Source organism: Janthinobacterium sp. GW823-FHT03B06 (assembly GCF_058796955.1).
The window spans coordinates 97751-155421 of record NZ_JBXAJE010000002.1; the positions used below are offsets into that span (position 1 = coordinate 97751).

The following is a 57671-nucleotide window of genomic DNA, read 5'->3' on the forward strand; positions in this document are numbered from 1 at the left end:
GGCACGCCGCGTAATCCGACACATTGCAGGCGGCTCATGTCGGATTACGCGCGGCGTTGCCGCGCTAATCCGACCTACCGCCACTCAAAAAAAATGGCGGCGGACCGAAGTCCGCCGCCATTTTTTACGTCATGCAGCCAACGATTACTGCTTGATGGCTTCGATCGCAAACGTCAGGGTCACGTCATCGCTGACGGCCGGCGCATATTTGCCGGCGTTGAATTCCGAGCGCTTGATCTTGGCCGTGGCGTTGGCGCCGCACGCGTCTTTTTTCAGCATCGGGTGCGGTGCGCAATTGAACGAGGTGACGGTCAGGGTCACTGGCTTGGTCACGCCTTTCAGGGTCAGGTTGCCTTCCACGGAGGCCAGCTTGTCGCCGTCGAAATTGAACCTGGTCGATTTGTACGTGGCGACGGGATACTTGGCCGTGTCGAGGAAGTCTTCGCCCTGGATGTGCGAGTTGAACAGGGTCGAACCCGTATCGACGGACTTGGTGTCGATCAGCACTTCGACGGCACCCGTCCTGGCGGCGCGGTCCAGGGTGACCTTGCCGGTGGTGTTATTGAAACGGCTTTGCTGCGTCGAGAAACCCATGTGGGTGTATTCGAAACGGGGGAAAGTATGGCTGCCATCGATGACATAGACTTCCGGAGCGGCAAAGGCGGACAGCGAGAAGCCGGCGGCGGCGATAAAAGCGAGCAGTTTTTTCATTGTAAATTCCTGTTTGGAGTGGAGGATGTCAAAACCGCAACCGGCGGCAGGCGGGAAGCGCTGCGGCTGATTGTCTGGCTTCAGTTGCAACAGATTATGCATGGCATGAAGATCGATGTAAAACGGAAAATATACCTAGTTAGCATCGAAAAAATCGATAATAACGGTAAGGATGTCCACGACAACGTCTTCTGTTGCCGATTATTGTCTGCATTGCCAAAAATATCCAGCGTTATCCGGCGCCTCAGACCAGGCCGCAAATGAGAATGATTCTTGTTATTACCCTGCAGGATTGTTATCATTGCGGCCCCGGCAAGCCTGCAGCTTCGCCTTGATTCCTCCATAATAGCGCAGCACATACGGCAGAAAAACATGACGGCCACCCGCCACGATACGCACACCTTGAACGCACAGCCCATCGTTTCCCCGCCCCGCAGCCAGGGCCTGACAGCCGGCGCCCTCGCCTGATGGGCGAGCCGCACGCCCAGGCTTCCCTGCGCGAAGCGCACGGCGCGCGCCTGCGCCGCTGGGCCTGGACCGCTGCCGGCGCCCTGATGGTGCTGCTGGGGATCATCGGCGCCATGCTGCCCGTCATGCCGACGACGATTTTCCTGATCCTCGCCCTGGCCTGCTTCAGCCGCGCCTCGCCGCGCCTCGAGCACTGGCTGCTGCACCATCCGCGCTTCGGCCCATCGCTGCGCCAGTGGCGCGAACACCGCGCCGTGTCGCGGCGCGGCAAGGCCATGGCTTGCCTGGGCATGGCCATCGGCTTCGTCGCCATGTGCCTCGGCCATCCGCCGTGGTGGGTCATCGCCATGGTGGGCGCCATGGAGCTCGCCGTGCTCATCTACCTGTTGCGCCGTCCCGAAGGTCCTGCGGCCAGCGGAGCAGAATCTGCCCGTGAAGAGGACAATCGCAGGCAGTAAACGGCCCTGCCCGCGACGAAAAAACGGCAACTGAGCCGAACCGCACATAAAATCACCGCGATGCCTGCACAGGGCGCGTCGAACTTTTCACCAAGATGTGGCTCCGCCACGCCAGTCCACGCGATTAAATTCGGCAAGAACGCCGCTTTCCCGCTTTTTTCACTTGAAAACAGTCGCATAGACATTATTTGCATATTCAAAGCAAGATTCTGTCGTAGGAGTAATAACACGATCGGAGGTATACTACGCAACCGACGTAACAGGCTGGGCGATTTGGCCCCTGCAAGCAAGCCTGTGACGGTCCAATAAAAAAGGAAACACTGCATGACCACACCACACCGTACGCCGGTGATTCGCATCGATGGCGCGAACAAGACCTTCGCGCTGCCCAAGGGCGAACAATTCCACGCGGTCAAATCGGTCACGCTGGAAGTCTATCCCGGTGATATTTTCGGCCTGATCGGCAAGAGCGGCGCCGGCAAATCGACCCTGCTGCGCCTGATTAACCTGCTCGAGCGCCCCGACAGCGGCACCATTACCGTGGCCGGGCGCGAACTGACCCGCCTGGGCAAGAGCGAGCTGCGCGACGCGCGCCAGAATATCGGCATGATTTTCCAGCAATTCAACCTGCTGCAAAACGCCAGCGTCTTCGACAACGTCGCCTTCCCCCTGAAAATCCACGGCACGACCAAGGGCGAGCAGATCGCCGCCAGAGTCGAGGAATGCCTGGCGCTGGTCGGCCTGTCCGACAAGCTGCACAGCTATCCGGCGCAATTGTCCGGCGGGCAGAAACAGCGCGTGGCGATCGCCCGCGCCCTGGCCAGCCACCCCGACGTGCTGCTGTGCGACGAGCCGACGTCCGCGCTGGACGCGGAAACGACGCGCGCCCTGCTCGACACCCTGCGCGACATCAATGCGCGCCTCGGCGTGACCATCGTCATCGTCAGCCACGAGCTGTCGGTGCTGGGCGCCATCTGCAACCGCGTGGCCGTCGTGGAAAACGGCGCCATCGCCGAACAATTCGACTTGAGCGACACGGCCTCTCCGCGCAAGACGGCGCTGGGACGCGAGCTGGCGTATTACGGCACCGAGGCGTTTGAAGCCACCGCATGGAAGGATGCAACACATGTTTGAAGAATCGATCAATAACGTCGTCAAGCTGCTGCCGGAAATCTGGGTAGCGCTGGGCCAGACCATGACCATGCTGGGCATCGGCTTGACCGCCGCTATCCTGATCGGCGGCCCGCTGGGCATTTTGCTGTTCCTCGTCTCGGAAGGCCAGTCGCTGGAAAACCGCCCGCTGTCGACGATCCTCGGCTGGCTGGTGAATACCGTGCGCAGCTTCCCCTTCATCATTCTGCTCGTCGCCCTGACGCCGTTTACGCGCATCATCGCGGGCACCTCGATCGGCCCGCTGGCGGCCAGCGTGCCGCTGTCGTTCGCCGCCATTCCCTACCTGGCGCGCCTGGTGGAACAGAACCTGCGCGAAGTGCCGCGTGGCGTGATCGAAGCGGCGCACGCCATGGGCGCGTCGGAAATGCAGATCATCTTCCGCGTGCTGCTGGTCGAAGCGCGCTCCGGCCTGGTGCTGGCGCTGACCGTGCTGTCGATCAGCTTCCTGTCGTATTCGGCCGTGGCCGGCGTGGTGGGCGGCGGCGGTATCGGCGACCTGGCCATCCGTTACGGCTACTACCGCTTCGAGACGGACATCATGGTCGCCACCGTGGCCATCCTGATCGTGCTGGTGCAAACCATCCAGTTCGCCGGCACGCGCATCGCCAAGCGCCTCGACAAACGTTAATTCAAATTCAGAAACAAGGACCTGCATGAACCACCTTCGCCGTAATTTGCTCCTGGCCGCCGCCAGCCTGGCCTTCGCCACCGCCGCCCATGCCAAGGACCCGAAAGAACTCGTCATCGGCACCAGCTCCGGCCCGTATTCCGACCAGCTGAAGCTGGGCATCAAGCCTATCTTGGAAAAACAGGGCTACAAGGTCAAGATCGTGGAATTCAACGACTACGTGCAGCCGAACTACGCGCTGGCCGAAGGGTCGCTGGACGCCAACGTGTTCCAGCACATCGTCTACCTGACCAAGTTCGCCACCGATAACAAGCTGCCATTGAGCGCCCTGATCACCGTGCCGACCATGCCGATCGGCCTGTACGGCGGCAAGCAGAAAACCCTGGCCGAAGTCAAGAACGGCGCCACCATCACCATGCCGAACGATCCTACCAACCAGGCGCGCGCGCTGGTGATGCTGGCCAAGATGGGCTGGATCAAGCTCAAACCGAACGTTGATCCGCTGCGCGCGTCCGAACGCGACGTGCTGGAGAACCCGAAGAAGCTGAAACTGGTGCCGCTGGAAGCGGCGCAGCTGCCACGTTCGCTGGCCGATGCCGACTACGCCTTTGTGAACGGTAACTTCGCCCTGGCCGCCGGCATGAAGCTGACCTCGGCCCTGAGCGTGGAAAAGATCTCGGACAGCTACATCAACCTGGTCGCCATCCGCACGGCCGACAAGGGTAAACCATGGGTCAAGGACCTGGAAGCGGCCTACCGCTCGCGCGCCTTCCTCGACGCGACGAACAAGTATTTGGCCGGCTACGAAAAGACGGACTACCAGCTGGCGCTGGAAAAGACGCTGAAAAAATAAACGGCGTGCACCAAACGTAAAAAGGACGGCCAAGGCCGTCCTTTTTTATTGTCCGCGCCTTGCGGGCGCCATCACTATTTAGAAGCGGTAGCCGACGCCTACGCCGATCAGGATAGGATCGACTTTGACTTCGCTGATCTTGGCGCCGCCGGCCAGTACGTCGCTGCGGATCTGTACTTTCTTGATGTCGAAGTTCAGCGACCAGTTTTTGTCCAGCTTGTAGTCGACACCGGCTTGCAGCGAGTAGCCCCAGCTGTCATGCTCCAGGCGGCCTGCGCCGTTCAGCAATTTCACATCCGAGATATTCGTGTAGTTCACGCCGGCACCCACGTATGGGCTGAACTGTTTTTCAGGCATGAAATGATATTGCAGCGACAGGGTCGGCGGCAAATGCTTGAAAGTACCGATCTTCGTGCCGGACAAGGTAACGTCATGCTTTTGCGGATACGTCAGGATCAGCTCGGCAGCGATGTTAGGCGTGAAGAAATACGAAATATCGATTTCAGGAATCGTCTTGCTGCTGACGTGAATAAGGTCGGATGCGCCGACGCCACCAACAGGAGCAGATTTGTTGGCCGGATCGATGTGCACGGCGCGGGCACGGACCAGCCATGGGCTTTCCTGCGCCATTGCGTTGCCGGCGAAGGCGCCGATGGCGGCCAGGACGATTGCTGCTGCAGTTGCGGACTTTTTCATTCTAGTTCCCTCTTTTTGTCGTTAAGTAACGCTGCGAAGTCTAAGAGTGCAGTGCAACAAAAACTTTGATCCACATCAAATAGTGCTAGATGGCATCACTAGACGGATTTTTTCCTTTGCCCAAGTCAAGAAAATGCGGCAATGCAGCGTGACCGGATGCAAGGTCCCCTATTTCAGCGGCCAGCCAGCCGCGCAATGCTGAGACAAGTTGCGCGCCGCGCAATGGTTACTTGCGCCGATGTCACTGGATTGCCGCCGGCCCCTGCAGCATACTATTTCCAGTGCACACATGAGAATGGTAATGATTATCATTTGCGATATAATGGCTTACCTCGCTCAGCGACTACAAAAAGGAATGGGAGACATGGATATATTGAGGGAACTGCGTGAATCGGGCTTGAAAGTGACCATCCCCCGCTTGCGGATTCTGCAGCTGTTCCAGGAAGGCACGATCAAGCACCTGAGTGCGGACGATGTCTACAAACTCTTGCTGGCCGAAAAGATCGACGTGGGCCTGGCCACCATCTACCGCGTACTGATGCAGTTTGCCGAGGCCGGCATTCTGTTTCGCCGGCACTTCGAATCGGGCCACGCCGTCTTCGAACTCAATGAAGGCCAGCACCACGACCACCTGGTCTGCACGGGATGCGGCAAGGTCGATGAATTCGTTGACGAAGGCATCGAACTGCGCCAGAACGAGATCGCCGCCGAACGGGGCTTCGTGCTGCACGAGCACGCGCTGTCGCTGTACGGCACCTGCGCCGAGTGCACGGCGAAGAAAGTCCCGCCGCGCAAAGCCTCCTGAGGCAGCGCGGAAGGTAGCGCCTGAAAAGCCACCTGCGCTACACTGCGTGCGCCGCAGCTCAACAAGGGACAAGCATGTACATCGGAGAAATCGCCCGCCTGGCGGGCACCTCGCCCAAGGCCTTGCGCCACTATGAAGCGCTGGGCTTGCTGGGCGACGTGCGCCGTTCCGGCGCCTATCGCGTCTACACGCAGCAAGACCTGGCGCAGGTCAAACTGATACGCCAGGCGCAGGTCCTGGGCTTCCGCCTGGCCGAACTGCTGCCCGTCCTGGCCGGCGACGATACGGACTGGGCCGCCCTGTCGCGGCACATTGACGCCAAGCGCGCGCAGGTGCGGCAGGATATCGCCCGCCTGCGCCAGCTCGACGCGCAGCTGGCCGACATCGACACGGAAATCCGCGACTGCCTGGCGCGCCAGCAACTGCAGGCAGCCTGACACTGCGCGCTTGACTCTGCCCCCAGGGGCAGGCTTTAGCATGCAAGCTCTTCTTTAACGGACAGCCTGCATCATGACCAAGACGACACCCAAGCGCATTTTAATTCTCCTCGGCCATCCCTCCAGCGACAGTTTCTGCGCCGCCCTGGCCGAGGCCTACGCCGCCACGGCCCGCAGCGCAGGCCATACCGTGCGCGAACTGCGCCTGGGCCAGCTGGACTTCGACCAGAACCTGCATGAAGGCTACCGCCAGGTACAGCCGCTGGAGCCAGACTTGCTGGCCGCGCAGGAAGCCATCAGCTGGGCCGAACACCTGGTGTTCGCCTACCCGATCTGGTGGGGCGGCGCGCCGGCCCTGCTGAAAGGTTTTGTCGACCGTATCTTCCTGCCCGGCTTTGCCTTCAAATACCGCCCGGGCAAGGCCTTTCCCGCCCAGCTGCTGAAGGGCCGCACGGCGCAGCTGCTGGTGGCGATGGACACGCCGCCCTGGTATTTCCGCTGGGTCTACCACATGCCCGGCATTCACCAGCTGCGCAAGACGACCCTGGAATTTTGCGGCGTCAAGCCGGTCAAGGTGGCCTGCTTCGGCCCCATGATCGATTCCACCGGCACGCAGCGCGCGCGCTGGCTGGAGCAGGCACAGGCGCTGGCCAGGCGTCTGTAAGCCCGGCAACGGATTGCCATGCAGCCATCTTGCATACGGTTTTGACAAGCCGGTAATCAAGCCGTCATATTCAGCGGCTACCATGATGATATTGCCTGTTTGTCAGTCGCCTTGCTCTCGCGACAACAAAGGTCCGATCGTCATGTAAAGGTAGCCGCTGTGGAGTTCAACGCTTCTCGATTGCATCTTCCCCGTTATCGCACGTCCGTGGCGCTTGATCTGTGCGTTCCCACGGAATCCGTGCAGGCCGACGCCAGCAACTTCGCCGTGCTGGAATTGTTCACGGAACGGCGTGACATGATGAGCCTGCCCGTCACGGAACAGCAAAAGCCGATCGGCTTGATCAGCCGCAATATCTTCATGTCGCAGATGTCCAAGCCCTTTTATCACGAGGTGTACGGCAAGAAGAGCTGCATCGCCTTCATGGACAAGGAACCGCTGATCGTCGATGGCGCCATGAGCATCGAAGACCTCACCTTCCGCGCCGTGGAAGCGGGAGAGAAGGCGCTGGCCGACGGCTTCATCATCACCGAGGATGGCGCGCTGGCCGGCGTGGGCTTCGGCCTGCAGCTGATGAACGTGGTGGCCACCATGCAGGCGGAAAAGAACCGGCAGATCATGCACAGCATCGATTACGCCAGCGTGATCCAGCGCGCGCTGCTGCGCACCTCCGATGCGGAATTGCGCGCCACCCTGCCCGACGCGCACCTGGAATGGCAGCCGCGCGACGTCGTCGGCGGCGACTTCTACTTTTTCGAACGCCACGAAGGGGGCTGGTTCGCCGCCATCGCCGACTGCACGGGCCACGGCGTGCCGGGCGCCTTCATGACCCTGATCGCCTCGTCGGCCCTGAGCCAGGCCTTGCGCGAACGGGGGCCGCGCGATCCGGCCGCCCTGATCGGCGCCGTCAGCCGCGCCATCAAGACCCTGCTGGGCCAGGACGGCGCCGACAGCGGCGCGGCCACCGGCCACGCCGGCTCGAACGACGGCATGGATTGCGCCTTTTTATGCTACGACACGGCCAGCGCCAGCCTGCGTTTCGCAGGGGCGAAACTGGCGCTCTACGTGGTGGCGCCGGGCGAAGAAGCCGTGCGCGCCATCGATGGCGCGCGCATGGGCGTGGGCTACGTTGACACGCCGGCCGGCTACTGCTGGCACAACGAGACACCCGACATTCCCGCCGGCAGCCTGCTGTTCCTCACCACCGACGGCTTGCTCGACCAGATCGGCGGCGCGCGCGACATCGCCTACGGCAAGCGGCGCATGCGCGAACAGCTGCTGGCGCGGCGCGACGCTCCGGCCGGCGACGTGGCGGCGGCCCTGCTGCAGGACAGCGCCGCCTGGCAGGGAAAACAGCCACGCCGCGACGACCTGACCTTTTTCTGTTTCCGCCTGTAGTCTGGGCGCCATCGAGCCACCTTATCAACAAGACACCGGGTCACCGGCTAGCCAGGAGCACGCACGTGCTGTACGAAGAATTCAACGAGTTTTGGGATGTGGCCCGCAAGCGCAACATCATCTTTTTTTACGTGGGCTATTTCTCGCAGCACGTGGTGAGCGCCATTTCCGAAACCATCAAGGCGCGCCTCGATACGGCCGGCGCGGCCGGGCCCACCCGGCGGCGCATCTTTTCCTCGTTCATCGAGATGTCGCAAAACATCATGCATTATTCAGCCGACAGCCTGACGCCCGATGCGCAGCTGGACCAGCAGATGCGGCGCGGCTCGTTTTGCATCGGCACGCGCGGCGACAGCTTTTTTCTGCTGTGCGCCAACCCCGTCTCGACCGACAACGTGGCGCAGATCCGCGCCCGCCTGGAACCGCTGCACACGATGACGATGGAAGAAATCCGCCTCGCCTACAAGAAGGCCCTGCGCGAGGAAGCGCCATCGGACAGCAAGGGCGCGGGCCTGGGTTTTCTCACCATGGCGCGCGATGCCAGCGAGCCGCTGGAATTCGAATTCGTCCAGGACCCACAGGAACCTGGCCACACCATCTTCTGCATCAAAGCCATCATTTGAAAGAGCCGACTCAGGAAAGCATATGCAATTACCGTCACCACTGTTCATCGCCGCGACCCCGAGTTCGCCCGAAATCGACTTCCGTTTCGAGCAGCACACCCTGTCGATCAAGGGCGAGTCGTATCCGGAAAACGCGGCCGCCTTCTATGGTCCGCTGATCGCCGCCGTGCGCGCCTATCTGGAAGGCTGCCGCGAAGCTGCCATCACCGTCAACGTCTCGCTGGCCTACTTCAACAGCTCCAGCACGAAGATGCTGTTTACCCTGTTCGACACCCTGAACCAGGCGGCCGTGGACGGCAACCAGGTGCGCCTGAACTGGTATCACGACGAGGACGACGACACCATCCTGGAATTCGGCCAGGAGCTGCAGCAGGATTTTACGGCCCTCGACTTCCACGACCATCCCGTGCAGGGCAGCTAGGGCATGCGCGCCGCCATCTCCGAGTCCGGCCTGGAGCCCGACCTGTTCACCGTGGAAGCGGCAGCGCTGGCCGCCGCGCGCCGCATGCACGCCGACGCCAACGCCTCGGGCGCGGAACAACGGCGCGTGCTCGGTGAACTGATCGTTCACTACGAGCGGCTGATGCGCGAGACGCGCCGCCTGATCGGCCGCAGCGACCGCGCCGAGCGCGACATGCATCTGCTGAACCGCCAGCTGCAAACCCTGGCCGGCCAGCTCGAATACCGCGCCACGCACGACCCGCTGACGGGCGCCCTGAACCGCGGCGCCGTGATCGACCACGCCTCGCGCTGCCTGGCGCAGGGTGACATGGCGCTGATCGTGCTCGATATCGACCTGTTCAAGCAAGTCAACGACGACTTCGGCCACCCGGCCGGCGACGGCGTGATCCAGGCCGTGGTCGACTGTTTGAAAGGATTATTGGGACAGGAAACGGCCATCGGCCGGGTCGGCGGCGAAGAGTTTTCCGTCGTCTGGCCCACCTCCTCGCGCGACGAAGCGGCGCAAGTGGCGCAGCGCATCTGCGAGACGGTCGGCAGCCAGCGCCATGCGGCGCCCATCACGCGCGCCATCACCATCAGCGTGGGCCTGAGCTGGAACCGCGCCGGCACGCCGTTCGAAACGGCCTACAGCCATGCGGACCAGGCCCTGTACCAGGCCAAGCGCGAAGGACGCAACTGCGTGCGCCAGTGGCTGGAGAGTTAAGTCGATGCGCTGAATCAGCGCAGCTGTTCGCGCGCCATGCTGCCGTCGCGGCGCATGGCCGCTGCCGCGCGCTGCATCGCCGCCACCTGCGCCTCGGGCACCTTGAGGTTGCAGGCCAGGTAAGTCTGCACGCGGTTGAAAGTCAGCAGGGGCACCACCTTGCCTTCCCATTCCTTGCCGACGAAAGGCTTGCTGCCCACCGCCAGGCCGACTGCCCACAGGTCGATGCGCCCGAGCAGCAGCTTTTGCGGATTGATCCACTCCTGCGTGACAGGCGCCACGTTCATGCCGTGCTGGCGCAGGTAGTCGTCGCGCGCGTCGCCCAGCACCGTGCCGATCACCAGGCCGCGCGCATCGGCCAGGGTGCGCAGCGCCAGATGCCGCTCGGCCAGGCCATACAGTATCCACTCCGCTTCGTTGAGGGGGCCGATCCAGCGAAATTGCGCTTCGCGCTCTTGCGTGCGCGTGGTGGAAAAGATGCAGGTGTCAGGCTCGCGCAGCGCCTGCGCATACGCGCGCTTCCACGGCAGCAGTTCCATCGTATAGCCGATGCCGGCGCGCGCCATGATGTCACGCACCTTCAGCGTTTCGCGTCCCACGACGACATTGCCTTCCATCATGCTCGACGGCGGCAAATGCTCGCCGACGATGCGCAGGCCCGCCGCCCCGGCCGCCGCCGGCAGCAACAGCGCCGCCAGCAGCCATGCCATGCTTGCTTGTTTCATGCTTGCCTTCTTCTACCACAGGGGATACGCAGCCCTGCACCTGCAGGATGGTACCATCGGCCCCCGCCGGCCATGGCCAAAGGTTGTCAGTTAAACCATTATTTTTCCGTAACGTGGCTCAGGGCCAACGCCGGGATCATCATGCGAGGGGAGGATGGCGAGAAAAACAAGTGGCGGAAAACAGTAGGAGTCGAACCTACGGGAGAACGTCTGACGCCCTCCACCGGGTTTGAAGCCCGGCCACATCACCGGATGAGTGTGCTTTCCGCGGTGCCTGAGCTAGCTGTTGGGGCTGCGGTGTAGGACCACGACGCCTGCGGGCGCAATAGATGCCCATTGCCAACACGGCGAGTATAACCGACGCGGTCGAAGAATTCCAAGACCTGGATCGCCCGCTTGCGGCCCAAGCCGCTGGCGTCGCGGAAAGTGGCCGCGCCCACAGCGCCATTGCCTGCCGGTAAGCCGGCATCCTCTTCCGCCTTGCGCGCCAGTTCCCGCACCAGTTGCGCCAGCCCGGCCAGCGCCGCCTGGTGATAGAACAGGTCATGCACGACCTGGCTGATCTGCCCTGCCTTGGCAAGCTTGCGCAACAGCCGGCGCGTTTCGTCCTCGGCCAGGCCGAAACCGCGCGCCAGGTCGCGCGTCCACGGCGGATCGGCACGCCCCTGCTCCAGCGCGGCCAGCAAGGGCTCGGCCATGGCCTGCTCCTGCGGCGTCAGTTCCACGCTGTGCGTCGGCAAGTGCAGGCTGGCGCCGCGCGCCAGGATGCCGCCCTGCGCCAGCAAGCCTTCGACCAGATGGCTCCACAAGGCGTCTTCCATCTCCGCGTCGACGATGCGCTTCAGCCGCCACAGTTCCGGCCCTGCCTCGTCGGGCGCGCGCGCGTGGAAGGCCGCCAGTGCGGTGAGCACCCGCTCTTGCAGCGCCAGCAACACGGGCGGCGCCACCAGCAGTGCATCGCCGCCGCGCAGGGCGATGCGCCGCGTGTCGGGCGGCAGCGCCAGGGCATGCGCCGGCAGCAGGGACAGGCGCACCAGCAGCGACTCGCGCAGCCCCAGCGGGCTTTGCGCCAGCAGGGCCGCATAGTCGCCGTGCGCGACAAACGCCGCCAGCGCATCGAGCCACGCCAGCCTGGCCGGGCTGCGGCGCTTGCGCGCCGGGCCGAACGGATCGAGCACCATGCCGCCGCCCACCGTCTGCGTCGCCTGCGCGTTGCGCACGACGAAGCGGTCGCCCGGCACGCCGTGCATGGGCGCCTCGAACACCAGTTGCACCCTGCCCGTCTGGCCCGGCGACAGGGTCTCGCCATCGAGCATGACGGCGCGCGCCAGCTGGTGCGCCGCGCCCAAGTGCACGTGCAGCGGCGACCAGGCTTTCAGCTGCACGCCGGCATCGGGCAGCAGGGTCAGTTCCACGTCGAGGCGCTCGGAACACTGCGCCAGCTCGGGCGCGACGATCCAGTTGCCCCGTTCGATGCGCTCGCGGTCGATGCCGGCGAGGTTCAGCGCCAGGCGCTGGCCCGCCATGCCCGTCTCGGCCGCGCGGTTCTGCGCATGGATGCTGCGCACGCGCGCAGGCGCGCCGCCGGGTGCCAGCTGCAGCATGTCGCCCACCTGTGCGCATCCCGCCAGCGCCGTGCCGGTGACGATGGTGCCCTGCCCCGACAAGGTGAACACGCGGTCCACGCCGAGGCGGAACAGACGCCGCTCGTCGCGTTGCGGCAAGCTGCGCGCCACCTGCGTCAGGTGCGCCAGCAAGGCGGCCACGCCCGCATCGTTGTCGCGATGGGCGGCGGTGGGGAAGACCGGGCTGCCCGCCAGCGGCGTGCCGGCCAGCAGCGCCTCGATGTCCGCCTCCACCTGCGCCACGCGGGCGCTGTCTGCGCGGTCGATCTTGGTCAATGCCACGGCGCCGCGCGTCACGCCCAGCAGCTGCAAGATGGCCAGGTGCTCGTGCGTCTGCGGCATGACGCCGTCGTCGGCCGCCACCACGAGCAGGGCGAAGTCGATGCCCGTCACGCCGGACGCCATGGTGCGGATGAATTTTTCGTGGCCTGGCACGTCGATCACGCCCAGCACCGTACCGTCCGCCAGCGGCAGATAGGCGTAACCGAGTTCAATCGAGATGCCGCGCGCCTGCTCTTCCTTGAGGCGGTCCGTGTGCACACCGGTCAATGCGCGCGTGAGTGTCGTCTTGCCATGGTCGATATGGCCTGCGGTGCCGACGATCATGCGGACAACTCGGCGAGCTGCGCGATGAAAGCCGTCTCGTGCGCCGCTTCCAGGCAACGCAAATCGAGCCACAACGTGTCCTGGCCGATGCGGCCAATGACGGGGCGCGGCAAGGCGCGCAAACGCTGTTCCAGCACGCCCAGCGGATTGCTCAGGCGCGAACCGGGGGCGCTGCGGACGGCCAGGCCAAAGCTGGGCAGCTGGTCGACGGGCAAGGCGCCGCTGCCGATCTGGCTGGTCACGGTTTCGGCGCTGACCACATAGGCGGCACCGAGTACGCTTTGCAGCAGCGGCAGCAGGGTTTGCGCCTGCGCGCGCATGGCGCAAGCGGGACGCGTTAGCAGGCGCAAGGTGGTCAGGCGTTCGGCCAGCAAGTCCGGCGCGCGGTACAGCTGCAGCACGGGGGCCAGGGCCGCCAGGGTGAGTTTGCCCACGCGCAGCGCGCGTTTCAGGGGATTGCGCTTGATCTTCGCGATCAAATCGGCACGCCCGACGATGACGCCGCATTGCGGGCCACCCAGCAATTTATCGCCGCTGAAGGTCACCAGGTCGGCGCCCGCCGCTATCGTCTCGCGCACCGTCGTTTCATGCGGCAGCCCGTATTGCGCCAGGTCGACCAGGGTACCGCTGCCCAGGTCCACGGCCGTGGGAATCGCGTGTTGCGCCGCCAGCGGCACCAGTTCGTCGAGCTCCACGCTTTTCGTGAAACCGGTGATCGCGTAATTGCTGCAATGGACCTTCATCAGCAAGCTTGTCTGCGCGTTGATCGCGTCCGCATAATCGGCCAGGTGCGTGCGGTTGGTGCTGCCCACTTCGCGCAGCACGGCGCCCGCGCGCGTCATCACGTCGGGAATGCGGAAGGCGCCGCCGATCTCCACCAGCTCGCCGCGCGAGACGACGACCTCTTTATTCTGCGCCAGGGTGTTGAGCATCAGCAGCACGGCGGCCGCGTTGTTGTTGACGATGGTGGCCGCTTCGGCCCCCGTCAGTTCGCGCAGCAGTTCCTCGACCAGGTCGTCGCGGTCGCCGCGCTTGCCCGTTTCCAGATCAAATTCCAGGTTCATCGGCCACTGCAGCGCTTCCACCACGGCTTGCACGGCCGCGTCGGGCAGCAAGGCGCGGCCCAGGTTCGTGTGCAGCACGGTGCCCGTCAGGTTGAACACGGGGCGCAGCCGCGGTTGCGCTTGCGATTGCAGCCGTTCGTCCACTTGCGCGACGATGGCGGCGATCGACGCGCCCTCTTCGCCGAAGTTACCAAAACCCGCACCGGCCAGCATGGCGGTGCGCAGTTCGGCCAGCACGGCGCGCGCGCAGGCCAGGGTTTGCACGCGGCCGTAGTGCGCAATCAGGGCCAGGCAAGCCGCGTCGCCCAGGATGCGGTCTACCGATGGCAGGCGCACGGTCTGCCCCGTCGTCATGCTGGCTGGCCCTCGCCGCTTTCGCTCTTCCCCAGCCACAGCAGCGGATTGCCGCTGGCGCGCTGGTAGCCCGCTTCGCCCACCAGCAGGTCGAGCATCAGGCTGGCCAGGTCGTCGGCCAGCGGTTCGACGTTGTAATCGTGTTCCTGGTTGAAGACTTTTCGATAGGTATGGCAATCGTCGCAGGTTTCCGCGCGCGCCACCTTCTTCGGGTCATTCGCCTTGTTCGGCAATTTGTCGTCCTTCGCCGTCACGGGGTCGAACGGCGCGGCATCGGCCGCATCGAGGCCCTGGTAGGCGATCTTGCCGTTCTGTTCGCAGGTCGAGCATTTCACGCGCACCATATGCCATTCGCTTTCGCAGATGCCGCAATGCAGGTAGCGGTAGCCCTGTGACTGGCCGCCGATGCGGATCACGCTGGCGACCGGGTGCGAACCGCAGACGGGGCACAAGGTGCCCGTTTCCAGGTCCGGCACGCGCGCGGCGCGCAATTCGCTGGCCGATACCGACCACAGGATTTGCAGGGCGGCCGCGACGAACGGCGCGTGCATCGGATTGAGGTTGTCGCCGTTTTCATCGAGCACGGCATCGGCGCAGGCGTCCAGCGCTGTCGCGTCGAGCGCGCGCAGCTGGGCCAGCACCTGCGTCAGGCCGCCGGACAGGGCCGGCTGGCGTGCCGCCGTGGCGGCCAGTTCATCGAGCAGGCTGGCAAAGATGTCGCGCCAGACGGGCGGACGGGCGCCGCTGACGGGCAGCACGGGCATACGGTGCTGGATGGCGCGGCGCAGCGCATCGGGGTCGGCGGCAGGCACGGCGCCGGGCGCCAGTTTTCCCACCACGGCGGCCTGCGCATCGGCCAGCGCGGCCATCAGCACCAGGTAGCCCTGCATGCCCGCGTCGACGGGGATGCCCTTGATATTGCCCTGCGCCAGTTCGCGCAAGCGCTGTGCACGCGCCGTAAACAGGCTGACTGGCTGCGGCAGCAGCAGGCGCGGAATCGCGTTGTGGTCCAGGCCTTCGATTTCGCCTGGCTGAAGAATACGTTGTACCAATGGAGTTCCAATAAAAAAGGATACTGTAAAAGCATTTTAATCGATACGGTCTTCGCAAGCCGCAAAGTAAAAAGGTCAGTCCCTTCGGGATCGGGATGCGTTCCATTGGAACGCATCCCCCCGTCGGGTCTGACCCCAGCAGTTGCAGTTGGGTTTAATTACGAAGAGCCTTAGTCCTTCGTATTACGCATCACCGCCTCAAACCACTTCGGATGGTGCTTGCGCGCCCAGCCGTAGGTGACGGTGCCGCGCACCATGGCGCCGATCGAGCCCTTGACCCACAAGGCCGCATAGATGTGCACGATGATGGCGCAGATGATGCCGAACGCGCAACCGGCATGCAGCAAGGCGGCAAAGCGCACGACGTCGATCGGGAAATAGAACGCGAAGTACGCGCGCCAGATCACGATGCCCGACAGCAGCAAGCCCACCATGCAGAACAGCAGCACGAAGAACAGGATCTTCTGGCCGGCATTGTATTTGCCGATCTTCGGAAGCTTCTCCTCGCGGTTGTTCAGCACGTCGTCCATCTGTTTCAGCCACTGCTTGTCGCCGTCCTCGAACTTGTTGTGGTGCCAGAAGCGCACCACGAGGATGGCGAACGAGACGAACATCACCAGGCCGGCAAACGGATGCAAAATGCGCGTCCATTGCCCGCCGCCGAACAGGTTCGCCAGCCACGCCATCGAGGGATGGAACATGGCCAGGCCGGACAAGGCCAGCATGACGAAGGTGATGGCCGTGACCCAGTGATTCGTGCGCTCGTTCGGGTTGTAGCGTTCGATCAAGGGATTGCCATCCTTGTCGCGCAGCTTGCCATCGTGAAGGTCACTATGCTTCATGCTGTTCCTCCCGGATGCGCTTGGCCTCTTCCAGCGCCTCGTGCTCTTCGTCCTTGCTCACTTCGTTCGGGCCGACACGCGTGTAATGGAAGAAGCCTGCCAGTGCCGTGGCAGCCATGCCGGCGACGGCCAGCGGCTTGGACCAGCCCTTCCAGAAGCCCACCATCGGGCTGATGCGCGGGCGTTCCGGCAAGTTCGAATACAGCTTCGGCTTGTCGGCATGGTGCAGCACGTACATCACGTGCGTGCCGCCCACGCCCAGCGGATCGTACAGGCCCGCGTTTTCGAAACCGCGCGACTTCAGGTCGACGATGCGCTCTTCCGCATGCACCTTCATGTCTTCCTTGGTGCCGAAGACGATGGCGCCCGTCGGGCACGTCTTCACGCAGGCCGGTTCCTGGCCCACGGCGACGCGGTCCGAGCACAAGGTGCACTTGTAGGCGCGGTCGTCCTTTTTCGAAATGCGGGGCACGTCGAAAGGACAGCCGGCCACGCAGTAGCCGCAGCCGATGCAGTTTTCCTGGTGGAAATCCACGATGCCGTTCGTGTATTGCACGATGGCGCCCGGCGCCGGACAGGCTTTCAAACAGCCCGGGTCCTCGCAGTGCATGCAGCCATCCTTGCGGATCAGCCACTCGAGGTTGCCGTCGTTGTTTTCGTGTTCGGCAAAACGCATCACCGTCCACGATTGCGGCGTCAGGTCCGTCGGATTGTCATAGGTGCCATGGTTTTCGCCGACTTCGTCACGCAAGTCGTTCCATTCCATGCACGCCGTCTGGCAAGCCTTGCAGCCGATGCATTTCGACACATCGATCAGCTTGGCCACGGTGCCCGTCACCGGGCTGCGCCCTTGCGGCGGCGTTACCGTGGTCGCCGACAGGCGCCGGATATCTAAGGATTGCAGTGCCATTATTGAGCTCCCATCATGCTTTTTCCACCTTCACGAGGAAGGACTTGAATTCCGGCGTTTGCGAATTCGCATCCCCCACGCCCGGCGTCAGGGTGTTGATCAGATACCCCGGCTTGGCCACGCCCGTAAAGCCCCAGTGCAGCGGCAGGCCCACGGTATGCACCGGCTTGCCTTCGATCATCAAAGCCTTGATGCGCTTGGTGACGACGGCCTTGGCGATGATGTGCCCGCGCTTGGAACTGACGCGCACTTCGCCACCAGCCACGACGCCGATGCTCTTGGCCAGCTCTTCGCCGATTTCGACGAATTGCTGCGGCTGGATGATGGCGTTCAGGCGCGCATGCTTGGTCCAGTAATGGAAATGCTCGGTCAAACGGTAGCTGGTCGCCACATGTGGATATTCCTCATGCGTGCCGAACATCTTCCGGTCATCGGCGAACACGCGCGCGGCCGGATTGCTGGTCGCCTGCGGGTTTTTCGGATGCATGGGGTTGTAGCCCAGCGGATTTTCGAACGGCTCGTAATGTTCGGGGAACGGTCCTTCGGCCATGGCGCCGCGCGCAAAGAAGCGCGCCACGCCCTCGCCCAGCATGATGAACGGCCCCATGCCGTTTTCCGGCGGTTCGTCGACCTTGAAGTCGGGAATGTCGGCCCCGCTCCAGTTCGTGCCATTCCATTCGATCAACTTGCGGGTCGGATCGAAGGCCTTGCCCTTCAAGTCGCACGAGGCGCGGTTGTACAGCACGCGGCGGTTGGCCGGCCACGCCCAGGCCCAGCCCAACGTCTGGCCGATGCCGGTCGGGTCGCTATTGTCGCGCCGTCCCATCTGGTTGCCCGCCTGCGTCCAGCTGCCGGCGAAGATCCAGCAACCGCTGGTGGTCGTGCCATCGTCGCGCAATTGCGCAAACGAGGCCAGCTGCTCGCCCTTTTTCACCAGCAGCTTGGTCGGGTCTTTCGGATCGTACAAGTCGGCCAGCGCCTTGCCGTTGAATTCGCGGGCGATTTCTTCCGGCTGCGGGTTATGCGGCTGCGCATAATTCCACGTCAGGTTGACGATAGGATCGGGGAACTTGCCGCCCTCTTTCTTGTACATGCTGCGCATGCGCAAGAACAGGCCCGACATGATCTCCAGGTCGCTGCGCGCCTGGCCCGGCGGTTCGGCTGCCTGCCAGTGCCACTGCAGCACGCGCGAGGAACTGACCAGCGAACCGCGCTCTTCGGCGAAGCAGCTGGTTGGCAAGCGGAACACTTCCGTCATGATCTTGGTGGGATCGACTTCGTGGTATTGCCCGTGCGCCTTCCAGAATTCGCCCGTTTCCACGGCCAGCGGATCCATGATGACGAGGAACTTCAGCTTGGCCAGCGCTTCCGTGACCTTCTGCTTGTTCGGCGCGGACGCCAGCACATTGAAGCCCTGGCAGATATAACCCGTCATCTTGCCTTGGTGCATGTTCTCGATGGCTTGCATCAAGTCATACGGTTTGTCGAGTTTCGGCAGGTAGTCGAAGGCGTAGTTGTTGTCCGCGGTGGCGAAGTCGCCCCACCACGTCTTCATGAAGCTGACGTGGAATTTGCGGTAATTGCTCCAATAGCTGAGCTGGTTCGGCCGCAGCGGCTTGGTGGCGCGCGCGGCGATGTAACCGTCGAAATCCTGCTCGGCTTCGTTCGGCAAGGTCATGTAACCTGGCAACAGGTTCGACATCAGGCCCAGGTCGGTCAGACCCTGGATGTTCGAGTGGCCGCGCAAGGCGTTCATGCCGCCGCCCGCGATACCCATGTTACCCAGCAGCAACTGCACCATGGCGCCCGTGCGGATGGTTTGTGCGCCCGTCGAGTGGTGCGTCCAGCCCAGCGCGTACAGGATGGTACCGGCGCGCCCAGGCACGGCGGTCGAAGCCAAAGCTTCCGCCACCTTGTGGAACTTGTCGGCCGACACGCCGCACGTACGCTCGACCATCTCGGTCGTGTAACGCGCGTAGTGCTTCTTCATCATCTGGTAGACGCAGCGCGGGTGTTCCAGGGTCGGGTCGACCTTGGCGTAGCCGTCGTCGCCGATCTCGTAATCCCAGGTGGCCTTGTCGGTGTACTTGCCTTTTTCCTTGTCGAAACCCGAGAACAGGCCGTCCTCGAACGCATAGTCTTCGCGCACGATGAAAGGCATGTCCGTGTAGTTGCGCACGTACTCATGCTGGATCTTGTCGTTCGTCAGCAGATAATTGATGATCGCGCCGAGGAAGACGATGTCCGTGCCGGTACGCGTGGCGCAGTAGTAATCTGCCACGGATGCGGTACGGGTAAAACGCGGATCGACAACGATCAGCTTGGCCTTGTTATGCGCCTTCGCTTCCGTGACCCATTTGAATCCGCAAGGATGTGCTTCTGCTGCATTGCCGCCCATGACCAGGATCACGTCGGCATTCTTGATATCGACCCAATGATTCGTCATCGCGCCACGGCCAAACGTCGGGGCAAGACCTGCCACCGTCGGTCCGTGTCATACACGCGCCTGATTATCAAAGGTCAGCATCCCCATGCTGCGCACTGTCTTGTGGGTCAGATACCCGACCTCGTTGCTGCCGGCGGACGCGGCAAGCATGCCGGTGGAGAGCCAGCGGTTGACGGTCTTGCCGTCGGCATTCTTTTCGATCAGGTTGGCGTCGCGGTCATCCTTCATCAGGCGCGCGATCTTGTCGAGCGCCACATCCCAGGAGATCGGTTGCCATTCCGTGCCGCCCGGTGCGCGGTATTCGGGCACTTTCAGGCGGTTCGGGCTGTGGATGAAGTCGACCAGGCTGGCGCCTTTCGGGCACAGCGTGCCGCGGTTCACCGGGTGATCGGCATCGCCTTCCACGTGGATGATGCTGGAGACGGCGTTTTTCGCGCCATCGCCCAGGCCATACAGCAGGACGCCGCAGCCAACGGAACAGTAAGGACAGGTATTGCGGGTCTCGGTCGTGCGAGCCAGCTTGTATTGCCGTACCTCTGCCAACGCCTGCCCCGGCGCGAAACCGAGCAAGGCGAGGCTGGAGCCAGCAATCGTGGCGCCAGTGACCCGAAGGAACTGGCGCCTGGATATCTGAACCATATCAGACCTCTATGATGTGAGTAAATAAAAAGTCATACGGCGTCATGACAGTGTCATATCCATAAGATATAAGCACCATGCCTGTGCCGTATGAGGCGTATTTTACCCCTCAAAGGCAATCAAGGCTCAGTCCGCCGGAAAAAATTGCACATAGTCAACATTATTTTATTGGTACCGAATAGTTCCTCTAAACAATACCAGCCTGCCCATGCTGCGCCCGCCATGAAAAAAAACCCGCTCAGTGAGCGGGTTTTTTATGGATGGGACCGAACTTGCAAGCTAATTTACAGGCTGTAACGCAAGGTCAACGCCACGTTGCGCGGCGCGCCCGGCAAGCTCAGGTTCGGGCTGGAACCATGGCCTGACACAATGTAGCGCGTGTCGCCGATATTGTTGATGTTCAGCTGCACTTCATAGCGGCCCGTGCGGTAGGCAGCCATGGCGTCGGCCGTCACGTAGCCCGGCAGCACGACCGTGTTGCCCGGATTGGCGAAGCGGCTGCCGACGGCATTCGCGCCGCCGCCCACCGTGAAGCCGTGGCCCAGGTCTTTCGTCAGCCACAGGTTGGCCATGTTGCGCGCCGTCAGGGTGGCGCGCTTGCCTTTGATGGCCACCGAACTGGCCGTCGTCGTGCCCGGCGCATTCACGCTGCGGTCGACGGCGATGGAATCGGTGATGGTGGCGTCCAGGTAAGCATAACCGGCCATCATTTTCCAGCCGTCATGCAAGTCCGCGTTGAAGGTCAGTTCCAAACCATCCGTGCGCTGCGTGCCGACGGGCACGATGCGGTTCGTGATCGGGTCGCTGGTCTTGATGTTGTCGCGTTCCAGACGGAACAGCGACACGGTGGCGTTGGCGCGGCCGCCCCACAGGTCGTACTTGGCGCCCACTTCCGTGTTGCGCGTGGTTTCCGGCGCCAGGTCGGCATTGTTGGCGGCCAGGGCGAAATTCTCGCCGCTGGGCTGGAACGAGCGGCTCCACGACGCGTAGTACGATTGCGCCGCGCCCGGTTGCCAGACGAGGCCGGCGCGGGGGCTGTAGGCCGAATCCGTGCGCGACAGGTTGGCCGTCGTTACGCCAAGCGCATTGGCCAGGCGCGACTGCTGCTTGTAGCGGTCATAGCGCAAGCCGGCCAGCGCCTTCCACTCGTCGCTGAAGCTGATGGCGTCCTGCACGTAGGCGGCGGCCGTGTCGTAGGTGCCGAAGGTATCGCCGCGCGCGCCCAGCTTGCTGCGGTTGACCACAGGCAGGACGGGATGGAAGATCGAGACATTCGTCGCCACCACGGTCGAGGCCCAGCTCGACGCATCCTTGTTCTGCTTGCCGAACTCGGCGCCGTACAGCACTTCGTGGCGCAGGCCGCCCGTGACCAGCTTTTGCGTCAGTTCCGTCTGGTTGAACCAGCCGCTCTCGTCGCGGTTGAGCTTGGCATGACCGAGGCTCATCGTGCCTTTGACCTCGTTGACGTTGCCGGAAATATTCGTGTTGTTGCGGTCCAGGTGGTAATCGTAATAGCGGAAGGCATTGCGCAGCGACAAGGTATCGCTGAACTTGTGCGTCAGGGTGGCGACCGTGGAGACCACGCGCGACTGGCTGAAGTCCGCATCGCGGGCATTCGCGGCGCCATAATAAGTGCCCGCATCGACGGCGACGGGGCGGCCCTGGTAAGACGGGATGCCGAAGTCCGTCAGGCGGCGGTCTTCCAGGTAGTCGCCCTGCAGCAGCAGTTTCGTCGCGTTTGAGAGGCGGATGGCCACGGATGGCGCCAGCGCCGTGCGGTTGATGAATTGCTGCTCGCGGTAGCTGTCCGACAATTCGCGCGCGCCCGTGAAGCGCCAGTCCACCGTCTCGCCGACACGGCCCACGTCGACTTCGCCGCGGCGCCCTGCCGTATTGGTCAGGCTCAGGGCCACGTCCGTGATATCGATGCCGGGCTTCTTGGTGATGCGGTTCACCAGGCCGCCCGAGGAACCGCGGCCGTACAGCACGGCGGCCGGTCCCTTGATCACTTCCAGGCGCTCGACGTTCGACAGGTCGCGGAAATACAGCGCGTCATCGCGGAAGCCGTCGACGAACTGGTCGCCGATGGCCGTGAAGCCGCGGATGAACACCTGGTCGCGCTGGCCGTCGCCCGTGGACAGGCCCACGCCAGGGATGTTCTTCATGATGTCCTGGATCGACATGGCGTTCTGGTCGCGGATGACGGCGGCCGGCACCACGTTGATCGTTTGCGGCACGTCGCGCAGGGCCACTTCCGTCTTGGTGCCGCTGGCGGAGGTGGCGGCGACATAGCCATCCTTGTCCTTCGATGCCGTCACGGTGACGGCGGGCAAGCTTTCCTGCGCCCAGGCCGCCAATGGCGTGGCGCCCAAGGTCAAGGCGCCCAGTACGGCGATGGTGATCGGTTTACATCCTGGCTTGCGACGTTGCTGCATACAATTCCCTGGTCGATGTTTTAATACGAATGATTATCATTAGTATTTTATCAGGCGAACATGTATAAAGTAAGCGTTTCTGTAAGTGATAGTACTTATGGACTAGGTACTTGATGTAAAAACACAACAGGAAATCAATATCAAAAAATAATTAAAATTGCCGTAAGAAACTATTTCTCTGCGTCAATGCTATACTTGCGGCTTGCTGGGCAACGGTCAGCCTGACCGGCATGCCCCCTGTTTCACCTCCAACGCCACGCTCAGCGCGGCGCGCCGCACAGCCATCACGCGGCACCCGAAGACCCCGATCCCCTGCGCCTCGCGGCGCCTGTCCGCCCCTGCTGGCGGCGGCGATCATGACTATTAAACTGTTAGGAATTACATGAAAAACCTGAACATCGGCAGCCGCCTTGGCGTCGGCTTTGCTGTCGTATTGCTGTTGCTTGCCGCCTTGACCATCACCGCCCTCGTGCGCATGCAAACGGCCAGCGACCTGACTTACCGCCTGATCAATACCAGCATCAAGAACCAGCGCATGGTGGCCGAATGGTCGAAGATCATTGAACTCAACAGCGTGCGCGGCGTCGCCTCGTTCGAAATTACCGATCCTGTCGTGCGCGCCAAGATCGAGGACGACTTGAAAGTCGATGCGGAGCGTTCCAGCAAGCTGCAGGACGACATCGTCGCGTCCCTGCTCAACCCTGCCGTGATCGAGCAATTCAAGGTCGTGCGCAAGGTACGCACCGATTACGTGACGACGCGCGCGCGCGCCTTCAAGATGAAGGCCGACGGCGACATGGCAGGCGCCAAGATCGTGTTCGACAAGGAAGTCGCGCCCATCACCGTGGCCTATCTGGCCGAAGTGAAGCGCTTCGCCAACATGCAGATCAAGGCCGCCGACGGCGTCGGCGCCAGCATCATCGAAGCGTACAGCAGCACGCGCATCTTCCTGATCACCATGGGCGTGCTGGCCGTGCTGATGGGCATCGGTTTTGCGTGGTGGATCACGCGCTCGATCACCGGCCCCATCCGCGACGCCGTGAAAGTGGCGGAAACCGTGGCAGCAGGCGACCTGAGCAGCACCATTACGGCACAGGGCCGCGATGAAACGGCCCAGCTGATGCATGCGCTGAAAACCATGAACGACAGCCTCGTCGGCATCGTGGGCCAGGTGCGCAGCGGCACCGACACCATCGCCACGGCATCGGCGGAAATCGCCGCCGGCAACCAGGACCTGTCCTCGCGCACGGAACAGCAAGCCAGTTCGCTGGAAGAAACCGCCTCGTCAATGGAAGAATTGACGTCGACCGTGAAACAGAATGCCGACAACGCGCGCCAGGCGAATAAGCTGGCCGGCGACGCGGCCGGCATCGCCAGCCGCGGCGGCGCCGTGGTGGCCGAAGTGGTCGCCACCATGGGCGAGATCAATACCTCGTCGAAGAAAATCGTCGACATCATCTCCGTCATCGACGGCATCGCCTTCCAGACCAACATCCTGGCCTTGAACGCGGCCGTGGAAGCGGCGCGCGCCGGCGAACAGGGACGCGGCTTCGCCGTCGTGGCAACCGAGGTGCGCAACCTGGCGCAGCGCTCGGCAGCGGCGGCGAAAGAGATCAAGGGCCTGATCGACGATTCCGTGCAAAAAGTCGACGTGGGCACGGATCTGGTCGACAAGGCCGGCAAGACGATGGAAGAAATCGTGCAAAGCATCGGCTTCGTCACCTCCATCATGAGCGAAATCAGCAACGCCAGCGAAGAGCAAAGCGCAGGCATCGAGCAAGTCAACCAGGCCATTTCGGAAATGGACCAGGTAACCCAGCAAAATGCGGCGCTGGTGGAAGAAGCGTCGGCAGCGGCCGAAGCGATGCAGGAACAGGCGAGCGAACTGGCGCAGGTGGTCAGCGTGTTCCGCCTCGATGCAAACGCTGCGGCCACCGACCGTTTCAGCGCCAAGGCGGCGCAGCGCAGCGCGCCGGCAACCCCGGCAGCGCCGGTCCGCAAGGCCTCCATCCCTGCCCTGCGCCTGCCCGCGACGCGCGCCAGCAGCAAGGCGAGCGCACCTGCCGAAGGCGAGTGGGAAGAGTTTTAAATCTGCTGCAGCAAGCCGCGCGCCATCAAGCCGCGCGCGCTTGCGCTGTGGCGATCAGTGCCGCCAGCTCGCGCGGCGCGGATTGCCCCAGAAATTCCAGCGCCAGCGCCTCGGGATCGATGGCGGCCTCCGCCGGCAAGCCATGCTCGAAACCACCCACCATGGTGCGGCAGAAATGCGGCGATTCGGCCCGCGTTTCCACATACCAGCAACCCGCATGACCCTGCACAAAGTATTCGCCGATAAAGTAGCCGAGCATGGTTTTCACCCATTGCCAGCTCTCGTCGCGGATGACGATGGTGCGCATGGCCGCATCGATGTACGGCAGGTACTCGGCCGCATTGGTCAGCACTTCGTGCGCGGGCTGGATGCCCAGGCGCTCGACAAAATTCACTAGCGACGCGCCCAGCGCGTCATAGTAGGCATCAAAAGCCGTTTGGCTTTGCTGCAATAATTGTTCTTGTTCGTACGACAGCATTCACACTCCACAGACATTCAACAATTCCGCCCATCCCGAGAAATCGGGCGGAGCAGACTTTCCCCTATTTTACGCCACGCTCACATCGACGCCCGCGCGCTGCAGCAAGGCCTGGTTGCGGGCGGACAGATGCGTCACCTGCAGGTGCTTGCCCGCCTTGTCGTAGCGCTCGTACAAGGCTTCGATGGCCGCGACGGCCGAGTGGTCGGCCATGTGCAGATGCCGGCAATCGAGGATGACGCGGACCGGATCACCGGCCGGCTGGAACAGTTCCAGGAAATGCGTGGTCGAGGCGAAGAACAGCGTGCCGTGCGGCAGGTACACGCGCACGCCCGAGCTGCCATCATCGATGTCGGCGCGCATGTCGCGCGCATGTTGCCAGGCAAAATTCAAGGCGGCAATCACGATGCCGCACAGCACGGCCATCGCCAGGTCCGTGAACACGGTGATCACCGTCACGGCGACGATCACCAGCGCATCCTGCAACGGCACCTTGCCCAGCACGCGCAAGGAACCCCAGGCAAACGTCTGCTGCGCCACGACGAACATCACGCCGACCAGCGCAGCCAGCGGGATGCGCTCGATCAGCGGCGACAGGAACAGGATGAACAATAAAATCATCACGCCGGCCGTCACGCCCGACAGGCGCGAGCGGCCGCCCGAGCTTAGGTTGATCATCGTCTGCCCGATCATGGCGCAGCCGCCCATGCCGCCAAACAGCCCCGACACGACATTCGAAGCGCCGAGCGCGATGCATTCGCGGTTCGGCTGGCCCCGCGTTTCCGTTATCTCATCGGTGAGATTAAAGGTGAGCAAGGTTTCCAGCAAGCCCACCATGGCCATCAGCGCCGCATACGGGAAGATGATGTGCAAGGTCGCCATATCCAGCGGCACGGCGGGCCAATGCAGGGCTGGCAAGCCACCGGCGATATGCGCGAGGTCGCCCAGGGTGCGCGTGGGCAGATGCAGGAAATGGCTGAGCACGCCCACGCCCAGGATGGCCACCAGCGCGGGCGGCACGGCTTTTGTCAGGCGCGGCAACACGTAGACGATGGCCATGGTGAGCAGCACCAGCGCGCCCATCACATACAGGGGCGTGCCTTGCAGCCAGGTTTCGCCCTGCGGCGTGGCCTGGCGAAAGTGTTCGAGCTGGGCCATGGCGATGACGATGGCCAGGCCATTCACAAAGCCCAGCATCACGGGATGGGGCACCATGCGGATCAGCTTACCCAGGCGCAAGAGGCCAAACAGCGCCATGATGATGCCGCTCAGCACCACAGTCGCCAGCAGATATTGCACGCCATGCTGGGCCACCAGTGCCACGATGACGACGGCCATGGAACCGGCCGCGCCCGAAATCATGCCGGGACGCCCGCCAAAGATGGCCGTCAATGCGCAGATGATGAAGGCGCCATACAGGCCCATCAGGGGATTCAACTGTGCCACCAGGGCAAAGGCGATGCATTCGGGCACCAGGGCGAACGAGGTGGTCAGGCCCGCCAGGATATTTTTTTGTATGCTCGAGAACCACTCTTCCCGAAAACTTGCGTTGATCATTGATTCACATCCAGGGTCGGAACAGGGAAATGCGCGTCCAATGGACAGCCATCGGGAGCAACCATGCAGGCAGGCTTCGCGGGGGCGCCGCGACTAGCTTTAACGAAGAGGGAAATCGTCAGCGACTACATGGGGATGGCGAAAAGGGAAAGATTCACCAGCGCACCATGGGGTGCGGCTGAGCCTGCAGACATTATACAAGATGCGGCCGGGCCGGATGGTCGGGACCGCGGCACGCAGACGCGGGCAGGAAAATAATGTTTCCAGCAGCTGTATTTACAAAATAAAAATAATTTAAATGGAATATTTTTAAATAATACTGCTGTTTCAATTGGATAGTATCTATGCAATTTTCTCCATTATTCTACACAGCAGCGGTGGAGACTGCTTACCACATTAAAAAACGGGGCGTATCCGAAAAGCCAGACGAGTAGGAAAACCGAGGAGGAATCATGACCGACGCGCAATTATATGCCAGCAATATTACAATCAACATTCTCGTTGTAATAGACACCGATCTGATTATGGCTCAGCATCCGCGTCAGACCGCCCCTGATCAGAGCAAGCCCGTGGGCCTGGCGCATACCAGCCAGTACATGATTGCCACCGACCCGCGCGGCATCAATAGCGGACAAGGCTCTGCCGACCTGAGTTTCAGGGCCAACGTGGGCGACTATGTCTCGTTCACCGGCGCTTCCATCTATGACAACGCCGATTCGGCCGTCATTGTGTATGGCATCAATTACTGGAATGGCGACAAGGTCTTCAATACCTTTGTCTCCAATACCATTACCCGCAGAAATGCGGTCATGCCGAATTCGGATTCCTCGAATGGTTTGCCGGCAATACAGCAACCGCGCAATTTTTCTAATTTCACGGCGCAGGTATCCAAATCCGGCACGGAAAATTTCTATGTCTATATTGCCGTATATAGCCTGAATGACGATGGCCAGACGCAAAGCCTGTATGGTTATTTTTATTGGGATCCACAGATTACTGTCGGTTAGTCATTTCCCGGAAATCAAATAAACTGAAGCCCTGTATTTAATTGCAGCCGACGCCGTTCAGCCGCATAGGCAAAAAAAAGCCCACCGAAGTGGGCTTTTTTATCTGCGCGTCAATCACTGCGCTGCATCTGGAGGCGAGGACGGGAATCGAACCCGTCTAAACGGCTTTGCAGGCCGCTGCATAACCTCTTTGCTACCTCGCCAGAGGAACTGCTTGGATGCGCCTTGCGGCCCACCTTGAAAACTGGAGCGGGAGAAGAGTCTCGAACTCTCGACCTCAACCTTGGCAAGGTTGCGCTCTACCAACTGAGCTACTCCCGCGTCATCAACAACAGGCCAGCATTATAGAGGGATTACAGGGGCTGTCAACGGGCAATATCTGGTCTTTTGCAAAATATTTGGGGTCAGACCCTTTGGGTCTGACCCCAGCTCTTGCGTTTGGGTTAAAAAGACGCCAGCCCAATGCTATCGGCGTCCATCACCTCAATGCAAGTTGCCCGCTTTTTCCTTGATGAGCGGCCATGCCAGGCGCAAGTAATAGAACATCGACCACACCGTCAGCACGCAGGCGATCCACAGCAGCTTCTCGCCCCACACATGGGTGTCGATCGCGCCGAAGATCACTTCGTGGTACAGCAGCAAGGGAATGGCCGTCATTTGCGCGGCCGTCTTGATCTTGCCGATCGAGCTGACGGCCACCGATTTCGACGCGCCGATCTGCGCCATCCATTCGCGCAAGGCGGAAATCGTGATTTCACGGCCGATGATGATGAAGGCCAGCACGGCATTGACACGGTCCAGCTGCACCAGCACCAGCAAGGCGCCCGCCACCATCAGTTTGTCGGCGACCGGGTCGAGGAAGGCGCCGAAGGCGGACGTCTGGTTCCAGCGCCGCGCAAGGAAACCATCGAACCAGTCGGTCACGGCCGCAACGATGAAGACCAGGGTGGCAACGAGGTTCTGGTCGCCATGCAGCAGCATCGACGGCGGCAGGTAAAACACGCCGACGACGAGCGGGATCAGGGCCACGCGCAGCCAGGTCAAAAGGATGGGAATATTAAAAGGCATAAGAGAGCAATCGGCCGACGGGTAAATTGAACATGAAGAAAGCGTGAAGAAAGCGCCACTAGTCTACATGGCCCGGCAACATTAGCCTAGTCCGGTTGCCGCAGCGCCGGACCAGGCCCCCATCCATTAATGCAGCTGCTTGTAGATCTCTTCCGCCAGCTGCGTGGAAATCCCCTCCACCGACATCAGATCCTCGACGCTGGCGTCGACCACGCCGCGCAAGCCGCCAAAGCGCGACAGCAGTTTCTGGCGGCGCTTGGCGCCGATGCCTTCGATCTCTTCCAGGCGCGACGTCTGGCGCGTCTTGGCCCGCTTGGCGCGCATGCCGGTAATGGCAAAGCGGTGTGCCTCGTCGCGGATTTGCGCGATCAGCATCAGCGCCGCCGATTCCTTGCCCAGTTCCTGCGCCGCGCGGCCATCGACGAACAGCAGGGTTTCCAGGCCCACCTTGCGCCCTTCCCCCTTGGCCACGCCGACAATCAAGCTGATATCGAGTCCCAGCTCGGCGAACACCTGGCGCGCCATTTCGATCTGGCCCTTGCCGCCGTCGATCAGCACCACGTCGGGCATCACGCCGTCGCCATTGGCCACCTTCTCGTAGCGGCGCATCAAGACCTGGCGCATGGCCGCGTAATCGTCGCCGGGCGTGATGTCGTTGATGTTGTAGCGCCGGTATTCGCCATTCTGCATGGCGTGATGATGGAACACCACGCACGAGGCCTGCGTCGCTTCGCCCTGCGTGTGGCTGATGTCGAAACACTCGACGCGCAGGCTGTCCAGGTCTTCCGTTTCCAGGCGCAGCGCCTCGGCCAGCGCCCGCGTGCGCGACTGCTGCGAGCCCTGCTCGGACAACAATCGCGCCAGCGAAATCCCGGCGCCCTTCTGCGCCATTTCCAGCCACTGGCGACGCTGCCCCTGCGGCTGGAAGATCAGGTTGATGCGGTGGCCGCACTGCTCCATCAACGCCACCATCAGGGCCGGCTGGTCGAATTCGATATTCAGGATCAAGGTGCCGGGAATGAATTTTTCCGTGTAGTGCTGGGCCAGGAAGGCGGCCAGCACTTCCACCTCGATCGGCTCTTCGGCAATCGCCGCCGCATCGCTGAGCTGGCTGGGGAAATAGGCGCGGTCGCCCAGGTGGCGCCCGCCCCGCACCATGGCCAGGTTGACGCAGGCGCGCCCGCCCTGCACCAGCACGGCGATGATGTCGACGTCGGCGTCGCCCGTCGTTTCCATGCTTTGCTGGTGCAGCACGCGCGACAGCGAGGCGATCTGGTTGCGCACCACCACGGCTTGCTCGAATTTCAGCTCGGCGGCAAACGCGTGCATCTTCTTTTCCAGGTCGGCCATCACTTCGCTCTGACGCCCGCGCAGGAAGCGCGCCGCGTTTTCCACGTCGTTTTTATAGTCTTCCTTGCTGATCAGGTCCACGCACGGCGCGCTGCAGCGGCCGATCTGGTGCAGCAGGCAGGGCCGCGTGCGGTTCGCATACACGCTGTCCTCGCAGGTGCGGATGAGAAAAACCTTTTGCAGGATCTGCATCGATTCCTTGACGGCCCAGGAACTGGGGAACGGCCCGAAATACTGGTTTTTCTTGTCCACCGCGCCCCGGTAATACACCATGCGCGGCGCATCGCCATTGGTGATTTTCAGATACGGATACGATTTATCATCGCGGAACAGGATGTTGTAGCGCGGCTGCAGCGCCTTGATCAGGTTGTTTTCCAGGATCAGCGCTTCCGCCTCGCTGTGCGTGACCGTCGTTTCCAGGCGCGCGATGCGCTCGACCATCATGGCGATGCGGGGGCTGGCCAGGTTTTTCTGGAAATAGCTGGACACGCGTTTTTTCAGGTCGCGCGCCTTGCCGACGTACAGCACCTTGTCGGCGGCGTCGAAATAGCGGTACACGCCGGGCAGGTTCGGCAGCTTGGCGACGGTGGCCAGCACCTGCGCGCGCGGGTCGGGCGGCGTTTCCGTGGAATTGAGGTCGGGTATTGCTTCGGTCATTGCTGGCTCTTAAATGGGGTCAGACCCGCCGGGGGAATACGTCCCAGTGGGACGCATTCCGATCGAAAAGACTGACCCCAGCAGTCGTCTGCATTACGGCGCTTGCTCCACAATCACAAACGCCACGGCATACTCTTCTTCATCGCTGATCGTCACTTGCGCGCTCAGGCGATTCTTTTCCATGAAGTCGGCCAGCACGCCGCTGCAGACGATCATCGGCTTGCCGCTGGGGTGGTTCAGCATTTGCGCGGCGGGCCACGTCATCGGCATGCGCAGGCCCAGGCCGATGGCCTTGGAAAACGCTTCCTTGGCCGCAAAACGGGTGGCGAGAAAACGCACGCCGCGCACGGCGTTCTTGGCGCTGCGGGCGCGGAACTTGTCCAGCTCCTGCGGTCCCAGTATCTTTTTGGCGAAACGCTCGCCGTGGCGCGCCAGGGCCGCCTCGATGCGGGGAATCTTGCAGATATCGGTGCCGATGCCGTAGATCATGGCGCTCTCCCTTGTGCGCGCTTATGCTTTGCCAGCGAGGCGCGTCGCCACCATGATGGCCTTCATTTCGCGCACGGCGTTTTCCCAGCCGACAAACACGGCATGGGCGACGATGGCGTGGCCGATGTTCAGTTCGGCAATATCGGGAATCGCGGCAATCGCCTGCACATTGGTGTAATGCAAGCCGTGGCCCGCATTGACCTTCAAGCCGCGGCCCACGCCGAACAGCACGCCCGCCTTGATGCGCTCCAGCTCCGCCAGCTGTTCCGCGCCCTCGGTATCGGCGTAGCGCCCTGTGTGCAGCTCGATCACGGGCGCACCCAGTTCAGCGGCGGCGGCGATCTGCTGCTCGTCGGCATCGATGAACAGGCTCACGCGGATGCCCTCGCCCTGCAATTGTTTGACGGCAGCCTGCACTTCCTTGAAGTAGCGCACCACGTCCAGGCCCCCTTCCGTCGTCACTTCCGTGCGTTTTTCCGGCACCAGGCACACGTCGGCCGGGCGGATGCCGCAGGCGAAGTCGATCATTTCCTGCGTCACGGCCGCTTCCAGGTTCATGCGCGTGAGCAACTGCGGCGCGATGGCGATCACGTCCGCATCCTTGATGTGGCGGCGGTCTTCGCGCAAATGCAGGGTGATGGCGTCGGCGCCCGCCTGTTCGGCCAGCAGGGCCGCGCGGATCGGGTCCGGATACGCGGTGCCGCGCGCATTGCGCAAGGTGGCCACGTGGTCGATGTTGACGCCCAGGTCGATGACGGGGCCGGCAGGCTGCAAAAAGCTCATAGTGATGGTATCCGTAAAGTGCTGTAGCGCAACCGCTACAACTGCATTAAATCGATCAGTATCTGGCGCGTGTTCAAGGTGGCGCCCCCCAGTTGATGGGCCAGCAAAAAGCGCATCAGCAGCTTGCTTTGCGCCTGCGTGGCCACGTCAAGGTAATCTTCGCGCTCCATGTCGAGCAGGGTCTTGCCCGTGATCTTGGGCCAGGCGTCGGCGGCGCGCGCCGGGCGCGGTCCCCGTTCCGGGTCGACCACGTACACCTGCCCCGCTTCGACGGCCTGGCGCGTGCCCGTGCAGCGCGTCAAGTCGGCCGCCACGCCCGTTTCCTTGAGCAGCGCGCGCTCGAACTTGCGCAGCACGATGGGCGGCGGCTCATTGTGCGCCAGTTGATTCAAGGTGGCAACGTAGTGGTCGAACAGCACGGGATGCGGATCGTCGCGCGCCAGCAATTTCACCAGCAATTCGTTCAGATAGAAGCCGCACAGCAGGGCCGTCTTTTCCAGCGGCAGCATGCCGCCCACCCATTCCGCGCCCGTCAGGATGCGCAGCTCGGACTTGCCCGTCCAGCCCGCCTGCAGCGGCTGGAACGTCTGCAGCACGCCGCGCAACTGCGAATGGGGCCGCTTGGCGCCCTTGGCGACGAGCGCGATGCGGCCGTACTCGCGCGTAAACACGTCGACGATGAGGCTGGTTTCTTTATGCGGATAGCTGTGCAGCACGAAGGCTGGCTGGCCCGTGATGCGGCCGTCGCGCGCGGGCGGACGGCTGCGCCGGGGTGCTGCGGAAGGTGCGGCCGGCGGCGCGATGGCCGCCGGCGCGGGGACAACGGGTGAGGCTGGCGCGGGATCGTGCAGCGCTGGCGTGGTGGTGCTCATGCGTGTGGTGTCGCCCCCGGGTTGCGGATTACTCGTAGCCGTAGGCGCGCAAGCCCGCCTCGTTGTCGGCCCAGCCCGACTTGACCTTGACCCAGATTTCCAGGTACACGGGGCCGCCGAACAGTTTTTCCATATCCAGGCGGGCCTGGGTGGAGACTTCCTTCAGGCGCGCGCCCTTGTTGCCGATGATCATGGATTTATGCGTATCGCGCTCGACCAGGATGGCGGCGAACACGCGGCGCAAATCGCCTTCCTGCTCGAATTTCTCGATCAGCACGGTGCTCGTGTACGGCAATTCGTCGCCGACGAAGCGGAACAGTTTTTCGCGCACGATTTCCGAGGCGAGGAATTTCTCGCTGCGGTCCGTGATGTCGTCCGGGCCAAAGATGGGCTGGTTTTCCGGCAAGAAGCGCTTGATCTCGTTCTGCAAGCCTTCCAGCTGGAAATGCAGCTTGGCGGACACAGGAACGATGGCGGCGAAGTCGCGCATGGCGGCGATCTTTTGCGCGAACGGCAGCAGCACGGCCTTGTCCTTGACCCTGTCCGATTTATTGATGACGAGGATGCACGGCACTTCCTTCGGCAGCAGGTCCATCACTTGCTGGTCGGCCGGGCCGAACGTGCCCGCCTCGATCACGTACAGGATCACGTCCGAGGAAATCAGCGTGTTCGTGACGGTCTTGTTCAGCGTCTTGTTCAGCGCGTTCGAGTGGCGCGTCTGGAAGCCGGGCGTGTCGACGTAGATGAATTGCGCGTCCGGCACCGTCTGGATGCCCGTGATGCGGTGGCGCGTGGTTTGCGCCTTGCGCGAAGTGATGCTGACCTTCGCGCCGATCAGCACGTTCATCAGGGTCGATTTGCCCACGTTGGGGCGGCCCACGATGGCGATATAGCCACAGCGGAAGTTGTCGGGCATTTTGGTGGCTGTCATGCTAGTGTCGATTCTGTTTAGTGTGAGCGGCGATCGCCGGGGCAGCCGGGGCTGGCGCGTCGTCGCTCTGGATGGTGGCAATGCCGGCCAGCTTGAGCTGGGCGGCGCGCGGTTTGGGCTTGCGGCTGGCGGCAGGCGATTTCAACAGCGCCTGCTCGGCCACGTCCAGCGCCAGTTTGGCGGCGGCTTGCTCACCGGCGCGGCGGCTTCCGCCACGGCCGTAAACCTGGATGTTCAATTTCGGCACCAGGCATTCGATCTCGAATTCCTGGCTGTGGGCGGCGCCATGGGTAGCCACCACGTTGTACTGTGGCAGCGAAATTTTCTTGCTTTGCAAAAACTCCTGCAGCAGGGTCTTGGCATCCTTGCCCAGGGTTTGCGGATCGACCGAGTCGAGGATGGGAATGTAGAAGGCGCGGATCACCGTGCTGGCGGCATCAAAACCCGTGTCGAGGAAGATGGCGCCCAGCAAGGCTTCCAGCGTGTCGGCGAGGATCGATGGACGGCGGAAGCCGCCCGATTTGAGCTCGCCTTCGCCCAGGCGCAAAAATTGCGACAATTCCAGCTTTTGCGCGATTTCATACAGCGACTGCTGCTTGACCAGGTTGGCACGCAGGCGCGACAGGTCGCCTTCGTCGATGGTCTTGAAACGTTCGTACAGGATGGAAGCGACCACGCAGTTGAGGATGGAGTCGCCGAGGAATTCCAGCCGCTCGTTATGCAAACTGCTGTGGCTACGGTGCGTCAAGGCTTGCTGCAACAGGCCAGCATCCTGGAACGTATAGCCTAAACGGGTTTGCAATAGCTGAAGATTCATTGTTGTTTCTGTGTCATCTGAGTAATTCGGCTGGCCGCCGCGCGGGGAGTCGGCGCGGCAGCCATGGTTGGTCCATTACAGACCAGGCCGGCTTAGTGTATGCCGCCCACGCGTTTCGGATTGCTGAAGTTCATCCACACCAGGAAAGCCTTGCCGACGATATTCTCGTTCGGCACGAAACCCCAGTAGCGGCTGTCCGCGCTATTGTCGCGGTTATCGCCCATCATGAAGTAATTGCCTTGTGGCACCACACACGTGAAGCCGTCTTCGTTGTAGTTGCACGCCTCCTTGTGCGGGAAATCCTTCACTTCGCGCAAGTTCAACGTGGGAGCGGGCTCGTCGTTGAGGATGCGGTGGCTCACGCCCGTCAGGTTTTCTTCCAGCTGCTTGTGGTAGACCGTGCTTTCGTCATCGAGGTAGTCGTCCAGCGGGGTGTACGCCACTTCCTTGCCGTTGACCGTCAAGCGCTTGTTTTCATAGGTGATTTTATCACCGGGCACCCCGATCACGCGCTTGATATAGTCTTGCGACATATCTTTCGGATACTTGAACACCATCACGTCGCCGCGCTGCGGATCATTGACTTCAATGATGCGCTTGTTGACGATCGGCAAACGAATGCCATAGGTGAACTTGTTTACCAGGATCAAATCGCCGACCAGCAAGGTCGGCACCATCGAGCTCGACGGGATCTTGAACGGCTCGTACAGGAACGAACGCAGGCAAAACACGAGGGCGATGACGGGAAAGAAGCTGCCCGAATACTCGACCCAGGTCGGCTGGCGCAACAGATCTGCCTCGATGGCGGCGCGGCGGCTGCTGCTACCATCGGACTTGATGCCTTCAGCCAACGACTTCGCTTGACGCTCATCGAACTCGGCCAGGGCACGGTCGGCCGCCTTGCGGCGCTGCTTGGACAGATAAAACACATCCAGGCACCAGACCAGGCCCGTCAACACCATCAGCACGAACAGGATTAAAGCGAAATTTCCTAAAATCACTTGCAGGTTCATTGATTAACCATCCACTTGTAAAATTGCCAGGAATGCCTCTTGCGGGATCTCCACGGAACCCACTTGCTTCATGCGTTTCTTGCCCGCCTTTTGTTTTTCCAGCAATTTTTTCTTGCGGCTGATGTCGCCGCCGTAGCACTTGGCCAGGACGTTCTTGCGCAAGGCTTTTACGTTCTCGCGCGAAATGATGTTCGCGCCGATGGTCGCCTGGATGGCCACGTCGAACATCTGGCGCGGAATCAGTTCGCGCATCTTGGCAGCCACCTGGCGGCCACGGTACTGGCTGTTCGAACGGTGAACGATGATGGCCAGCGCATCGACTTTTTCGCTGTTGATCAGCATGTCGACCTTGACCACGTCGGCCGCGCGGTATTCCTTGAACTCGTAATCCATCGAGGCATAGCCGCGCGACGTCGATTTCAGGCGGTCGAAGAAGTCCAGCACGATCTCGGCCATCGGCATTTCATACACGAGCTTGACCTGGCGGCCGTGGTAGCTCATGTCCATCTGGATGCCGCGCTTGCCGATACACAGGGTGATCACGGAGCCCACGTATTCCTGCGGCATGTACAGATTGACCGTGACGATAGGCTCGCGCACTTCCTCGATGCGCGACGGATCGGGCATCTTCGACGGGTTGTCGACGTTGATCATGGTGCCGTCGCGCTGGATCACTTCGTACACGACGGTTGGCGCCGTGGTGATCAGGTCCATGTCGAATTCGCGTTCGAGACGCTCCTGCACGATTTCCATGTGCAGCAAGCCCAGGAAGCCGCAGCGGAAGCCGAAGCCCAGCGCCTGTGACACTTCCGGCTCGTACATCAGGGCCGCATCGTTCAGTTTCAGCTTTTCCAGCGAGTCGCGCAGCGCGTCGTACTGGTTCGCTTCCACGGGGAACAGGCCGGCGAACACTTGCGGCTGCACTTCCTTGAAGCCAGGCAATGGCGCGGCGGCAGGACGGTTGGCCAGAGTGACGGTATCGCCCACTTTCGCCGCTTTCAATTCCTTGATGCCGGCAATGATGAAGCCCACCTGGCCTGCCGACAACTGCGGCAAGGATTGCGAACGGGGCGAAAACACGCCGATGTCTTCCACCAGCTGCACCGAATCGGTGGCCATCAGGCGGATCTTGTCTTTCGGTTTCAGGGTACCGTTGATCACGCGTACCAGCATGACCACGCCCACATAGGCGTCATACCAGGAGTCGACGATCAGCGCCTGCAGCGGCGCATCGGGGTCGCCCTTCGGTGGCGGCACCTTGACGATCAGCTGCTCGAGCACGTCCAGCACGCCGAAGCCCGTCTTGGCCGAGCAATGCACGGCGTCGCCCGCGTCGATGCCGATCACGTCTTCGATCTCGGCAATCGCGCTCGGCGGATCCGCGTTCGGCAAATCGATCTTGTTCAGGACGGGCACCACTTCCACGCCCAGGTCCAGCGCCGTGTAGCAGTTGGCGACCGTTTGCGCTTCCACGCCTTGCGATGCATCCACCACCAGCAGCGCGCCTTCGCACGCCGACAGCGAGCGCGACACTTCATAGCTGAAGTCGACGTGGCCGGGCGTATCGATCAGGTTCAGGTTGTAGATCTGGCCATCGCGCGCCTTGTAGTGCAGGGCCGCCGTTTGCGCCTTGATGGTAATGCCGCGCTCGCGCTCCAGATCCATCGAATCGAGCACCTGCGCCTCCATCTCGCGGTCGGACAAGCCGCCGCACAATTGAATGATGCGGTCAGCCAGGGTCGATTTACCGTGGTCAATATGGGCGATGATGGAGAAGTTGCGTATGTTGTTCATTAACTAATATAAGTGCGAAGTTGACGACACTGCTTTAACAGGAATCAGGGGGATCATGTCCGGGCCAAACAGGGCCAAAACCAGGCGCCCCACTCATGATGAAAAAAGCGCTCCGAGCAGGACATCTGCATGCCCAGGCGAGCGCTTTTGAAGCGACAGAAGCTGCTGCCTCGGACAGTAGCTTTTTCGACCTCCCCATTTTACCGGATTTCAGAGTAGAAAGCCCGTCTTATGAGGCCGGCACCGGGGCAAGCCGACATTTTCGGCTGTTTTCAGCACCAGAATGGTGCAATGCAGTGTCAATATTGACAGTTAAACTACATCAGGCAGCGCCGCACGGCCGCCTCGTCGAGAAAATAATGGCAGAGCTCGGGCTGCGCCAGGTCGCCGAACAGCACCGGCACCAGCTCGTCGAAACGGGCCAGCAGCGAGGCGTCGGGCGAGGCGTCGATGTCGATCACGTCCACCGTGAACGGTTTGCCGGGCGGCTGCAGCAGGAGCAAGGCGTCGAGCATGTCCTGGCAAAGGTGGCAATAACTGCGGGAATAGAGCGTGAAGTGCATGGAAAAGAGAAAAAGGCATCCCGGCCACAGCCGGGATGCAGGTGAATCAGAACCTTACTTCGCCGACGGGCGCAGCGAAACGAATTGCGCTACGTCGCCACGGCGCACCAGCACGGCCGACGTCTTTTTCGGATCGAGCTTGGCCACGAGGGCGTTGAACTGCTTGGCGTCTTTCACGGCAACGTTATTCAGCTGCAAGATCACGTCGCCAGGCTGCAGGCCGGCCAGAGCCGCCACGCCATCGGCCTCGTCAACCTGCACGCCGGCGTCGATCTTCAATTCCTGCTTCTTGGCGGCCGGCACGTCGCTGACCTTCAGCCCCAGTGCATTGACGGCTTGCGCTTCCGGCTCCCTGGCGCCCTTCTTCGCCGTTTTCTCGCTTTCCAGTTCGACGACGGTGACGGGAATGTCCTGCTGCGCACCCTTGCGCCAGACGGTGAGCGTGGACTTGCCGTTGACGGGAGCGCCGCCCACCAGACGCGGCAGGTCCGACGAACGCTCGATCGGCGCGCCGTTGAATTTCAGGATGATGTCACCCGGCTTGATGCCCGCCTTGTCGGCCGGACCGCCCGGCTCCACCATCGACACTTGCGCGCCCTTGGCATTCGGCAAGCCCAGCGATCCCGCCACGTCCTTGCTCACTTCGCCGATCTGCACACCGATGCGGCCGCGCACGACCTTGCCCGTCTTTTTCAGCTGCTCGCCCACGCGCATGGCTTCATCGATGGGCACGGCAAATGAAATGCCGTTGTAGGCGCCGGACAGGGTGGCGATCTGCGAATTGATGCCGATCACTTCGCCGCGCATATTGATCAGGGGACCGCCCGAGTTGCCGGGATTGACGGCAACATCGCTCTGGATCAGCGGCAGGTAGTCGCCCGTGTCGCGCGACTTGGCGGAAATAATGCCGGCCGTCACCGTGTTTTCCAGGTTGAACGGCGAGCCGATGGCGATCACCCATTCGCCCACGCGGATCTTGTTCGAATCGCCGATAGTCAGGCGCGGCAGGTTGCCGCCCTCGATTTTCAGCAGGGCCACGTCGGTGCGCGCATCGGCGCCGATCACCTTGGCCTTGAATTCGCGCTTGTCCGTCAGCGTCACGTAGACCTCGTCGGCGCCATCGACCACGTGGGCATTGCTCAGCACGTAGCCATCGGCCGAGATGATGAAGCCGGAACCGACACCGCGCTGCACTTCCTGTTCCTGCGGCACGGCGCGGCGGCCGCCACGCGGCGCCTGCTGGCGCGGCGTCGGCATGGCGCCGCCGAAGAAGCGGCGCAGGAATTCCTGCATTTCCTGCTCATCCTGACTGCCGGCGCCGGCGCCGCCCATTCTCAGGCGTTCGGTGGTGCGGATATTCACCACGGCCGGGCCCACGGCGTCGACCAGGTCCGAGAAATCAGGCAGTTTCACTGCCGGCACGGCGGCCTGCGCCTGTGGCGCCAGGCCCAGCATGGTGGGAGCCAGAAACACGCCAGCGGTACCGAACAATAAGGCGGAAAGCGTCTTTACTGAAAACGACTTGCTGGCGGCACACATGTTTTTTTTCATGGAAAGGATCTCTTCGAATATATAAACGGATCAAAACGCGAATCAGGCGATTGCCTGCGTGCACGATTGGCCGTCATGACGGCGTCCCCGGGGCAAACCCATCCGGTAGCGCGCATGGCAGCAACAATATATCGCAAAAGCAAGATATTGCCTGCACACAGTGTCAATCGTACCGAAGGCCAGTGTCAAGAGGGCGACAGGAACGTTAAGCCTGGCATAAGATGGCGAAACGCCCTAGCGCTGCGCCAGCGGCCCCGCCTCCAGCGGCTCGGCTGCGCCCGGCGGCACGATGGCGGCGGACAGGGGCAGCAGCGGTTCCGCATGGGCAGGCGCCGACTCGGCGGCCAGGCGGCTGGCCAGGCGTGCATCGAACTGGGCGCTCAGTGCATGGCCGCACTGCTCCGAGCGCAGCACGTCACCAATATGGCGATAGACATTCCAGGCTTGCCTCCCCTCATCCGTGTCGAGGGCGGCAAAAGCCAGTTCGAGTTCGCTCGCCGCCAGTTCGCCATCGGCCAGGGCGGAAATAGTCTCGTGCAATCGTGTGTGCGTATCCATGATGGGTCCTGCCATTTCAAGAGGATCGGTGCGAAAACCGGGCGCAGCCATGCCAACCTCATACTCTTCAGATTACCAGCGCTTGTCAATTGGCATGTCCAGCAACGGTTTCAATTTTTCCGCAATCACTTCGCGCGCGCGAAAAATCCGGCTGCGCACGGTGCCGATGGGGCACGCCATGATCTCCGATATTTCTTCATAGCTCAGGCCCTCGATCTCGCGCAGCACGATGGCAGTGCGCAATTCGATGGGCAGCACATCCATGGCCGCATTGACGGTGGCCGCAATCTGCTTGCTCGCCAGCACCGATTCCGGTGTATTGTTGTCACGCAATTTATTGCCATCATCGAAGGACTCGGCCTGCTCGGCGTCGGCATCGCTGGACGTGGCGGCGCGCCTCCCCTGCGTGACGAGATAATTCTTGGCCGTATTGATGCCGATGCGGTACAGCCAGGTATAAAAGGCGGCATCGCCGCGAAAATGGCGCAGCGCCCGGTATGCCTTGATAAAGGTTTCCTGCACCACATCTTCGGCCTCCGCCGGGTCGTGCACCAGGCGCGACACGAGGCGCATCAAGCGGCGCTGGTATTTCGATACCAGCACATCGAATGCCCTTTTGTCGCCAGCCTGCACCCGCTCGACCAGTAACTGATCATACTCGCGCTCTGTCCTCACGCCCAATGTCCCTGTAGTCATGCAGCGTGGGCGCCTGTATGGATATAGAGTTGGCCCGCTGCAAGAAGTTCAGTGTTCGCCCCACTTTTATTCGTCCCCACTCCGCGCCGCAATGGCCCGGCACGCCACGGCCAGCGGGCGGAAGGCGGAGCAGCCGCCGCCGCGCTGCACCAGCACCTGCGTGCGCCGCCCCGCAGCATCGGCCAGGCACAGCACCAGCAGCGACGGCCACAGGGTCGAGCCCGGCAACAGGCGCAGTCCTGACGGCGGCGACGGCCCCGGGCCGGGCGGCGCCGCCACCCCGCCGGCATCCGCCCCTGGCGCTCCGCCATGCTCCAGATATACCGCCAGCCGCAATTGGCCAACCGGCGAAATATCAAGCGTCTGCGGCTTTCTGCGCCTGCGCAGCAAAGCGAGCAACAACACGCCGCCAGCCGTGCTCAGCAACGCACCGGGCCAGCCCAGCGCATAGCCGCCCACCAGTTGGCCAGGCACCGCCGCAGCGCGCCACGCACCGCTCAGGGGCCAGGCGGCCAGCAAGGCGCACAGTCCCAGCACCGCTTGCAACAGACGCAAACAGACAGGCGTGCGAATGACAGCCGCTACTGCGATTGACATACTTCATGGGAAAAAAAAGGCGCGCCGGCAACATGCCGGGCAAATTCAGGCGCCAACGAACGTTGGCGCCGAATCAGCGCTCACTACGATTTGACCGTAGCGAGCGCTTGAAAGTTCCTGCTTATTTCGCTTTACCGAAAATCAGTGTGCCATTCGTGCCGCCGAAGCCGAACGAATTCTTCACTGCATAATCGATCTTCATATCCCGCGCCGTGTTGGCACAGAAATCGAGATCGCAAGCCGGATCCTGGTTGAAGATGTTGATGGTCGGTGGCGACACCTGATGGTGCAATGCCAGGACCGTAAACACCGCTTCCAGACCGCCCGCGCCGCCCAGCAAATGGCCCGTCATCGACTTGGTCGAGTTGACAACCAGATTCTTGGCGTGCTCGCCGAAGGTGCGTTTGATGCCCATCACTTCCGCCACGTCGCCTTGCGGGGTCGACGTGCCGTGCGCGTTCAGGTACTGAATCTGATCCGCGTTCAAGCCGGCGTTATTGAGGGCCGCGATCACCGATTTGCTGCCGCCGCTGCCATCTTCCAGCGGCGAGGTCATGTGATAAGCATCTGCGCTCATCCCGAAACCATGCACTTCGGCATAGATCTTGGCACCACGGGCCACCGCGTGCTCGTAGTCTTCCAGCACCATGACGCCAGCGCCCTCGCCCAGCACGAAGCCGTCGCGGTCGGTATCCCACGGACGCGATGCCGTTGCCGGATCGTCGTTGCGGGTCGACAAGGCGCGCGCCGAGGCGAAACCGCCCAGGCCCAGCGGCGACACGGTCGATTCAGCGCCACCGGCGATCATGACGTCGGCATCGCCGTACTCGATCATGCGCGCTGCGGCACCGATGCTGTGCAAACCGGTGGTACACGCCGTCACGATCGCCAGATTCGGGCCCTTCAGACCATATTTGATCGAAAGGTTGCCAGAGATCATGTTAATGATCGAGGCAGGCACGAAAAAGGGCGAGATACGGCGCGGACCGCGCTTTTCGTACTCGGACTTGGTTTCCTCGATCAGCGGCAAGCCGCCGATACCGGAACCGATGATCACGCCGATGCGCTCGGCGTTTTCTTCGGTCACTTCCAGGCCGGAGTCCTGCATCGCCTGGATGCCGGCAGCCATGCCGTAATGGATAAAGGTATCCATGTGGCGTGCTTCCTTACCGGAGATATACTCTTCGATATTGAAGCCTTTGACTTCACCGGCAAAATGCGTGGTGAATGGCTGTGCATCAAACTTGGTAATCGTGGCAATGCCGGATTTACCTTCAATGATTGCGCCCCACGCCTCGGCAATAGTATTGCCGACAGGTGAAACGCAGCCCAGGCCGGTGACAACAACACGACGGTTTTTAGAACGGCTCAAGCGATTCTCCTGAAGTCGGTCAGACAGGCTTAGGCCTTGACGTGTGCGGTGGCGTAGTCGATCGCCTGTTGCACGGTGGTGATTTTTTCAGCTTGTTCGTCAGGGATTTCCATTTCGAATTCGTCTTCCAGGGCCATGACCAGTTCCACGGTGTCCAGGGAATCGGCGCCGAGATCGTCGACGAAGGAGGATTCGATTTTGATGTCTGCTTCTGCAACGCCCAGTTGCTCAGCGACGATTTTCTTAACGCGTTGTTCGATATCCGACATGTTATGGCTCCAAAGTGTGTGTTACGGAAAGTGCGCGCATTTTATCAGGTTTGCGCGTCCGAATACTAATTTCGGTGTCTGCTGCTAATTCGACCGAAGCTGCTGCTAAAAGATGCGATTATAGACAAAAACGGCCATTGAATGATGCCACAAACGCCCGCCCCGTCTAGCTTTCACATCAATTCATGTACATACCGCCGTTCACGTGCAGGGTGGTGCCCGTGATGTAGGCCGCTTGCGGCGAGGCCAAAAAGGCCACCGCCGCCGCCACGTCTTCCGGTTTGCCCAGGCGGGACAGGGGAATTTGCGTCAACAGGGCCGCGTGCTGCTCTTCGCTCAGGGCCTTGGTCATGTCGGTATCGATGAAGCCAGGGGCGATGCAGTTCACGGTAATGTTGCGGCTGCCGATTTCGCGCGCCAAGGCGCGGCTCATGCCTTCCACGCCGGCCTTGGCCGCCGCGTAATTCATTTGCCCCGGATTGCCCGACGACGCCACCACCGACGTGATATTAATGATACGCCCAGTTTTGGCTTTCATCATGCCGCGCAGTACGGCGCGCGACAGGCGGCCGACGGCCGACAGGTTCGTGGAAATCACGCTGTCCCACTCTTCATCCTTCATGCGCATGGCCAGCTGGTCTTGCGTAATGCCCGCATTGTTGACGAGGATGGACAGGCTGCCGTAGGTTTTCTGCACTTCATCGACGACGGCCGCGCAGCGCGCCGCATCGGTCACGTTCAGGACCAGACCCTTGCCCGTGACGCCTTCGGCGGCCAGGTAATCGGTGATCGCTTGCGCACCGCTTTCCGAGGTGGCGGTGCCAACCACGGTAGCACCCTGTTTGCCCAGTTCGGTGGCGATGGCGCGGCCGATGCCGCGCGAGGCGCCCGTGACCAGCACGACTTGATTTGCTAAATTCATGAGTATCCTTAAAAGCAAGCGCGGCAGGCAGGCTGCCGCGATCTGATGTTTATTTGAGCTGCGTCAAAATGCGTTCCAACGAAGCCTGATCGACGATGGCGTCGCCCACCAGCACGGGATCGATGCGCTTGGCCAGTCCCATCAGGACCTTGCCCGGGCCGCATTCGATCACTTGCGTGATGCCGTCTGCCGCCACTTTTTGCATGGTTTCCACCCAGCGCACGGGACTGGCTGCCTGGCGCACGAGCGCATCCTTGATGCCGGCGACGTCGTTGACGATGGCCACGTCGACGTTGTTGATCAGGGCGATCTGCGGCGCGGCGAACGTCAGGCCGGCCATGTACTCGCGCAGGCGGTCCGATGCCGGTTTCAGCAGCGACGAGTGGAATGGCGCGGAAACGGGCAGCTTCATGGCGCGTTTGGCGCCCTTGGCCTTGGCCAGTTCGCAGGCACGCTCGACGGCCGCCGTGTGGCCGGCGATGACGACTTGCGCAGGCGCATTGAAATTGACGGGCTCGACCACCAGGGCCGGGTTTTCCGCCGCCGCTTCCGCACAGGCGGCGCGCACGTCGTCGTCCGACAGACCCAGCACGACAGCCATCGTGCCCTGCCCGACCGGTACGGCTTCCTGCATGGCTTGCGCGCGGAAACGCACGAGCGGCACGGCATCCTTGAACGAGATCACGCCGGCGGCGACCAGCGCCGAATATTCACCGAGGCTGTGGCCGGCCACGACCGTCGGCACGGGGCCGCCGGCCGCCAGCCAGGCGCGGTAGAAGGCCACGGCCGCCGTCAGCATCACCGGTTGCGTATTGGTGGTCAGGTCCAGCTCTTCCTTCGGACCTTCGGCGATCAGCTTGCCCAGGTCGCATTGCAGGGCGTCCGACGCTTCGGCGACGGTTTGCGCAACCACGGGGTTGCCGGCGAAACCATCGAGCATCGCAATCGCTTGCGAGCCTTGGCCTGGGAAAACAAATGCAAATTGTGTCATGTCGACTCCGTTTTTTTACTATTTAGAGAATCAGAGACCCAAAGGCAACTGCTGGGGTACGTCCCTGCGGGATCGGAATGCATTCCATTGGAATGTATTCCCCCGACGGGTCGGACCCCAAAGTCAGCCTTCAGCTATCACATCCTTGCCAGCACGGCGCCCCAGGTAAAGCCGCCGCCCACGCCTTCCATCATGACGTTGTCGCCCTTCTTGACCCGGCCGTCGCGCACGGCGATGTCGAGCGCCAGCGGGATCGAGGCGGCCGAAGTGTTGCCATGCTGGTCGACGGTGACGACCATCTTGTCCAGCGGCAAGCCGAGTTTCTTCGCCGTGCTGTTCATGATGCGGATATTTGCCTGGTGCGGGATCAGCCAGTCGATCTGGTCCGACGTCATGTTGGCGTGTTCGAGGGCTTCGTGCGCGACCTTTTCCAGCACGGACACGGCCAGTTTGAAGACGGCGGGGCCATCCATGTACAGGAAGGCGCTGCCGTCCAGCGCGCCGCCAGCCAGGCTGCCCGGCACGCTGAGGATGTTCGAGTGGCGGCCGTCCGCGTGCAGCTTGGTGGCCAGAATGCCAGGGTCTTTCGACGCCGTCATGACGATGGCGCCGGCGCCGTCGCCGAACAGCACGCAAGTGCCGCGATCGTCGAAATTGAGGATGCGCGAAAACACTTCGGCGCCGATCACCAGCACGTTTTTATGCATGCCCGACTGAATAAAACTGTCGGCCGTGGCCACCGCATACACGAAACCGCTGCAGACGGCTTGCACGTCGACGGCGGCGCAATTGTTCGTGATGCCCAGCTTGTTTTGCACGATGCAGGCGGTGCTGGGGAAGCTGCCGAAGAAGTCGGGGGTCGAGCTGGCGACGATGATCAGGTCGAGGTCGTTGCCGTTCAGGCCAGCCATCTCCAGGGCCTTTTTGGCCGCTTCCACGCCCAGGTCCGAGGAATTTTGCGTTGGCGCCGCGTAATGGCGCGCCGAGATGCCGCTGCGCGACACGATCCATTCATCTGACGTCTCGATGCCCTTGGCGGCCAGCTGTTCGGTCAAGTCCTGGTTGGTGACGCGCTTCTCCGGCAGATAGCTGCCGGTACCGATAATTTTGCTGTAAGTTTTGCTAAAAACAGTCATGCAAGTACCCGTCCACTAAATGGTAGAGCTTGTTGATGTAGGTTCATCCGGAACTGGCGTGCGCGGCATCAACTCGGCGATCAGGCTGGCCAAGTGCGCTTGCACGTCATTTTTTGCCGCATCAAAGGCGCGGCGCAAGGCCCATTCGAAGGAATAAGCATCGGCGCTGCCATGGCTCTTGAAGACGAGGCCACGCAAGCCCAGCAGGCTGGCGCCGTTGTAACGCGAAGGATTCAAACGGTTGCCGATGGCTTTCAGGGCCCCGCGGGCGATCAGCGCGCCCAGCATGGTAATCGGATTGCGCTTGAATTCGGAAGTGAGCACGTCTTTCATGAAGCGCGCCAGGCCTTCGATGGCCTTCAGGGTCACGTTGCCGACGAAACCGTCGCAGACGACGATATCGGTCGTGCCCTTGAAGATATCGTTGCCTTCCACGTTGCCGTAGAAGTTCAGCGCGCCACGCTCGTGGTCGGCCTGCAGCAGCTTCGAGGTGAGTTTCACCACTTCATTGCCCTTGATATCTTCCGTGCCCACGTTCAGCAAGCCGATCGTCGGGCGTTCGATACCCTCCATGGCGGACACGAGCACGGAGCCCATAATGGCGAACTGGTGCAAGTGATGCGGTTCGCAATCGACGTTGGCGCCCAGGTCCAGCATGTAGGTCGGGCCGTTCTTTTGATTCGGCAAGATGCTGCAGATGGCCGGGCGGTCGACGCCGGACATGGTTTTCAATACGTAGCGCGACACGGCCATCAGGGCTGCCGTATTACCGGCGGAAACGGAGGCTTGCGCCACACCGCTCTTGACCTGTTCGATGGCCACGCGCATGGAGGAATCCTTCTTGCGGCGCAGGGCCACTTCCAGGGGATCGTCCATGGTAACTTGTTCGGAGGCATGCAATACCGACAGGCGCGGATGCGTGTCGGCTTTATGTTTCTTCAGTTCGGCACGAATCACGTCTTCCAATCCAACAAGGATCAGTTCGGCTTCAGGCTCATGTTTTACGAAGGAAATTGCTGCGGGGATAGTGACTGAGGGACCGTGATCTCCGCCCATGCAGTCGATAGAAATTTTGATTGTCATTTGTGTTGATTCAATACCGCTGCGGGCGTGCGGCAAGATGTGAATCGGACTGGAGCATATGCAGGGCGCAGCATGTCATGCACAGGCCTGGACAGCGTGATTCAAAATGACGGGTGTGCAAGATGAATTGCAGCCGATAAAAAAGAAGAAGCGGCGCCACGCCGAATAACCACGCAACACCGCTTTCATCTTACCCAACAAAAACGTCGATTACTCGTCGTTTTTGGTCTTCAACACTTTACGGCCACGATAGAAGCCGTTAGGGCTGATATGGTGACGCATGTGTGTTTCGCCGGTAACTGGCTCGACGCTCAATTGCGGCGCGACCAGGAAGTCGTGCGAACGGTGCATGCCGCGCTTGGAAGGGGTTTTCTTGTTCTGTTGAACTGCCATGATGACTCCTAATACATAAGTTCTAAAATTTTAGCACAATCGATTGGCAAATACATGCGAATCGAGTATCCCAGCGGCAAAGACTACCCGAAAATAGCCCGGACCGACATCGTTTATTACAATTACATTTCACTACACTTGCCATACTCGATTACTACACGCGTTTGACACGTTCTTTACAGGAAGCATCAAAAACCTACTGCGCTTCCCGCTATCGCCTCGGCGTTGCTCAGCGTACCTTCGTACGCTTGCGCTACTCAAGACGATATCGGGCCGCTCGCTACGGTTTTTTAAGGCTTCCTTTCTTACACTACTTATTCTGGCTTCAAGTCTTTCAGTGCCGCGAACGGCGACTTCTTTTCAGTCTTGAGAGCATCGAGCTGCGCCGTATCGGGGCAGACGTCGTGTTTGGGTACCTGCGGCAGGGCCAGCAAGGCTTCATCTTCGATCAGGGCCGCGGCATCCATGCTGCGGCTGCCGACGATCACGTCGATCGATTCATCGTTGATGATTTCTTCGATCTCGTCCGCGTGCTCGTCATCCTTGCCCAGCATCAGAGTGGTCGTCGAATCAATTGCGTAAGCATACGGAGTCAGGCAGCGCTGGCAAACCAGCTGAACGGTGCCGTTGACCGACAAGGTCAGTTGTGGGTAGCCCAGCTTGCTGGTGCCGCCGACGATCTTCCAGGCGATCTCGCCGGAATTATCTGCACAATCCTTGGTCAACCGGGTCATTTCAGCGACAGGAGTTACACCCTCGCGGCTCCCGCTGATACGACAAAAATCAAAGGCGTCGATCACAAAAGCATTCATTGGTAGAAAATTTCCCCGGAAAACCTGCGATAATAACAGGGTTTTTAGCACGGAGTCAAAGGCTAAGCATCTTTTTTGACGCAATCATTGCCATCAACATGACAACTTCATCAACACCGTCATGCCGCATGGAGCCTCAGTTATGGGCTCTGCGCCCTGGAATTTGCGTGAAATCCCACTGACATCGACCTGCGCGGCCATGCCGGCCGCCATCCACTACCGAATGATACCAACTTCCGCCCCATTGCGCTTGATTCTTGCATCGAGCTCGACCTACCGCAAGGAATTGCTGCAACGCCTGCGCCTGCCTTTTGAGGTGGCCGTGCCCGATCTCGACGAAAGCCCCCTGCCAGGCGAAAGCCCCAGCGCCACGGCCTTGCGCCTGGCGCAGGCCAAGGCACAGGCCGTGCTCGACCGCTATCCTGGCAGTCTCGTCATCGGCTCCGACCAGGTCGCCACCCTGGACGGCGCGCAGATCGGCAAGCCCGGCAACCATGACTATGCCCTGCGCCAACTGCAAACCATGCGCGGGCGCCAGACCGTGTTCCACACGGCCCTGTGCCTGCTCGATGGCCGCCAGACGCCGGCAGTGGCGCAGGTGGAAGATATCCAGACCCTCGTCACCGTGCGCGACTTGCCCGACGCGGAACTGGACGCCTACCTGCGCATCGAGCAGCCGTACGACTGCGCCGGCAGCGCCAAGAACGAAGGCCTGGGCATCGCCCTGCTCGAACGCATCGACAGCACCGACCCGACCGCCCTCACCGGCTTGCCGCTGATCGCCCTCACCGGCATGCTGCGCAAGGCGGGCGTGGCGTTTTTTAAAATTTAAAATACCCCTAACGGCAACATCTGGGGTCAGACCCGACGGGGGAGTGCGCTCCAATGGAGCACACTCCGATCCCGAAGGGACTGCCCCCGGCAGTTTGACGTTGGGGTACTAACATGACTGACTAAAATCCATGACCGGCACCCTGTACCTGATCCCCAACCACCTCGGCCTGTCCGATGGCGCCATCGACCCGCTGGCCCGTATCATTCCCGAGCAGGTGCGGCAGATCACCTCGCAACTCGATTATTTCGTCGCGGAAAACGCCAAGACGGCGCGCGCCTTCCTGAAATTGATCGGCAACCAGCATCCGCTGGCCAAGCCGCTGCAGGAAATCACGATTTCCGAACTCAACGTCAATACCCCGGCGCAAGCGCTGGCCGGCTTGCTGGCACCGCTGCTGGCGGGACGCGATGCGGGCCTCGTGTCGGAGGCGGGCGTGCCCGCCGTGGCCGACCCCGGCGCCGACCTGGTACGCCTGGCGCATCAGCACGGCATTAAAGTGCGTCCGCTGGTGGGCCCGTCGTCGATCCTGCTGGCCGTGATGGCCAGCGGCTTGAACGGCCAGAGCTTCGCCTTCAACGGCTACCTGCCCACGGACGCGGCCCTGCGCGCCAAGCGCATCAAGGAACTGGAAAGCCGTTCGCGCAATGAAAAGCAAACTCAGCTGTTCATCGAAACGCCCTACCGCAACGCCGCCATGCTCGAAGCCCTCGTGGCGCAATGCGCGCCGTCTACCCTGATCTGCGTCGCCACCGACCTGAGCCTGGACTCGGAAAACGTGCAGACGTGGAATGGCGGACAGTGGAAGAAACAATTGGCCGCCGGCAAGGCACCTGACTTCCACAAGAAACCCACCGTGTTCTTGCTGCTGGGACAGTAATTCCTCGCCAGCCAATAAAAAACGCCACGGTCGACTGCACCGTGGCGTTTGTATTACCTCACTACGACAGTCACTATACGCGGCGCGTGCCCGTATTTTTCTGTCCGCCCTTGCCCGTTTCCAGCACGAACTTGGCGCCATCGTCGCGGCCCAATACCTTCACCAGGTACGGCATGACTTCGCGCAACATCGGCTCCAAGGTGTACGGCGGGTTCAGGATGAACATGCCGCTGCTGTGCAGGCCGAAGCCGTCCGGCGACGGCGTGTTGACGGTCAGGGTCACGTGCAGCCAGTCCGAGCTGGGCAATTGCTTGAGCTTGTCGGCGAACTGGCGCGATTCCATGCGCTGCAGCACCGGGTACCAGACGGCGTAGATGCCGGACGGGAAGCGCACGAGGGCGTCGGCCAGGGTGTCCTTGACCTTGCGGTAATCCATCTTGTCTTCGTATGGCGGGTCGATCAGCACCAGCGCGCGGCGCGATGGCGGCGGCAGCAGGGCTTTCAGGCTCTGGAAACCGTCCGCCTTGGTGATGAGCACGCGCTTGCCGCGCACGGTCGGACGCTCGCCCTGGGCCAGCGCATGCGCCTCGACCTTGCGGAAGTTGTCAGCCAGAATCTTGGCATCGGCAGGATGCAGTTCGAACAGGCGCAGACGGTCTTGCTCGCGGCTGACCTTGTCGGCGCAGTACGGCGAACCCGGGTAGTAGCGCATCTTGCCGCTCGGATTCATTTCCTTGATCAGCTTCATGTACTCGGCCAGCGAGGCCGGCCAGTCCGTACGGTCCCACAGGGGCGCGATGCCCGTTTCGTACTCGGCATTTTTCGAGGCATAACCGCCGTCGAGCGCATACACGCCCGCGCCGGAATGGGTATCGATATAACTATAGGCGGTATCTTTTTGATTCAGGTATTGCAATAACTGAATCTGCACATAATGTTTCAACACATCGGCGTGATTACCCGCGTGAAAGGCGTGGCGGTAACTCAACATAAGCTGGCTAATTCCATAATAAAAATAAACAAAGGCGGGAGCGCTGACACCGGGCAGGGCATGAAAACAGACTGGAGGGGGTCAGGCTGCGGGGCCAGGAAACAGCATGGACCAGCGTAATCAGCGCGCAATTATCAGCATTATCCACCAGAAAGGTGTATTGCATCAAAAAACACCCATAAACAAGCTCATGCATTCTCGGGACTGAGGGGGCCGGGCGCGGTAGAATACGCGCATCGGGCGCCCGCGCCCATCCGCCTACTGATCTGATACGACCATGCACAGCCTGACCCTCACGACCGATAACCGCGCCGACGTCGCGGCAGCCCTGGCCGGCCCGCGCTGGACGGTGGCCTGCCTGTGCGCGCTGTGGTGCGGCACTTGCGGCAGCTACCGCGCCACGTTCGAGGAACTGGCCGCGCGCCATCCGGACACCGTCTTCGTCTGGATCGACATCGAAGACCAGGCCGACGTGGTGGGCGACCTCGACATCGACAACTTCCCCACCTTGCTGATCCAGCGCGAGGATAACGTGGCCTTCTTCGGCACCGTGCTGCCCGACGGCGGCCTGGCGCACCGCATGGTGCAGGCGCAGCAGGCGCTCAGCGCCGAGGAACTGGCGGCGCTGGCCACCAGCACGCAGGAACGGCGCGACTGGCAGCGCGACTGCAATCTGCGCCATTTACTGGCTACCACGCTGGCCTGATCCGCATCAAGCCAGGCGCAGCGGCAAGCTGCGCAGGCGTTTGCCCGTCAGACTGAACACGGCGTTGGCCACGGCCGGCGCGATCGGCGGCGTGCCCGGTTCGCCCACGCCTTCCGGATGCTCGGCGCTGGCGATGATGATGGTTTCAACCTCGGGCGTTTGCCCCATGCGCAGCACCGGATAGTCGTGGAAGTTGCCTTGCTCGACCTTCCCTTCCTGGAACGTGATCTCGCCGCCCAGCGCCGCCGACAGGCCGAACAGCACGGCTGACTCCATCTGCTGGGCGATGATGTTCGGATTGACGGCGATGCCGCAATCAATGGCGCACACGACGCGCTGCACGCGGATCTCGCCGTTTTCCACGGACACTTGCGCCACTTGCGCGACGATGCTGCCGAACGACTGGTGCAGGGCCACGCCATGCGCATGGCCGGGCGGAGCACTGCCCGCCCTGGCGACGGCCGCATCGAGCACGGCCAGGTGGCGCGGATGCTGCGTCAGCATGGCGCGGCGGAAGGCGATGCCATCCTGCCCCGCCGCATGCGCGAGTTCGTCGATAAAGCTTTCCTTGAAGAATGCATTATGCGAATGCCCGACGGAGCGCCAGTAGCCGACCGGCACGGCACTGTCGGCGATCACGTGGGCGATGCGCTGGTTGGCGATTTCATACGGCATGTCGAATTCGCCTTCCGCCGTGGTCTTGTCCGGCCCCGCGCCGGGCAGGCCGAAATTACGCTGCAGGTACTGGTGCGTGATGGAGCCGCTGACGGATTTATTGTCCCAGGAAGCGATGCGGCCATGCTCGTCGAGCCGGGCCGCAAAGCGGGCCAGCGCGGCGGGACGGTACATATCGTGCCTGGTGTCCTGTTCGCGCGTCCACACCAGCTGCACGGGCGCGCCATCGCACTGCAGCGCGATGGCCACGGCCTGCGCCACCATGTCCACTTCCAGGCGGCGGCCGAAACCGCCGCCGAGCAGCAGCACTTCGATGCTGACATCCCGCGCATCGACGCCGGCCACTTTCGCCGCCACGTCGACGGCGATGCCGGGCGCCTGCGTCGACACCCACAGCATCACCTTGCCATTTTTCACCTGCGCGGTGCAGTTGACGGGTTCCATGGCGGCATGCGCGAGGAACGGCGCGCGGTATTCGGCCTTGACGCTGCGCAAGCCTTGCACGGCTTTACTTTCCACCTCGCCGCTGGCGTGGTAGGCATAACCGGCTTCGCTGTCCAGCAGGCGGGCAAATTCCGCATACACGCCGGTGCTGGACAAGTTCGCCTGCGGACCCGCCTTCCACTGCGTCGGCAAGGCGGCCGCCGCCTGTCTGGCGCGCCACCAGGTGTCGGCCACCACGGCCGCGCAAGACACGCTGCGCTGGGCCAGCTGCGGCGTCAGGTCCAGAACTTTCTTTACGCCGGGCATGGCCAGGATGGGCGCCGCATCGAACGCGGACAAGGTATCGCCCAGGCGCGGCGGCAGATGCAGGGCCGCGTACAGCATGCCGGGCGGACGCGCATCGATGCCGAAACGCGCGCTGCCGTTGACTTTGGACGGCGTGTCGCGGCGCGGCGCCGGCTGGCCGATCAGTTTGAAATCCTTGGGCAGTTTCAGCACGGGCGTGCCCGGATCGATGGCGGCGGCGCGCTGCGCCAGGCTGGCGTAGCTGGCGCGCCGGCCATCGGGGTGGAGCACGTCGCCATTTTCCGTGCGGCATTGCGCGGCCGGCACCTGCCACAACGCGGCGGCGGCTTGCAGCAGCATGGCGCGCGCGGACGCCCCCGCCTCGCGCATCGGACCCCAGCCATCCTTCACGCTCGACGAGCCGCCCGTGACGATTACGCCCAGTTCGCGCGCCGCCTTGGCCACCGTCCACTGGGCCAGCGCTTTGACGCGGCCCTGGTCATCGGGATGGAACGGCAGGCTATCCTTGAGCATGGCGACGTTGCCGAAGATTTTATCGTTCGGCGCCTGGATCAGCTTGACGCTGGCCAGCGGCACGTCGAGCTCCTCGGCCACCAGCATGGGCAAGGCCGTGTGCACGCCCTGCCCCATCTCGCTGCGCGGCATGGCCAGGGTCACCGTGCCATCCGTGCCTATGGCCAGCCAGCCGTTCAAGGCCACGGCGCCATCCTGGAGCGGCAGCGGCGCACTGCCATGCAGGCGCTGGCGCGGCGGCAGCACGCCCCATCCCAGTACCAGGGCGCCCACGCCGGCCACGCCGAGGCCGAGGCCGCCGAGCAGGAAACGACGGCGCGACGGGGAGGATTGTGCGGCCATGGGCTGTCCTTTATAGTAATGAGTGATCGATCCAGCGCTCCAGCATATCCTGTGCCAGCACCGGACGGCTATAAAAATAACCTTGCGCCAGCTTGCACCCATGGCGCAGCAGGAAGGCCGCCTGCTCTTCCGTCTCCACGCCTTCGGCGATCACCGACAATTGCATGCTCTTGCCCAGCTGGATGATCGCAATCGCAATCGCTTCGTCATTGACGTCCGTCGAGATATCCTTGATGAAGGAGCGGTCGATCTTCAAGGTCTGCACGGGCAGCTGTTTCAGATACGCGAGCGAGGAATAGCCGGTGCCGAAATCGTCGATGGCCAGGCCCACGCCGATGGCGTGCAAGTCGTTGATGAAACCGAGGGCGTCGCCCGTATTCATGATGACGGACTCCGTCACTTCCAGCTGCAGCCGCTGCGGCTCGAGACCCGTTTCCTGCAAGATGGCGGCCACCATGCCGGCGATGCTGCCCCGTTCGAACTGCTTGACGGACAGGTTGACGGCCATCTTCGGCACATGCAAGCCCTGCGCCTGCCAGCGCATCATCTGGCGGCACGCTTCGTCGAGCACCCATTTTCCCAACTGGTTGATGAAACCGCTGTCTTCGGCCAGCGGGATGAAACGCGCGGGCGGCACCAGGCCCAGTTCCGGGTGGTTCCAGCGCACCAGCGCCTCGACGCCGACCAGGCGGCCCGTGTCGATTTCCACCTGCGGCTGGTAATTGAGGAACATCTCGTTCTTCTCGATCGAGCGGCGCAAAAAGGTTTCCAGACGCAGCCGCTCGACGCCCTCGCCCGTCATCGACGGCGCATAGAAGCGGTAGCCGTTGCGCCCGCGCGCCTTGGCCTGGTACATGGCCACGTCAGCATTGCGTATCAGCATGTTCAAGTCCAGCGCATCGTCCGGATACAGGCTGATGCCCACGCTGCAGGTGACGAACAGTTCGTGGTCGGCCACCGTGAACGGCTGGTCGAACATGGTCATCAGCTTTTCCGCCACCTGCGTCGCGCCGTACTCGCCGTCGATACCCTCGAGCAGTACGATGAACTCGTCGCCGCCCAGGCGCGCCAGGGTGTCGCCTTCGCGCAGGCGGGCCGCCAGCTGGCCGGCCACCTTCTGCAGCAATTCGTCGCCCACGTGGTGGCCCAGGGTGTCGTTGACGTTCTTGAAGCGGTCGAGGTCGATGAACAGCACGGCCAGCTGCTCCTGGTCGCGCGCGGCGCGCAGCAGCGCGTGCTGCAGGCGGTCGTGGAACAGCAGGCGGTTCGGCAGCGCCGTCAGCGGATCGTGGTGGGCCATGTGGTCGAGCTTTTCCTGCGACTCCTTGACCAGCGTGATATCGCTGAACACGCCCACGTAATGCGTGGTGCCGGCGCGCGCGTCGCGCACGGCGCTGATGGTCAGCCACTCCAGATACAGCTCGCCGTTCTTGCGCTGGTGCCAGATCTCGCCGCGCCAGAAACCGCTGGCCTTCAATTCGTCCCACATGGCCTGGTAGAACGCAGAGTCGTGGCGCGCCGAGCGTGTCAGCGAGGAATGCTGGCCCACCGCTTCGGCTTCGGTATAGCCGGTGATCTGCGTGAAGGCGGGATTGACGGTGACGATGATGCCGCCCGCATCGACCACCATCACGCCGTCGGCGATATGTTCGAGCACGGTGGCCGACAAACGCAGCTTTTCCTCGGCTTCCTTGCGCGCCGTGATATCGGCATACACCCAGATGCTGCCCTCGTTGGGGCGCAGGGGATCGAGCGCGCAACCGCTGACCAGCGCCCAGAACAGGCTGCCGTCGCGGCGCTTGTACTGGCGCTCCTCGCTGAAATCGCCGCCCGCGGCCATTGCCGGATACTGGCGCTCACCCGCCTCCTCGAAGTCATATGAGGTCATGAACACGATGGCGGTGGAACTGCCCGTCATCTCGGCATGGCCGTAGCCGAACAGTTCCTCGCAGCGGCGGTTGACGGAAATGATGCGGCGGTGGCGCACGAACATCACGCCGAACATCACGTTGTCGAGGATCGCGCTCTGCTCCGTGAGCAGCGCCTCGATGCGCATCTCGTGGTGCTTGCGCTGGCTGATGTCGGCAATGATGCCGTCGATCCAGATGACGCCCTGCTCGCCCGCCTGCGGCTGGCCATTCTCGGCCACCCAGCGCTCGATGCCGAAAGCGTCGATGATGCGGTATTCGAGCGCATACGGCCGTTCGTCGGCCACCGCCTGGCGCACGGCGCGGCGGTGCTCGCGCCGGTCTTCCGGACAGATCAGGTCGGCCCAGGCATGCGTGGTGCCGCGCATGAACTGATGCGCCGAATAGCCGGCGATCTCTTCGATGGCATCGCTGACGAAGTCGATGGGGCCGTCGGGCCGGTAGCGGAAAACGGCACCCGGCACCTGCGTGACGATGGTGCGGAAACGCTCTTCGCGCTGCCCCACATCCTCGAACAGCTGGCCGATGGCCGCGCGCATTTGCTCGAGCTGGGCCGTCAGGCGACCCAGTTCATCATTGCTGTGCGACGTCAGCGGCGTGTCGAAATCGCCGTGCGACAGGCGGTCGGAAAAGCGCGTCAGGCGGCGCAGGGGCTTGAGCAGGCGGCGGTTCAGGAACAGCACGATCAGCGCCATCGACACGGCCAGCTGGGCGCCCAGCACGAAAATATAGGACATCTGCTTTTCGCGCAGCTCCTGCTGGCTGCGCGCGTCGTCCATCTCGACGACGATATGGCCGATGCGTTCGCCGCGCACGAGAATGTCGCGTTCGGCGCGGTACAGATTGCCCACGGGCCGCTGCGGCGCCTGCAGACGGATGAATTCCGTGTCGCCCTGCCCCAGCACCTTCACCAGCAGCACGGCGCGGTCGCGCATCACCGATTCGACCAGCGAATGGGCCGATTCCGCATTCATGTTCCACAGCGACTCCTGCATGCCCAGCGCCAGGATGTCGGCATTGCGCTGCAAGGCTTCGTTCAGGCTGGTCCGCGCCGACTGGCGCTCATGCACGCCGACCAGCACATAGCTGCCGAAAATGGCGGGCACGACCAGGCCGCCGAACACCACCAGCAGCAGGGCGCCATAGATCGATGAGCCGTACAGCACGCGCAGGCTGGCGCGCAGGCGCTGGTAAGGTGAATTAAACATGCGGCAACAGGGCAACAGGGATCAGGCGGGCGATCATCGAACTTTACAGGGGAATTCAGGTGACAAGGCGGGAAGAAACTTTTTCAAAAGCAATTATGCATGGAAAAAGCGGGAAAAGTCACCAATAAACACGTGTCAGCATCCAGGTCATGCTATATAGACAGGCTTGAAAAACCACACGTGGGCCGGCGCGCCCGGGCGGCGCCAGCAAAAAAGCGCGC

Annotated in this window: 53 protein-coding genes and 3 tRNA genes; 16 read left to right on the top strand and 40 right to left on the bottom strand. The window is 62.1% G+C overall.

Features of this window, described 5'->3' with window-relative positions:
• Positions 1-144 precede the first annotated feature (144 nt).
• Complete coding sequence (locus tag AC1RBA_RS06295; RefSeq protein ID WP_121671135.1) at positions 145-711, bottom strand: YceI family protein; 567 nt, start codon at positions 709-711, stop codon at positions 145-147.
• A 467-nt stretch (positions 712-1178) separates the two neighbouring features.
• Between AC1RBA_RS06295 and AC1RBA_RS06300 the strand changes: the two genes are divergently transcribed.
• The 4 genes from AC1RBA_RS06300 to AC1RBA_RS06315 all read left to right on the top strand — a co-directional run bounded on the left by AC1RBA_RS06300 (position 1179) and on the right by AC1RBA_RS06315 (position 4291).
• Positions 1179-1637: a YbaN family protein gene (locus tag AC1RBA_RS06300; RefSeq protein WP_071650222.1), complete on the top strand. Its 459-nt coding sequence runs from the start codon at positions 1179-1181 to the stop codon at positions 1635-1637.
• Positions 1638-1961: 324 nt separating this feature from the next.
• Entirely contained in the window at positions 1962-2771 is an 810-nt protein-coding gene (locus AC1RBA_RS06305) for a methionine ABC transporter ATP-binding protein (RefSeq protein WP_492417288.1), read from the top strand.
• Entirely contained in the window at positions 2764-3438 is a 675-nt protein-coding gene (locus tag AC1RBA_RS06310; protein ID WP_070313210.1) for a methionine ABC transporter permease, read from the top strand. The genes AC1RBA_RS06305 and AC1RBA_RS06310 overlap by 8 nt, the downstream gene beginning before the upstream one ends.
• 25 nt (positions 3439-3463) lie before the next feature.
• Entirely contained in the window at positions 3464-4291 is an 828-nt protein-coding gene (locus tag AC1RBA_RS06315) for a MetQ/NlpA family ABC transporter substrate-binding protein (protein WP_230505316.1), read from the top strand.
• A gap of 78 nt (positions 4292-4369) precedes the next feature.
• Here the strand turns inward: AC1RBA_RS06315 and AC1RBA_RS06320 are convergent, their stop codons facing one another.
• Positions 4370-4987 (bottom strand): OmpW/AlkL family protein, encoded by a 618-nt coding sequence (locus AC1RBA_RS06320; protein WP_070222294.1) that lies wholly within the window; start codon positions 4985-4987, stop codon positions 4370-4372.
• Between the two features lie 364 nt (positions 4988-5351).
• Here AC1RBA_RS06320 and fur point away from each other — a divergent pair, with 364 nt between their 5' ends.
• The 7 genes from fur to AC1RBA_RS06355 all read left to right on the top strand — a co-directional run bounded on the left by fur (position 5352) and on the right by AC1RBA_RS06355 (position 10079).
• A complete protein-coding gene (gene fur / locus AC1RBA_RS06325; protein ID WP_034756687.1) occupies positions 5352-5792 on the top strand; it encodes a ferric iron uptake transcriptional regulator in 441 nt (146 codons plus the stop codon).
• Between the two features lie 74 nt (positions 5793-5866).
• Positions 5867-6229 (top strand): MerR family transcriptional regulator, encoded by a 363-nt coding sequence (locus AC1RBA_RS06330; protein WP_070222296.1) that lies wholly within the window; start codon positions 5867-5869, stop codon positions 6227-6229.
• Between the two features lie 73 nt (positions 6230-6302).
• Positions 6303-6893 (top strand): NAD(P)H-dependent oxidoreductase, encoded by a 591-nt coding sequence (locus AC1RBA_RS06335; protein WP_070222298.1) that lies wholly within the window; start codon positions 6303-6305, stop codon positions 6891-6893.
• Positions 6894-7073: 180 nt separating this feature from the next.
• Entirely contained in the window at positions 7074-8291 is a 1218-nt protein-coding gene (locus AC1RBA_RS06340; RefSeq protein ID WP_070222300.1) for a SpoIIE family protein phosphatase, read from the top strand.
• Between the two features lie 65 nt (positions 8292-8356).
• Complete coding sequence (locus tag AC1RBA_RS06345) at positions 8357-8914, top strand: SiaB family protein kinase (RefSeq protein ID WP_070222302.1); 558 nt, start codon at positions 8357-8359, stop codon at positions 8912-8914.
• Positions 8915-8936: 22 nt separating this feature from the next.
• Positions 8937-9335, top strand: a complete 399-nt coding sequence (locus AC1RBA_RS06350) for a DUF1987 domain-containing protein (protein ID WP_070222304.1) — start codon at positions 8937-8939, stop codon at positions 9333-9335.
• Positions 9336-9338: 3 nt separating this feature from the next.
• Complete coding sequence (locus AC1RBA_RS06355) at positions 9339-10079, top strand: GGDEF domain-containing protein (RefSeq protein WP_070290611.1); 741 nt, start codon at positions 9339-9341, stop codon at positions 10077-10079.
• 14 nt (positions 10080-10093) lie between these two features.
• On the opposite strand, the gene AC1RBA_RS06360 is transcribed toward AC1RBA_RS06355, so the two are convergent.
• The 9 genes from AC1RBA_RS06360 to AC1RBA_RS06400 form a co-directional block, all read right to left on the bottom strand.
• Positions 10094-10804 (bottom strand): substrate-binding periplasmic protein, encoded by a 711-nt coding sequence (locus AC1RBA_RS06360; protein ID WP_230491961.1) that lies wholly within the window; start codon positions 10802-10804, stop codon positions 10094-10096.
• A 171-nt stretch (positions 10805-10975) separates the two neighbouring features.
• A tRNA-Sec gene (locus tag AC1RBA_RS06365) sits at positions 10976-11071 on the bottom strand.
• Positions 11050-13035 carry a selenocysteine-specific translation elongation factor gene (selB, locus tag AC1RBA_RS06370; protein ID WP_492417292.1) on the bottom strand — a complete coding sequence of 662 codons (1986 nt, stop codon included), beginning with the start codon at positions 13033-13035 and terminating at the stop codon, positions 11050-11052. Before selB ends, AC1RBA_RS06365 begins: the two co-directional genes overlap by 22 nt.
• A complete protein-coding gene (gene selA, locus AC1RBA_RS06375) occupies positions 13032-14453 on the bottom strand; it encodes an L-seryl-tRNA(Sec) selenium transferase (RefSeq protein ID WP_492417294.1) in 1422 nt (473 codons plus the stop codon). The genes selB and selA overlap by 4 nt, the downstream gene beginning before the upstream one ends.
• Positions 14450-15505 carry a formate dehydrogenase accessory protein FdhE gene (fdhE, locus tag AC1RBA_RS06380; protein WP_070313214.1) on the bottom strand — a complete coding sequence of 352 codons (1056 nt, stop codon included), beginning with the start codon at positions 15503-15505 and terminating at the stop codon, positions 14450-14452. The genes selA and fdhE overlap by 4 nt, the downstream gene beginning before the upstream one ends.
• A 170-nt stretch (positions 15506-15675) precedes the next feature.
• On the bottom strand, positions 15676-16347 hold the full coding sequence (locus AC1RBA_RS06385; RefSeq protein ID WP_492417296.1) for a formate dehydrogenase subunit gamma: 672 nt from the start codon (positions 16345-16347) through the stop codon (positions 15676-15678).
• Positions 16337-17257 (bottom strand): formate dehydrogenase subunit beta, encoded by a 921-nt coding sequence (gene fdxH, locus AC1RBA_RS06390; RefSeq protein ID WP_070313216.1) that lies wholly within the window; start codon positions 17255-17257, stop codon positions 16337-16339. Before fdxH ends, AC1RBA_RS06385 begins: the two co-directional genes overlap by 11 nt.
• A 13-nt stretch (positions 17258-17270) precedes the next feature.
• Complete coding sequence (gene fdnG, locus AC1RBA_RS06395; protein WP_492417298.1) at positions 17271-20342, bottom strand: formate dehydrogenase-N subunit alpha; 3072 nt, start codon at positions 20340-20342, stop codon at positions 17271-17273.
• 284 nt (positions 20343-20626) lie between these two features.
• Entirely contained in the window at positions 20627-22777 is a 2151-nt protein-coding gene (locus AC1RBA_RS06400) for a TonB-dependent receptor (protein ID WP_492417300.1), read from the bottom strand.
• Between the two features lie 382 nt (positions 22778-23159).
• On the opposite strand from AC1RBA_RS06400, the gene AC1RBA_RS06405 reads away from it, so the two are divergent.
• Positions 23160-24866, top strand: coding sequence for a methyl-accepting chemotaxis protein (locus AC1RBA_RS06405; RefSeq protein WP_070222325.1), 1707 nt, complete (start codon positions 23160-23162; stop codon positions 24864-24866).
• 25 nt (positions 24867-24891) lie between these two features.
• Here AC1RBA_RS06405 and AC1RBA_RS06410 read toward each other — a convergent pair whose 3' ends face one another.
• Together AC1RBA_RS06410 and AC1RBA_RS06415 are read right to left on the bottom strand one after the other, a co-directional pair.
• On the bottom strand, positions 24892-25344 hold the full coding sequence (locus tag AC1RBA_RS06410; protein WP_070311973.1) for a hypothetical protein: 453 nt from the start codon (positions 25342-25344) through the stop codon (positions 24892-24894).
• A 69-nt stretch (positions 25345-25413) separates the two neighbouring features.
• A complete protein-coding gene (locus tag AC1RBA_RS06415; protein WP_492417303.1) occupies positions 25414-26901 on the bottom strand; it encodes a SulP family inorganic anion transporter in 1488 nt (495 codons plus the stop codon).
• 452 nt (positions 26902-27353) lie between these two features.
• Between AC1RBA_RS06415 and AC1RBA_RS06420 the strand changes: the two genes are divergently transcribed.
• Positions 27354-27908: an inclusion body family protein gene (locus tag AC1RBA_RS06420; RefSeq protein WP_070222332.1), complete on the top strand. Its 555-nt coding sequence runs from the start codon at positions 27354-27356 to the stop codon at positions 27906-27908.
• A gap of 129 nt (positions 27909-28037) precedes the next feature.
• Here the strand turns inward: AC1RBA_RS06420 and AC1RBA_RS06425 are convergent.
• From AC1RBA_RS06425 to AC1RBA_RS06540, 24 genes are all read right to left on the bottom strand, one after another.
• A tRNA-Cys gene (locus AC1RBA_RS06425) sits at positions 28038-28111 on the bottom strand.
• 42 nt (positions 28112-28153) lie between these two features.
• Positions 28154-28229: transfer RNA gene (locus AC1RBA_RS06430), tRNA-Gly, on the bottom strand.
• Positions 28230-28391: 162 nt separating this feature from the next.
• Positions 28392-28976, bottom strand: a complete 585-nt coding sequence (pgsA, locus tag AC1RBA_RS06435; RefSeq protein WP_034749601.1) for a CDP-diacylglycerol--glycerol-3-phosphate 3-phosphatidyltransferase — start codon at positions 28974-28976, stop codon at positions 28392-28394.
• Between the two features lie 126 nt (positions 28977-29102).
• Entirely contained in the window at positions 29103-30983 is a 1881-nt protein-coding gene (gene uvrC / locus AC1RBA_RS06440) for an excinuclease ABC subunit UvrC (RefSeq protein WP_099411204.1), read from the bottom strand.
• 93 nt (positions 30984-31076) lie between these two features.
• Positions 31077-31472: a holo-ACP synthase gene (gene acpS, locus AC1RBA_RS06445; protein WP_070223854.1), complete on the bottom strand. Its 396-nt coding sequence runs from the start codon at positions 31470-31472 to the stop codon at positions 31077-31079.
• A 21-nt stretch (positions 31473-31493) separates the two neighbouring features.
• Positions 31494-32255 (bottom strand): pyridoxine 5'-phosphate synthase, encoded by a 762-nt coding sequence (pdxJ, locus tag AC1RBA_RS06450; RefSeq protein WP_070223856.1) that lies wholly within the window; start codon positions 32253-32255, stop codon positions 31494-31496.
• Positions 32256-32290: 35 nt separating this feature from the next.
• Positions 32291-33127, bottom strand: coding sequence for a DNA repair protein RecO (gene recO, locus AC1RBA_RS06455; protein WP_070223858.1), 837 nt, complete (start codon positions 33125-33127; stop codon positions 32291-32293).
• A 28-nt stretch (positions 33128-33155) separates the two neighbouring features.
• Positions 33156-34058, bottom strand: coding sequence for a GTPase Era (gene era / locus AC1RBA_RS06460; protein ID WP_034749612.1), 903 nt, complete (start codon positions 34056-34058; stop codon positions 33156-33158).
• 1 nt (position 34059) lies between these two features.
• Positions 34060-34875, bottom strand: a complete 816-nt coding sequence (rnc, locus tag AC1RBA_RS06465) for a ribonuclease III (protein WP_070223860.1) — start codon at positions 34873-34875, stop codon at positions 34060-34062.
• Between the two features lie 92 nt (positions 34876-34967).
• Positions 34968-35888 carry a signal peptidase I gene (lepB, locus tag AC1RBA_RS06470; protein ID WP_070288654.1) on the bottom strand — a complete coding sequence of 307 codons (921 nt, stop codon included), beginning with the start codon at positions 35886-35888 and terminating at the stop codon, positions 34968-34970.
• 3 nt (positions 35889-35891) lie between these two features.
• The gene (lepA, locus tag AC1RBA_RS06475; RefSeq protein WP_034749621.1) at positions 35892-37682 is read right to left on the bottom strand and encodes a translation elongation factor 4; all 1791 of its coding nucleotides are present in this window, start codon (positions 37680-37682) and stop codon (positions 35892-35894) included.
• A gap of 317 nt (positions 37683-37999) precedes the next feature.
• Positions 38000-38245: a glutaredoxin family protein gene (locus AC1RBA_RS06480; RefSeq protein ID WP_070223866.1), complete on the bottom strand. Its 246-nt coding sequence runs from the start codon at positions 38243-38245 to the stop codon at positions 38000-38002.
• 54 nt (positions 38246-38299) lie between these two features.
• Positions 38300-39796: a DegQ family serine endoprotease gene (locus AC1RBA_RS06485; RefSeq protein ID WP_492403057.1), complete on the bottom strand. Its 1497-nt coding sequence runs from the start codon at positions 39794-39796 to the stop codon at positions 38300-38302.
• A gap of 234 nt (positions 39797-40030) precedes the next feature.
• The gene (locus tag AC1RBA_RS06490; RefSeq protein ID WP_070288657.1) at positions 40031-40354 is read right to left on the bottom strand and encodes a sigma-E factor negative regulatory protein; all 324 of its coding nucleotides are present in this window, start codon (positions 40352-40354) and stop codon (positions 40031-40033) included.
• Between the two features lie 72 nt (positions 40355-40426).
• Complete coding sequence (gene rpoE / locus AC1RBA_RS06495) at positions 40427-41050, bottom strand: RNA polymerase sigma factor RpoE (protein ID WP_070223871.1); 624 nt, start codon at positions 41048-41050, stop codon at positions 40427-40429.
• A gap of 66 nt (positions 41051-41116) precedes the next feature.
• Positions 41117-41647, bottom strand: a complete 531-nt coding sequence (locus AC1RBA_RS06500) for a hypothetical protein (RefSeq protein ID WP_492417306.1) — start codon at positions 41645-41647, stop codon at positions 41117-41119.
• Between the two features lie 121 nt (positions 41648-41768).
• Positions 41769-43019: a beta-ketoacyl-ACP synthase II gene (gene fabF, locus AC1RBA_RS06505; RefSeq protein ID WP_070223875.1), complete on the bottom strand. Its 1251-nt coding sequence runs from the start codon at positions 43017-43019 to the stop codon at positions 41769-41771.
• 29 nt (positions 43020-43048) lie between these two features.
• Positions 43049-43288, bottom strand: coding sequence for an acyl carrier protein (gene acpP / locus AC1RBA_RS06510; protein ID WP_008449912.1), 240 nt, complete (start codon positions 43286-43288; stop codon positions 43049-43051).
• A gap of 178 nt (positions 43289-43466) precedes the next feature.
• The gene (gene fabG / locus AC1RBA_RS06515; RefSeq protein WP_034749638.1) at positions 43467-44210 is read right to left on the bottom strand and encodes a 3-oxoacyl-ACP reductase FabG; all 744 of its coding nucleotides are present in this window, start codon (positions 44208-44210) and stop codon (positions 43467-43469) included.
• Between the two features lie 49 nt (positions 44211-44259).
• Positions 44260-45201, bottom strand: coding sequence for an ACP S-malonyltransferase (fabD, locus tag AC1RBA_RS06520; RefSeq protein ID WP_070223879.1), 942 nt, complete (start codon positions 45199-45201; stop codon positions 44260-44262).
• A gap of 137 nt (positions 45202-45338) precedes the next feature.
• A complete protein-coding gene (locus tag AC1RBA_RS06525) occupies positions 45339-46337 on the bottom strand; it encodes a beta-ketoacyl-ACP synthase III (RefSeq protein ID WP_492417309.1) in 999 nt (332 codons plus the stop codon).
• Positions 46338-46352: 15 nt separating this feature from the next.
• On the bottom strand, positions 46353-47420 hold the full coding sequence (plsX, locus tag AC1RBA_RS06530; protein ID WP_035820253.1) for a phosphate acyltransferase PlsX: 1068 nt from the start codon (positions 47418-47420) through the stop codon (positions 46353-46355).
• Between the two features lie 210 nt (positions 47421-47630).
• A complete protein-coding gene (gene rpmF, locus AC1RBA_RS06535; RefSeq protein ID WP_034749653.1) occupies positions 47631-47813 on the bottom strand; it encodes a 50S ribosomal protein L32 in 183 nt (60 codons plus the stop codon).
• A gap of 314 nt (positions 47814-48127) precedes the next feature.
• The gene (locus AC1RBA_RS06540; RefSeq protein WP_070311438.1) at positions 48128-48625 is read right to left on the bottom strand and encodes a YceD family protein; all 498 of its coding nucleotides are present in this window, start codon (positions 48623-48625) and stop codon (positions 48128-48130) included.
• 223 nt (positions 48626-48848) lie between these two features.
• Here AC1RBA_RS06540 and AC1RBA_RS06545 point away from each other — a divergent pair, with 223 nt between their 5' ends.
• Complete coding sequence (locus AC1RBA_RS06545; protein WP_070288805.1) at positions 48849-49457, top strand: Maf-like protein; 609 nt, start codon at positions 48849-48851, stop codon at positions 49455-49457.
• A gap of 130 nt (positions 49458-49587) precedes the next feature.
• A complete protein-coding gene (locus AC1RBA_RS06550) occupies positions 49588-50337 on the top strand; it encodes an SAM-dependent methyltransferase (RefSeq protein ID WP_070223890.1) in 750 nt (249 codons plus the stop codon).
• 73 nt (positions 50338-50410) lie between these two features.
• Here AC1RBA_RS06550 and AC1RBA_RS06555 read toward each other — a convergent pair whose 3' ends face one another.
• On the bottom strand, positions 50411-51328 hold the full coding sequence (locus tag AC1RBA_RS06555) for a 23S rRNA (adenine(2030)-N(6))-methyltransferase RlmJ (protein ID WP_070288661.1): 918 nt from the start codon (positions 51326-51328) through the stop codon (positions 50411-50413).
• A gap of 277 nt (positions 51329-51605) precedes the next feature.
• Here AC1RBA_RS06555 and AC1RBA_RS06560 point away from each other — a divergent pair, with 277 nt between their 5' ends.
• Positions 51606-52034 carry a thioredoxin family protein gene (locus AC1RBA_RS06560; protein WP_492417311.1) on the top strand — a complete coding sequence of 143 codons (429 nt, stop codon included), beginning with the start codon at positions 51606-51608 and terminating at the stop codon, positions 52032-52034.
• Positions 52035-52040: 6 nt separating this feature from the next.
• Here the strand turns inward: AC1RBA_RS06560 and AC1RBA_RS06565 are convergent, their stop codons facing one another.
• Both AC1RBA_RS06565 and AC1RBA_RS06570 read right to left on the bottom strand, forming a co-directional pair.
• The gene (locus AC1RBA_RS06565; RefSeq protein WP_492417313.1) at positions 52041-54314 is read right to left on the bottom strand and encodes a xanthine dehydrogenase family protein molybdopterin-binding subunit; all 2274 of its coding nucleotides are present in this window, start codon (positions 54312-54314) and stop codon (positions 52041-52043) included.
• Positions 54315-54324: 10 nt separating this feature from the next.
• Entirely contained in the window at positions 54325-57450 is a 3126-nt protein-coding gene (locus tag AC1RBA_RS06570) for a bifunctional diguanylate cyclase/phosphodiesterase (protein WP_409028268.1), read from the bottom strand.
• Positions 57451-57671: the final 221 nt, after the last annotated feature.

Bases quoted from the DNA above. Each gene is read 5' to 3' on its own strand.
- AC1RBA_RS06295 (WP_121671135.1), bottom strand. From the start codon at position 711: ATGAAAAAACTGCTCGCTTTTATCGCCGCCGCCGGCTTCTCGCTGTCC.
- AC1RBA_RS06300 (WP_071650222.1), top strand. From the start codon at position 1,179: ATGGGCGAGCCGCACGCCCAGGCTTCCCTGCGCGAAGCGCACGGCGCG.
- AC1RBA_RS06305 (WP_492417288.1), top strand. From the start codon at position 1,962: ATGACCACACCACACCGTACGCCGGTGATTCGCATCGATGGCGCGAAC.
- AC1RBA_RS06310 (WP_070313210.1), top strand. From the start codon at position 2,764: ATGTTTGAAGAATCGATCAATAACGTCGTCAAGCTGCTGCCGGAAATC.
- AC1RBA_RS06315 (WP_230505316.1), top strand. From the start codon at position 3,464: ATGAACCACCTTCGCCGTAATTTGCTCCTGGCCGCCGCCAGCCTGGCC.
- AC1RBA_RS06320 (WP_070222294.1), bottom strand. From the start codon at position 4,987: ATGAAAAAGTCCGCAACTGCAGCAGCAATCGTCCTGGCCGCCATCGGC.
- fur (WP_034756687.1), top strand. From the start codon at position 5,352: ATGGATATATTGAGGGAACTGCGTGAATCGGGCTTGAAAGTGACCATC.
- AC1RBA_RS06330 (WP_070222296.1), top strand. From the start codon at position 5,867: ATGTACATCGGAGAAATCGCCCGCCTGGCGGGCACCTCGCCCAAGGCC.
- AC1RBA_RS06335 (WP_070222298.1), top strand. From the start codon at position 6,303: ATGACCAAGACGACACCCAAGCGCATTTTAATTCTCCTCGGCCATCCC.
- AC1RBA_RS06350 (WP_070222304.1), top strand. From the start codon at position 8,937: ATGCAATTACCGTCACCACTGTTCATCGCCGCGACCCCGAGTTCGCCC.
- AC1RBA_RS06355 (WP_070290611.1), top strand. From the start codon at position 9,339: ATGCGCGCCGCCATCTCCGAGTCCGGCCTGGAGCCCGACCTGTTCACC.
- AC1RBA_RS06360 (WP_230491961.1), bottom strand. From the start codon at position 10,804: ATGAAACAAGCAAGCATGGCATGGCTGCTGGCGGCGCTGTTGCTGCCG.
- selB (WP_492417292.1), bottom strand. From the start codon at position 13,035: ATGATCGTCGGCACCGCAGGCCATATCGACCATGGCAAGACGACACTC.
- selA (WP_492417294.1), bottom strand. From the start codon at position 14,453: ATGACGACGGGGCAGACCGTGCGCCTGCCATCGGTAGACCGCATCCTG.
- AC1RBA_RS06385 (WP_492417296.1), bottom strand. From the start codon at position 16,347: ATGAAGCATAGTGACCTTCACGATGGCAAGCTGCGCGACAAGGATGGC.
- fdxH (WP_070313216.1), bottom strand. From the start codon at position 17,257: ATGGCACTGCAATCCTTAGATATCCGGCGCCTGTCGGCGACCACGGTA.
- AC1RBA_RS06400 (WP_492417300.1), bottom strand. From the start codon at position 22,777: ATGCAGCAACGTCGCAAGCCAGGATGTAAACCGATCACCATCGCCGTA.
- AC1RBA_RS06405 (WP_070222325.1), top strand. From the start codon at position 23,160: ATGAAAAACCTGAACATCGGCAGCCGCCTTGGCGTCGGCTTTGCTGTC.
- AC1RBA_RS06410 (WP_070311973.1), bottom strand. From the start codon at position 25,344: ATGCTGTCGTACGAACAAGAACAATTATTGCAGCAAAGCCAAACGGCT.
- AC1RBA_RS06415 (WP_492417303.1), bottom strand. From the start codon at position 26,901: ATGATCAACGCAAGTTTTCGGGAAGAGTGGTTCTCGAGCATACAAAAA.
- AC1RBA_RS06420 (WP_070222332.1), top strand. From the start codon at position 27,354: ATGACCGACGCGCAATTATATGCCAGCAATATTACAATCAACATTCTC.
- pgsA (WP_034749601.1), bottom strand. From the start codon at position 28,976: ATGCCTTTTAATATTCCCATCCTTTTGACCTGGCTGCGCGTGGCCCTG.
- uvrC (WP_099411204.1), bottom strand. From the start codon at position 30,983: ATGACCGAAGCAATACCCGACCTCAATTCCACGGAAACGCCGCCCGAC.
- acpS (WP_070223854.1), bottom strand. From the start codon at position 31,472: ATGATCTACGGCATCGGCACCGATATCTGCAAGATTCCCCGCATCGAG.
- pdxJ (WP_070223856.1), bottom strand. From the start codon at position 32,255: ATGAGCTTTTTGCAGCCTGCCGGCCCCGTCATCGACCTGGGCGTCAAC.
- recO (WP_070223858.1), bottom strand. From the start codon at position 33,127: ATGAGCACCACCACGCCAGCGCTGCACGATCCCGCGCCAGCCTCACCC.
- era (WP_034749612.1), bottom strand. From the start codon at position 34,058: ATGACAGCCACCAAAATGCCCGACAACTTCCGCTGTGGCTATATCGCC.
- rnc (WP_070223860.1), bottom strand. From the start codon at position 34,875: ATGAATCTTCAGCTATTGCAAACCCGTTTAGGCTATACGTTCCAGGAT.
- lepB (WP_070288654.1), bottom strand. From the start codon at position 35,888: ATGAACCTGCAAGTGATTTTAGGAAATTTCGCTTTAATCCTGTTCGTG.
- lepA (WP_034749621.1), bottom strand. From the start codon at position 37,682: ATGAACAACATACGCAACTTCTCCATCATCGCCCATATTGACCACGGT.
- AC1RBA_RS06480 (WP_070223866.1), bottom strand. From the start codon at position 38,245: ATGCACTTCACGCTCTATTCCCGCAGTTATTGCCACCTTTGCCAGGAC.
- AC1RBA_RS06485 (WP_492403057.1), bottom strand. From the start codon at position 39,796: ATGAAAAAAAACATGTGTGCCGCCAGCAAGTCGTTTTCAGTAAAGACG.
- AC1RBA_RS06490 (WP_070288657.1), bottom strand. From the start codon at position 40,354: ATGGATACGCACACACGATTGCACGAGACTATTTCCGCCCTGGCCGAT.
- rpoE (WP_070223871.1), bottom strand. From the start codon at position 41,050: ATGACTACAGGGACATTGGGCGTGAGGACAGAGCGCGAGTATGATCAG.
- AC1RBA_RS06500 (WP_492417306.1), bottom strand. From the start codon at position 41,647: ATGTCAATCGCAGTAGCGGCTGTCATTCGCACGCCTGTCTGTTTGCGT.
- acpP (WP_008449912.1), bottom strand. From the start codon at position 43,288: ATGTCGGATATCGAACAACGCGTTAAGAAAATCGTCGCTGAGCAACTG.
- fabG (WP_034749638.1), bottom strand. From the start codon at position 44,210: ATGAATTTAGCAAATCAAGTCGTGCTGGTCACGGGCGCCTCGCGCGGC.
- fabD (WP_070223879.1), bottom strand. From the start codon at position 45,201: ATGACACAATTTGCATTTGTTTTCCCAGGCCAAGGCTCGCAAGCGATT.
- AC1RBA_RS06525 (WP_492417309.1), bottom strand. From the start codon at position 46,337: ATGACTGTTTTTAGCAAAACTTACAGCAAAATTATCGGTACCGGCAGC.
- plsX (WP_035820253.1), bottom strand. From the start codon at position 47,420: ATGACAATCAAAATTTCTATCGACTGCATGGGCGGAGATCACGGTCCC.
- rpmF (WP_034749653.1), bottom strand. From the start codon at position 47,813: ATGGCAGTTCAACAGAACAAGAAAACCCCTTCCAAGCGCGGCATGCAC.
- AC1RBA_RS06540 (WP_070311438.1), bottom strand. From the start codon at position 48,625: ATGAATGCTTTTGTGATCGACGCCTTTGATTTTTGTCGTATCAGCGGG.
- AC1RBA_RS06545 (WP_070288805.1), top strand. From the start codon at position 48,849: ATGATACCAACTTCCGCCCCATTGCGCTTGATTCTTGCATCGAGCTCG.
- AC1RBA_RS06550 (WP_070223890.1), top strand. From the start codon at position 49,588: ATGACCGGCACCCTGTACCTGATCCCCAACCACCTCGGCCTGTCCGAT.
- AC1RBA_RS06555 (WP_070288661.1), bottom strand. From the start codon at position 51,328: ATGTTGAGTTACCGCCACGCCTTTCACGCGGGTAATCACGCCGATGTG.
- AC1RBA_RS06560 (WP_492417311.1), top strand. From the start codon at position 51,606: ATGCACAGCCTGACCCTCACGACCGATAACCGCGCCGACGTCGCGGCA.
- AC1RBA_RS06565 (WP_492417313.1), bottom strand. From the start codon at position 54,314: ATGGCCGCACAATCCTCCCCGTCGCGCCGTCGTTTCCTGCTCGGCGGC.
- AC1RBA_RS06570 (WP_409028268.1), bottom strand. From the start codon at position 57,450: ATGTTTAATTCACCTTACCAGCGCCTGCGCGCCAGCCTGCGCGTGCTG.